Origin of the sequence: Clostridium sp. D43t1_170807_H7 (assembly GCF_015555905.1) — a bacterium.
In the GTDB taxonomy this organism is placed as follows: domain Bacteria; phylum Bacillota; class Clostridia; order Clostridiales; family Clostridiaceae; genus Clostridium.
The window spans coordinates 115,343-173,013 of record NZ_JADNLK010000004.1; the positions used below are offsets into that span (position 1 = coordinate 115,343).

A 57,671-nucleotide genomic window follows, 5' to 3' on the forward strand; every position below is an offset into this window, starting at 1 on the left:
ATTAGAGATACAATTTCAGGTGATTTATTATCTGGTATAATAAGAGCTGCTGAAGCATTTTTAGTTGCTATATCTATTGCTGTAGGTACTGGTGCAGTATTAAGTTTCTGGATATCAAACTTTGGAGGAATTTAAAATGATTATTTGGGTTACACTTGTATCTTTTTTTGCAACATTTGGCTTTTGTATCGCTTTTAATATACGTGGCAAAAAAATATTTTTCGCTGCCCTTGGTGGAGCTATAAGTTGGTTTTTTTATTCACTACCATTGCAAATGGGATTATCAGAGATTTCTTCACTATTTATTTCTTCTGTTATTTTTAGTGTTTATAGTGAAGTTCTTGCAAGAATTTTTAAGACACCTGTTACTACATTTGTAGTTTGTGCTTTAATTCCATTAGTGCCTGGTAGTGGTATGTACTATACTATGCGTGAAGCGATTTCAGGTAATATATCTAAATCATTAGAATTAGGATTAAGCACACTAGCAAGTGCCGGAACATTAGCATTAGGAGTTTTATTTGTTTCAACACTTACAAGATTACTTCTTAGTGCTAAACGAAAAAAAGAAATAAAAAAATTTGCTCAAAAATAATATAAAAATAATCTCAACTATTTATGTTGAGATTATTTTTATATACTATTTCATATTCTATCTTTTAGCTTTTAACTTCTTATACAATTTAGCATTTTCAACTAAATCTTTTAAATCTTCTGCCATTTCCATTATAATACTATTCTTCATTTTTGCTTTACGCATCTTTCTATTCATTTTTTTCATCATTTTGTTTTTCATAGTGACTCCTCCTTAGTAAATATGTATAGAGTACTTACAGTATTATTTTAATCAAATTGATGCTTTTTATCCTGTTAAATATTATTACAATTGCAAATGACAAATATAATATACATAAAAAAGTCAGCTATTGCTGACTTTTTCATAATATAATTATTCTTTATCTTCTGGCTTTATTATTAAACCTAATTCATCAATTTGCTTTTGATCTACAACATTTGGTGCTTCGCTTAAGTAGCAATAAGCATTTTGGTTTTTAGGGAATGCTATAACATCCTTTATATTTTCAGTTCCAGCTAAGAACATTACCATTCTATCAAGACCAAATGCTAATCCTCCATGTGGTGGTGGACCAAACTTAAATGCATCTATTAAGAATCCAAATCTCTCATAAGCTGACTCTTCAGTAAATCCTAAAGCTTTAAACATTCTTGTTTGAAGTGCAGAATCATGTATTCTTATAGATCCTCCACCTAATTCTTCACCATTTAATACTAAGTCATATGCTTTAGATCTTACAGCTCCTGGATTAGATTCAAGCATGTCTAAATCTTCATCCATTGGTGATGTAAATGGATGATGAGCAGCATGATATCTATCTTCTTCTTCATTATATTCAAATAATGGGAATTCAGTAATCCATGTAAAGTTAAATTCATTTTTATCTTTAATTAAATCAAATTGTTTAGCAAGTTCTAATCTTAATGCTCCTAAACTTTGGAATACTACAGAGTTTTTATCTGCAACGATAAGTATTGCATCTCCAGTTTCAGCTCCCATAGTCTTAATTATATTTTCAGTAACATCATCAGTTAAGAACTTAGCAATTGAAGATTTAACTCCATCTTCCTTAAGTTGAATCCAAGCAAGACCTTTTGCTTTATATCCCTTAACAAAGTCAACTAACTTATCAAGAGGTTTTCTTCCTAAATCTGCTCCACCTTTTAAGCATAATGCTCTAACACTTCCGCCCATTTCTAAAGCAGATTTAAATACTACAAAGTCCATGTCTTTAACACAGTCAGTAATATCAGTAATTTCCATACCAAATCTTAAATCCGGCTTATCTGAACCGTATTTTTCCATAGCTTCTTTAAATGGCATTCTCTTAATTGGAAGCTTAACTTCATGACCTAAAACTTCTTTAAATACATGAGCAATTAGCCCCTCATTTAATGCCATAACATCATCTTGCTCAACAAAACTCATTTCTAAGTCAATTTGAGTAAATTCTGGTTGTCTGTTAGCTCTTAAATCTTCATCTCTGAAACATTTAGCAACTTGATAATATTTATCAAATCCTGATACCATTAATAATTGCTTAAATATTTGAGGTGATTGTGGAAGTGCATAGAACATTCCTGGATAATTTCTTGATGGAACTAAGTAATCTCTAGCACCTTCTGGAGTACTCTTATTTAATATTGGAGTTTCTATTTCTAAGAATCCATTATTATCAAGGTAATCTCTAACAGCTTTTGTAGCTCTATTTCTAATCATAAAGATTTTTTGCATATCTGGTCTTCTAAGATCTAAATATCTATATTTTAATCTTATATTTTCAGCGGCATCTAATCCTTCTTTAATATATATTGGTGGAGTTTCTGATTCTGATAAAACTTTTATACTTTCACATTTTAATTCTACCATTCCAGTTTCCATAGCAGCATTTGGAGCTTCTCTTAAAACAACTTCTCCAGTAACAGCTATACAATACTCTGGTCTTACTGCTTTAGCTTTTTCAAAGCTTTCTGCATTAATTTCTTCACCAAAAACTATTTGCATAATTCCAGTTCTATCTCTAAGGTCTATAAATTGAAGACCTCCAAGCTTTCTATTTCTTTGAACCCATCCCATAAGAGTTATTTTTTCTCCTACGTTTACTTCTCTTGGTTCACCACACATCATGGTTCTTTTTAATCCATTTAAAGCCTCACCCATTGGTAAACTTCCTCCTAACTATTTAATAGCTTTAGCTATTTCTTGTATATTATCTAAACTTACCTCAAATTGTTCTCCATCGCTCATTCTCTTAAGCTTTATCGATCTATTTTGAAGTTCGTCATCACCTAAAATTGTTGTAAATGCAGCACCAATTTTATTAGCATATTTCATCTCTGCTTTCACACTTCTACCCATATGATTTACTTCTGTTTTCACACCAGCTTCTCTTAATTTGTTAGCTAAAGTAAATGCTTCAAATTTCGCATTATCACCTCTAGCACCAATGTATAAGTCAAAAAGATTCTCATTAGGAATTTCTATACCTTCTTTTTCTAATATCATGATAAGTCTTTCAATCCCCATACCAAATCCAACTGCTGGCATTTCTGGACCACCTAATTGTTCTATAAGCTTATCATATCTTCCACCACCACAAACAGTAAATTCATCGTTTAAGATCTCAAAGATTGTTTTAGTGTAATAATCTAAACCTCTTACGATTCCTGGATCAACTGTAAATGGAATATTTAATGCAGTTAAATACTTTTTAACTGAGTCAAAATGAGTATCACACTCTTCACACATATAATCAAGTATTATTGGTGCATTTTTAGTAATTTCTTTACATTTTCTTTCCTTACAATCTAAAATTCTCATTGGATTCTTTTCAAATCTTGATTGACATAGTGGACATAAATTATCATAGTTTTCTTTTAAATAATTCTTTAATGCTTCATTGTAATTTGGTCTACATTTAGAGCATCCTAAATTATTTATATTTAAGCTTAAACTTTGTAATCCTAAAGTTTTTAAAACTTGCATTGCTAATGAAATTACTTCTGCATCCATAGATGGTTCTTTTGAACCATATACTTCTGTTCCAAATTGATGGAATTGTCTAAATCTACCCTTTTGAACATTTTCATATCTAAAGCATGGAGTTATATAATAAAGTTTTGTTGGCTGTGCTTCATTAAACAATCTACTTTCTATAAAAGCTCTTCCTGCTCCTGCTGTTCCTTCTGGTTTTAACGTAATACTTCTATTACCTTTATCATTAAAAGTATACATTTCCTTTTGAACTATATCAGTTGTGTCTCCAACACCTCTTGCAAATAATTCAGTATGTTCAAATATAGGAGTCCTAATTTCTCTCATCCCATAATATTTTGCTACATCTCTAAATGTTTGCTCAACAAAATGCCATTTATACGCATCCTGCGGTAGCATATCCTTCGTTCCTTTTGGAGCTTGCATTTCCATTTAATTATTCCTCCTTATTTAAGTAAAGGGTATCTAATAATTTTTTCTTTCCCTCTACCATTTCTTCTATTCTATTACAGTATTCTCTAACATCCTTGATATTTGCAAACCTATCTATTCTGCCTTCCTCTAAGAAAACAACTTTAGAGACAGCATCTGCACCTAAAGCAATAATAGTTTGCTTATCTTCTATCATTTGAATATTATAAATACATTCTGCACCTTTTCTAGAATAACCTAAGTTCTCCATATTTCCAACCATATTTTTTTGACGATACATATAATATGGATGTAATCCTAATTTTTCAGCTAAAATTCTACTTTCTTCATACATATCAGCTAACTCAGTTTGTTTTTTAACTTGAATTCCCTTTTTAAGGATAAAGTTTTCATAAAGAATAGAAGCTCTCTTTAAAGATAATCCATGAACAGTTAAACTATCCGGATGTAATTTTAATATCTCTTCTTTTGTATGAAGAACTTCTTTTATTCCTTCTCCAGGAAGTCCTATAATCATATCCATATTTATATCATTAAAGCCCATACTTCTTGCTAGGTTGAACTTTTCTATTACATCATTAGAATTATGGCCTCTTCCTATCATTTTTAATGTTTCATCATTCATAGTTTGAGGATTTATACTAATTCTTGTTACATTAAACTTTTTCATAGTTTCAAGCTTTTCTTTTGTAATACTATCAGGTCTTCCACATTCCACTGTAAATTCCTTTAATCCTTTACCTTTAACAAAAGCATCATAAGCTTCTTGCATAATAAGTTCAAACTCTTCATTATTTACTGCTGTAGGTGTACCTCCACCAAAATATACAGTTTCAATGTTTAAACTTCTTTCATCAACATATTTTTTCATTTCTCTAATTTCATATATTAACGCTTCTAAATATGGATTTACTAACTTTTTATTTCCCATTATTGGATTAGCAGCAAAAGAACAATAAAAACATCTTGTAGGGCAAAAAGCCATACCTATATAAATAGCTATATTTTTAGAATCATTATTTACAAAACTTACTTCTGTTTTTGCAATTTCTATGCAAAGCTTAGCTTTTTCTTCTGATGCTAAATGCTTTTTTTCAAATATTTCTATAATTTCTTCTTCTGTTTTTCCTTCTTCTAAATACTTAAGTGCAATTTTAGAAGGTCTAATACCAACTAAAATTCCCCATGGATATTCTTCTTTTGTAATATCTTTTAATGAAGAAAATACTAATCTCTTAATGTCTTCTTTAATATTTTCAGATATTTCAGTTTCTTTATAATAATTACTATTAATAAACTCTACTTTATTATCTAAAATATTAACAATATAATCTCCATCATCTAAAAATTTAATTTCATCTAACGGAAAATAAATATTAAACATTTGATATACGTCATATCTATACTTCATGTCGTTTAATTTAATTTTTATTTCCATGATTTCTCCTTTTATTAAAAAATCTCAAACTCATCTTGTAAGAATGGATTTCTTAGTTTTTCATATCCAATAGTTGATGATTCCATATGACCTGGATATACATTTATATCATTATCTAGAATCATTAATTTCGTCTTTATTGAATTTATTAACTCATTAAAATCTCCACCTATAAAATCACTTCTACCTACTGAACCTTTAAATAAAGTATCTCCAGTAAATATAGCATCTTTGTATAGATAACACATTCCACCTTTAGTATGTCCTGGAGTATGAATACATTTTATAATATCATCACCAAAAGACAAAGTATCTCCATCTTTCAGTAGATTATATTTCTCTGGAATATTTCCAAAAACAGTTTTATCTGTTTTCATAAAATTCACTTCATTTTCATTCATATATACAGGCGCTTTAAATCTTTCTACCACTTCATTTAAAGCTTCTACATGATCAAAATGCCCATGAGTTAGTAAGATATATTTAATATTACATCCTAATTCTTCAATATTTTTAATTAATAAATCACCATTTCCACCTGGATCTACTATACAAGCATCTTTTGATTTTTCATCTACTAAAACATAAATATTTTCTTCATAAATACCTATAGGATATGTTTTTATTATCATAAATTCACCTCATTCACTATTTCTATTTAAAAATTTCTACTGCTATCTAAAAGTATTGTAACAGGTCCATCATTTTTAATATCAACTTTCATATCAGCACCAAAGATTCCTGTTTGAACCTTTAATCCCGTTTCTTTCATCATTTCAATAAATTTATCATAAAATTTCTTGGCTTCTTCGCCACCTAAAGCGTTCATAAAATTAGGTCTTCTTCCTTTTCTAGCATCACCATATAGTGTAAATTGTGAAATTAATAATAACTCCCCTTTGATATCTAATAAAGATAAATTCATTTTATCATTTTCATCACTAAATACTCTAAGATTAATTATTTTATCTTTAATATACTTCATATCTTCTTCAGTATCTTCTTTAGAAATACCTAAAAGTACATTAAATCCTTTATTTATTTCGCCTACAATTTCACCATCAACTTCAACACTAGAATATGTCACTCTTTGTACTACTGCTCTCATTTATACCATCCTCTAAGTAAAACTCCAAATTTTAATTTTATAAGTCCAACTTACTCCTTGGACGTTAGGATAGGGAGTTTCCTTTAATTATTCATTCTATAAACATCCATAACACCAGTTAACTTTCTTATTTTTCTCATTAACTCTTTTAGCTGTTCTATTGTATCTATTTTAACTTTTATATTTACATATGCTAAATTACTCTTAGCACTCTTCGCATTTAATGCATTAAGAGGTAACTTACTTTCCATTATAACATTCATTATATCAGAAAGCACACCTGATCTATCTTCACTCTTAACTTGAATTTCTGCCATATAAGCCACTCCCTTAGCAGTTCCCCAAGCCACATCAACTACCTTTTGTGAATCTTCTTCAATTAAGGTTTGTAAATTGCTACAATCCTTTCGGTGAATAGATACTCCACGTCCTTTTGTTATATATCCTAAAATATCATCACCTGGAACTGGGTTACAACATCTAGCAAATCTAACCATTAAGTTATCTTCACCTCTAACTGTAACTCCATAATTATTTTCTTTTTTTCTTTTTTTAGTCTTTGAAATATTCTCTTCAATAGCCTTGCTTAAACTTTCTTCCTTAGCTTTTTCATCTTTAGATAGGCTTTCTTCTTTTAACTTAGAAATAAATGAAGATGCTACTATAGCTCCAAGACCTACTAAAGCATATAAATCATCCATACAATTTATATTATATCTTTTTATAAATTTATCATAAGCTTCACCCTTAGCAATATCTGCATAGTGAACTCCTTGTTTCTTTAATTCTTTTTCAAAAACTTCTTTTCCTTTTGTAATATTCTCTTCTTTTTTAGCTTTCTTAAACCATGCTCTTATTTTGCTTTTTGCTTGATTACTTTTAGCAATGTTAAGCCAATCCATATTAGGACCCTTAGAGCTATTAGATGTTAAAACTTCTACTATTTGGCCAGTTTTAAGTTGATAATCAAGTGGAACTATTTTACCATTAACCTTAGCCCCAATACATTTGTTACCAATATCAGTATGTATTCTATAAGCAAAATCTATAGGTGTTGCTCCATTTGGTAAATCTATAACTACACCTTTTGGTGTAAATAAGAAAATCTCATCTGTGAAAAGATTAATTTTAAATCCTTCCATAAATTCTTCTGCATCAGAAGTTTCCTTTTGCCATTCAAGCATATCTCTAAGCCATACTAACTTATGTTCAAAACTCTTTTCTTTACTATCAGAAGTATCACCCTCTTTATACTTCCAATGTGCAGCTATACCATATTCTGCCGTTTTATGCATTTCAAAAGTTCTTATTTGAATTTCAAATGTTTTTCCTTGAGGTCCTATAACTGTTGTATGCAAAGATTGATACATATTTGGTTTTGGCATTGCAATATAATCTTTAAATCTTCCTGGTATTGGCTTATATATAGTATGAACTATCCCTAATACTTCATAACAATCTTTTACGGAGTTAACAAGTATTCTTATAGCAGTTAAGTCAAATATTTGTTCTATACTCTTATTCTTAGTAACCATTTTTCTATAAATGCTATAAAAATGCTTAGGACGACCATCTATATCTGAATCTATTCCAGCTTCTTCAAGTTTTCCATATAAATCTTTAATTATTTGTGCAATATACGTTTCTCGTTCTACTCTCTTTTCAGCTATTTGATTTACTAACTCATAATACTCTTCTTCATGTAAATATCTAAAGCATAAATCTTCAAGTTCCCATTTTACCTTAGAAATACCTAATCTATGTGCAAGAGGTGCATATATGTCTAAAGTTTCTTTAGAAATTCTTTTTTGTTTTTCCTTAGGCATATATTTTAATGTTCTCATATTATGTAATCTATCTGCTAATTTAATTATAATTACTCTTATATCATTAGCCATAGCCAATAACATTTTTCTAAAATTATCTGCCTGTTGTTCTTCTTTAGATTTATACTCCATTTTAGTAATTTTAGTAACTCCACTAACTAGATTAGCTACTTCTTCACTAAAAATATTTTTAATATCTTCATAGGTATAGTCAGTGTCTTCTATAACATCATGAAGTAAGCCTGCAACTATAGTACTTGTATCCATACCTAATTCAGCCAAAATTATAGATACATCAATAGGGTGAATTATATAAGGTTCTCCAGATTCTCTTTTTTGCTCCTTATGAGCTTCAAAAGCTAAATTAAATGCTTTATTTACAACATTTAGGTCAACATTTGTGCAATTTTCTTTTATTTTTTGTATCAATACCTCAACCATTCAAATCCTCCCTTTAAAAATTTTCTAATATTATACTTTTCCCATAATTTAAATTAAAATCAATGGCTGGTTAAATCAACCAGCCACCTTTACACTAATTATATATTAAAATTTAAGGTATTTCAATAAATTAAATATCGTATTGAACAAGTGACATTACTTCGTATCCTTTTAATTTATCTCTTCCCTTTAACTCAGTTAACTCAATTGCAAAATCTAAAGCAACAACCTCTCCACCTGCAGACTCTACAAGTCTAGTTACAGCTTCAATAGTTCCTCCTGTAGCAAGCAAATCATCAACTATTGCTACTCTTTGGCCCTTCTTAATTGAATCCTTATGAATTTCTAATACATCTGTACCATATTCTAAATCATAACTAACTGATACTGTTTCAAAAGGTAATTTTCCTTTTTTTCTAACTGGTACAAATCCAACTCCTAAAGCATATGCAACAGGTACTCCAAAAATAAATCCTCTTGCTTCAGGTCCTAATATAACATCCACATTTTTATCTTTAAGATGCTCAGCTATTGCATCTATTGAATACTTAAAAGCTTCTCCATCTGCTATTAAAGTAGTGATGTCTTTAAAACTAATTCCCTTCTTCGGAAAATCTTCCACTATTCTTATGCTTTTTTTTAGATCCATAACAAATCCTCCATATCAACTTATTCTTGTATTCATTATAGTCAAATTTCTATATAATTATATTATACATTTTCTTTAGACTTATTTAAATACTTTGTTATTTGTTCTGCTCTTTCTTTTCTATTTGTTATTAACAACTCAATTATTATTCTAGCGTTATCTGTCATAGTTACAACATTAATAGTTGGAGTAATAACATCTATAATTTTATCAACACTATCCTCATTTATATTAACCATGTTATAAGCATCCATAATAGATCTTAATCCATGATTATTTGTATTAATTAAAAACCTCATACCTTCTTTTATAATAACACTATTCTCACCCTTTTTAGGTGATTTAGTGCATTTTTCACCTATTAGTATTAAGTCTAGATACTTATTTATACTTTTAACATTATAGTAAATTGCTATTGCTTGCATTAACTTAAATGTTAACCCACTTATTGATAAATTTTTATATCTATATTGACAACCTTTTTGATTAGGATTTATGTATATGTACTCATAATCATAATTTACGTCTCTATTTTCTATAACTATCAAATCTATCCCAAGATTTTTACAAAGCTTTTCTTCTTCTTCTGACTTTAAATCTATTCCTAAAGCTATAAGTAATTCTCCACCTAAAAAATGAACATTATTTATTATATCTTTAGATGAAATTTTAGATTTACTTGAAGAATCATCATGGACTACGTATTCAATATCGGCATTTAAATATTTCAAAACCAATATAAGGGATGAAATAGCACATAATCCATCTACATTTGGTATCCCATAAACAACAATTTTTTTTCTATTATTAATTGCTGATACCATACGTTCTATTGCTTTATTCATATCTTTAAGTATAAAGGGATTATATCCAGTTATGTAATTAGGACTATATATACTTTCCCAAAACTTACGCATGATAAACTCCTCCACAATAATAAGAAAACAGTTATATTATAATAGATAAATTGATATAATACAAATGTTTTCTTCATTTCCTAGCAAATTATCCTGTAAAAATATCTATTTTGAGAATTACACCTACTTATTTTATCTTTTTTGGATATAATATACAAAAGAAGTGGTAATTTCTTACCACTTCTTTAATCTTATATAACATTACGCTGTTTTTACATTTTTGTTTTTTGGTTTTCTCTTTTGTAATAATACCCAAATTGGTGATGCTATGAAGATTGATGAATAAGCTCCAGCAGCAATACCTATTAATAATGGTAATGAGAATTCTCTAACTGTTGGTACAAATATATTAACTGCTCCAATAATTATTAAAGTAGTTAATGAAGTATTTATAGATCTAGCTAAAGTCTTATTAATACTTGTATTTGCTATTTCAGCTGGAGTACTTCTTCTCATACTATGGCTATTTTCTCTTATTCTATCAAAAATAACAATAGTATCATTAATTGAATATCCTACAATTGTTAACATCGCAGCTATAAATGAATTATTTACTGGAATATTAAATATTGCATAAAATGCTAAAGTTATTAAAACATCATGTACTAAAGCAGTTATTGCTGCTATACCAAAATTAAATTCAAATCTTATTGCTATATAAATAAGCATTGCTACACAAGCTACTAATACTGAAATAATAGCATTTCTTGTTAACTCTTTCCCAACCGATGGACCTATTTGACTTTGTGAAATTAAAGCAGAATCCTCTAGTGAATACTTTTCCTTTAATGCATCAAATAATTCTGCTGTTTTAGTCTCATCTAAGTCCTTTGACTTAATTTCATATTGAGTGCTTTCTACAGTTTTTGTTACTGCATCATCTGCATATTCTTTTACTATTCCATCAGCTTCTACCTTATCAAAACTACCTCCAAAATCAACAACTATTTTAGTACCACCTTTAAAGTCAATACCAAAATTTAATCCTCTAGTTGCCATTAAAACTACACCAACTAATATAATTGCTAGGGATATTGAAAACCAAATCTTTGTCTTTTCTATTATCTTAAACACCTCACTACCCCCTCTTCACTCTAAACTGCCAATTAGACTTTAACATTCCCATATCAACGGCCCACTTCATTAATGTTTTAGTAACAACTACAGCTGTAAACATACTTACTGCTATACCTATCATTAATGTTACAGCAAATCCTTTAACGCTACCTGTACCTATAAAGTAAAGTACAAGTGCAGCAATAATAGTAGTTACGTTTGAGTCAATAATTGAAGATAATGCATTGTTAAATCCTTTATCTACTGCTGCCTTTACAGACATTCCATTCTTTAACTCTTCTCTAACTCTTTCAAATATAAGTACATTCGCATCAACTGCCATACCAACAGTTAAAAGGAATGCAGCAATACCTGGAAGTGTTAATGCCACATCCGCCTCAACAAATACTAGTAAAACTAGGCATACATATAAAGTTAATGCTATACTTGCAATAATTCCTGGTATTCTATAATAAAGAATCATAAATACAAATATAATAGCTATTCCTATAAGCCCTGCCTTTACTGCATTTGGAAGTGCTTCAGCTCCTAGTTGAGCTCCAACATTTTCTATTTGTATAGCTTTAACGGTTACAGGTAGTGCTCCCGCATTAATTAAACCTGCTAAATTCTTAGCTTCATCTAAACTTCCACTACCTTCTATAATAGCATTACCATCAGTTATAACAGCATTTACTGTTGGACTTGATATTTCTTCATCATCCATATAGATTGAAATTGTTTTATAAAGATTTGCTTCAGTTGCCTCTGCAAATTTTATAGTACCTTCATCTGTCAATTTTAATGAAACTACTGGCGCATTAGTACTACTATTAATAACTACGCTTGCCTCAGCAACATCTGTACCATTTAAAACTTCATTTCCATCAGCATCTTTAAATGTTAAATTACCAGTTTTAGATAAACTATCAACCAAATCTTTAGAGTCATATTCTCCTGGAATTTCAACTCTAATTCTTCTATCTCCTTCTACTGTTACTGAAGTTTCAGCAACACCTAACTTATTAACTCTTAAATCAATAAGCTGTCTTGTCTTTTCTAAGTCATCTTTTGTTACATTCTCATCTTGTATCTCCATTAACACAGAAACTCCACCTTGTAAGTCAAGCCCCTTAGTAATAGCTTTATTGAATGATTTAAATTCCCATCCCGCTACTTCAACACCTCTACCACCAGCATAGGCAAATGCAACTATAACAACTAAGGTTAGAATAAATAATATAGCGCTTCTAACTTTTGTTCGTCCTTTTTTCATGGTTTTCCCCCTTCTGTACTTTTTATCTCACATTAATTATATTATGTATACTTTCCAATATCAAGTAAGATTAATATTTTCTCCATTTTTTACATTTATTTTTCACATATTATTCGTTTAATATTCCTTTAGCTACAAAGTTATTAAAAAAAATTGTAGTTTCCTCTAAAACAAAGGCGAAGCGAAAACACACCTTAACTCTGAATTTTATAACTTCGCCATTATTATATATATTATTTAAAATTCTTCAAAAGTTCTGCAAATGGATTATCATTTACTTCCTCAGCTTCTTTTTGCATCTTTCTCATTATTCTTTGCGTCTCTCTCTTATCCACTTTTCCTTTTTTGTCAAATCTTTTTTCAAATGCAGATGCTTTTTCTCTAAAATTACAATTAGCTCCAGTACAAACATAAATCTTACCTTCACCTTGACCTCTAAGCTCTAACTTTTTTTTACATTCAGGACATCTTGCATTTGTAACTCTAGCAACATTTTCTCTATATCCACATTCTCTATCTTGACATACATTCATTGTTCCGTTCTTACTTTTAACTTCTAAAAGGTATTTACCACAATTAGGGCATTTCTTTCCTGTCTTATTGTCATGAACAAATTTACTATTTGCACCTTTTACATCTTCTACAAGAGCAACAGAGTAATTTTTCATCTCTTTAATAAAACTATTCCAATCTCTCTTTCCTTTTGCTATCTCATCTAGTTGACTTTCCCATTTTGCAGTTAATAATGGAGATTTTAATTCTTTAGGCACTAAATCTATAAGTTGTTTTCCTTTTGATGTAGGTAAAATCTCTTTTCCTTTCTTTTCTATAACGAAAGAATTAAATAGTTTTTCTATTATATCAGCTCTAGTAGCAACTGTACCTAATCCACCTGTTTCACCTAAAGTCTTAGCTGCATCTTTTCCTACATTAATATACTTATGAGGATTTTCCATTGCAGATAATAAAGTACCTTCATTAAATCTTGATGGTGGTTTAGTTTCTCCTCTATTTAAAGAAACATTTTCAACAACAAACTTATCTCCTTTATTAACATTAGGTAATACCTGCTCCTTAATATCATCTTCTGATGAATCTTCTTCTAATTTATCGTAAAGCTTTTTCCAACCTTTAGATATGACTATTTTACCCTTTGCTATAAATCTTTCCTCATTAACTTTTGCTTCTATAGTCGTTTGAACATACTCGAATGGCGGAAGTAATACACTTAAAAACCTTTTTACTACTAAATCATAAATTTTTCTTTCTTCTGAGCTAAGATTTGAAAGATTAGGTTTTTCTTCAGTTGGAATTATTGCATGATGATCACTTACCTTAGAATTATCTACAAATCCTTTATTACCATTTATCTTTGTTTTTAATAATCCATCTGCAGTGCTTCTATATTCCCCTATTGCAATTGCCTTAAGTCTATCTGGAATAGTTGCTACAATATCAGTAGATATATATCTTGAATCTGTTCTAGGATAAGTTAATATTTTATGATTTTCATAAAGTCTTTGCATTATATTCAATGTTTGTTTTGCTGAATACCCAAAAATCTTATTTGCATCCCTTTGAAGTTCTGTTAGATCATAAAGAGCAGGTGAAAATTTCTTTTTATTAGTAGAATTAATATTAACTATTTCACCTTCTGCTCCTTTTATTTTAGAAACAATTTTATTTGCAAATTCATCATCAAAAACTCTACTATTATTATCTTTATTTATCCATGATAAATTATAGCCTTTTGTTTTTGCATTTATTGTGTAGTATGTCTTTGGTTTAAAGTTTTTAATTTCCTCTTCTCTTTGAACTATCATTGCAAGTGTTGGTGATTGAACTCTACCTGCTGATAATTGAGCATTATATTTACAAGTTAGTGCTCTAGTTACATTAAGACCAACAAGCCAATCTGCTTCTGCTCTACAAACTGCTGCTCTATAAAGATTTTCATACTCTTTTCCATCTTTTAAATTTCTGAATCCATCTAAAATAGCTTTATCTGTTTGTGATGAAATCCATAATCTCTTAAGAGGTTTCTTTACTCCAGCCTTTTCTATAGTCCATCTTGCAACAAGTTCACCTTCTCTTCCAGCATCTGTTGCAATAACTATTTCGCTAACATCATCTCTATTCATAAGCTTTTTAACTTCATTAAATTGCTTACCTGTTTTCTTTAATACAACTAACTTCATATGCTTAGGTAACATTGGAAGTGTTTCCATCTTCCACTCTTTATATTTATTATCATACCCTTCAGGATCCATAAGTCCTACTAAATGTCCCATAGCCCAAGTTACTACATACTTGCTTCCTTCTATATATGAACCTTTATTATTATTGCACTTTAAAACTTTTGCTAAATCTCTACCTACTGATGGCTTTTCTGCCAATACTAAAATTTTGCTCATATTTTCTCCTTTTTCTTTAAGATTTTCTACTAATTATATCATAATTTCCTACAAATTTAATCTTAATATTTTTATTATTCTTTTTATTATGCTACATTATTGGATTTTTTTTCATTAAATAGTATAATAATCTATAATACAATGTTTAAGGAGGTCTATATGAAAAGCTTTAAAAATATACTGTTATTTCTACTATTAATTCTAATGGTTATTTCAGTTTCCTGTTCAAAAATCAATAAATATGAAGAAGCATTTAATACTTTTAAAGAGAAATGGATTAATAGCGATTTTTCAGGTATGTATTCTATGTTAACTAATAGCTCTAAAGAATATATTGACGAAGAAACTTTTGTAAATAGGTATACAAATATATATTCAGCAATAGACTTAAAAGATTTAGAAATCGAAATTTTGGGTGATATTATAAAAAATGAAGATTACTATACTGTTCCATTCTCTTTAAAATGTAATACTATTGCTGGAGAATTAAATTTAACTGATTACAAAGTAAACATTTATAAAGTAGATAAAGAATATCTTATTAATTGGGATGAAAGTTTATTATTTCCTAATATGATTGAAGGCGATAAAGTTTATGTTAGAACCCTTAGTCACACCAGAGGAAAGATACTTGATAGAAATGATAATATTTTAGCAGAAGATGGGACAATCTCTGTTGTTGGAATACATCCTTCTAAATTTGATACTGAAAATCGTGATGCTAAAATAACTGAACTTGCAAATACTTTAGATATAAGTGAAGATACTATTATAAATAAATTAACTGCAAACTCAAATCCTGAACATTTTGTTCCAATAGTAGATATACTTTCAAGTGATGAAAAACTTTCAACTTTAATTAATAGAAATGATGAAGGCATAATTATCAACGAAAAGACATCTAGAGTTTATAATGGCGGGGAAGCCTTTGGAAGATTAATTGGATACGTTGGTGCAATTACCGCTGAAGAATTAGAATCTAAGAATGATAAAGGTTATACAGAAAGTAGCTTAATTGGTAAAGCCGGTATTGAACAAGTTTATGAAGATACATTACGTGGTGAAGATGGTGCTGAAATTTATCTTAGTAGAAATAATGAAGAAATTTCAATTTTAAAAAAAGAAGTTATAAATGGCACTGATGTTAAACTTACTATTGATTCAACATTACAAATCAATTCCTATGAACAATTAAACGGTGAAAAAGGTGCTGTTACAGCTGTTGATCCTAAAACTGGTGAAGTATTAGCTTTAGTTAGTGCTCCATCTTATGATTCAAACATGTTTACAACATATGTTACAAAAACCAAAGCTGCTGAAAGAGAAGCAAATGATTATACAGATCAAATCAACAGATTTAGTAAAACATATGCTCCTGGTTCAACTATGAAACTTATAACTGCTTCAATTGGTCTTAATACAGGAGTATTAAATGCTGATGAAACTGTTACTATTGACGGTTTGAGTTGGCAAAAGGATTCAAGTTGGGGAAATTATAATATTACTAGAGTTCATAATACTACTACTCCAATGACACTTAGAGAAGCAGCTAAATATTCAGATAATATATACTTCGCTCAATTAGCATTAAAAATTGGTGGTGAAAATTTAATTAATGGACTTAAGGGATTTGGTATAGGTGAAGATATTACCTTTGAATATCCTATGACTAAATCTAGTATTTCTAATAATGGCGCTTTAGATAATGAAATATTATTAGCAGACACAGGATATGGACAAGGTGAATTAATGGTAACCCCTTTAAATATGGCATTAGCTTATAGCGCTTTAGCTAATAATGGTGATATTATGAATCCAACATTAGTTTTAAGTTCCAATACCTCTCCAACTCTTTGGAAAGAATCTGCAATTAAAGCTGAATATTTACCTACATTAATAGAAGATTTTTCTGCAATGGTTAATGATGCTGATGGCGCCGCTCATGAAGCTCAAATTCCTGGATATAATATAGCTGCTAAAACTGGAACTGCTGAAATAAAAGCATCTCAAGATGATACTACAGGAACTGAAAATGGCTGGTTCGTAGCCGTTGATACAACTAGCTCTAAACTTGCTATAGCCATGATAATAGAAGATGTAAAAGATAGAGGCGGTAGTAGTATTCCTATTCCAAAGGTTAAATCAATAATGGAAGAATACTTAAATAGATAATAAAAAATAAATATTTCTATGTATTTTTATCTAGTAATATGGTCATACTATAATTGAAGAAAAGATTCCAAAAGCTTCTTTTCTAAAAGATAAAATACTATCACATTGCTCTTATGATGATAGTATTTTATCTTAAATCTTTATATAGTAATTATTTAAATTTTTAAAATATATAGGTCATATTTTGTGGCTCAAAATATGATAATCCATGTTTTTTTGCAATTTGAGGAATTACCTCATTTAAATGTTCCGCATCCTCAAAACTACATCCAATTATTATAAATCCCTTTCCCTTATTTATTTCAATATTAAATTTTTTAGAATTTAAATCTTCATAAAATTCATCAATTAAATCTATCTCTCCAACAAGTGAAGTATCACCTTCACAAAGCATTTCATATAAAACCTGTGCTCCAACTGCACTACTTACGCTATCACTATTCCATACTGCACAATACCAATCCATTTTTTCTTCTCCTTTATCTTTTAAAAATTTTTTATAATTTTACCATAAAGCTTAAATAAATAATACTTTAACTATTCTCTTATCATAACTTATAGATAAAAATAGAGCCAACATAAACTATCTCAAAAAAATAGGATTCACTTAATATAAAATGAATCCTATTTCTATACACTTAATTATTGTTCTTCATCATTATTAACTATTTTTGTTTTAGCCTTTTTATTCTGCTTAGGCTTTTTTTCATTTCTATTTTTAGCCAAACTCTTTTCACCTCTCTTTTTAATATACAACTTTAATAAAAAGTTATATATAGTTTGTCTTTAATCAGTTAAAAGAATACTGGCAATTATATGGACTAACCCCAACTTATGCTTCTTCTAATTGAAAATCTCTTGTAACATTTCTTACCCATTTTCCGCTTAATACCCTTATAGATGCAATTATTGATTTAATAATCTCATCACTTTTTACAACAAAAAATACTGCTGCAATGGGCCATCTTAATACGAAGGCAGTTAAAAATCCACATGGAATTGCTACAAGCCATAAGAATATAATATCATTTACTAATACAAACTTGGCATCTCCACCACCTCGTAAAACACCCATCATTAAGGTAACTCCAAAACTTTGGAATACTACTATAATTGACATAGAGCCCATAATTTGAATTGCAATATCTTTAGTTATTTGTGATACATTATAAAAATCTACTACAATAGGTCTTATTAACAAAATTACTCCTGCAGCCATAATTCCCATAATAATGCTTAATACACCTACTGTTCGTGAATACTCCTTAGCTTTTTCATTTTTACCTTCACCTATAGTATTTCCTATTATTACTGCTGTGGCATTTGAAAGCCCAAATATGAATACTGTTACAAACTGAAATACAACATTACTTATACTGTTTGCTGCAACGGTCTCTGTTCCAAGCCTTCCTAATATTATGGAAATCATTGTTGAACCTGTTGACCATAAAAATTCATTAAATAATACAGGCGTACAATTAGATAAAAAGTCTTTTAATATTAACTTGTCCACTTTTAATAAATGGATCATCTTTAAATTTATCTTATTTTCATACTTAATCATAAAAATTAGTACTATAGAAAGCTCTGTTATTCTTGCTATAACAGTTGCAATAGCTGCACCTTTTACTCCTAACGCCGGTGCACCAAACTTACCAAATATTAATATATAATTAAAAAATGCATTAACTATTAAAGATGCAGTATATACAACTAACGAAATTTTAACTGTTTTTACTGAACGAAGCATCATTATAGTACAATTTGTTATTGCATAGAAAACATACCCAACTGCTATAACTCTTAAATATTTAGTTCCTTCTTCAATAACTCTTATATCTGTAGTATAAATTTTCATAAACCCTGATGGAAAAATTATTGCAATAGCTATAAATATTGCTGCAATTATTACACAAGCTCTATACATTATTGAAAGTATTTTATGTATTGTCTTTACATCACCCTTCCCCCAATATTGAGATATTAATATATTTGAACCACCAGCTAACCCAAAAATTAGTATGGTTAAAATAAAGAATAAATTATTACTTATTGAAGCTGCTGATAACTGTACTTCTCCTAACGAACCTAGCATCATGGTATCAATCATACTTACTGCAAAAGTAATTAGATTTTGAACTGCTATTGGTAAAGCAATACTTAAAATCAATTTATAAAACTTTTTCTCTTTGCTTATTAGCATTATTTTCTCCTTCTTTCTTTTGTAAATTTTATTTCTTTATAACCTATATCATATTTCTAATAATTTCTCTAGTTTAATTTAAAATTTATATATTTTCTTGAATAAATTTAGATATATCAAAAGTTCCAAATTCCTTATTAGCTAATATTGTTACCTCTAAATTCTCCCTTGGATATATTGATGATCTAAAATCTACTCCTGGATCATTTACTGTTATATAATATTTGTATATTTCATCATCTTTTTTTTGCATCCATATTCCATATCCATAATATATTTCATTTTCTACATTAACATGTGGCATAAGTAGTTCATCTGTTATTTCTTTATTTAATATTTTATACTCTAACAAACCGTTCCATAACTTACTCATATCGTGTGCATTTATAAATACACCACCATCACCACCACCTATAACAGGTATGGAATATATATTACTCTTAAAGCTTCCATCATCATTTCTTATATATCCATTAGCACAATTTTCTGGTAGCATGTCCAACGCAAAATATCCTGATGAATTCATATCCAATACACCAAATATATATTTTTTAATAAATTCTACAAAAGGCATATTACTTACCCTTTCTATAACCATAGCTAAAACTATAAAGCCACTATTATTATAAGAAAAAATTTCTCATGGTTTACTTTTCATTTTTCCCTTAAATAATAATTTTTTAAAATCACTTGGTTGTCTTAATAAATACATAGGATTTTCTATCCATAACTCACTAAAATCATCCATTACCTCTTCATCAAAATAATCAGGTATGCCACTTGTATGAGTTAATAAATGTTTAATTGTAATATCATCACTATAAATTTCACTACTTACAAAACTCTTTAATAAATCATCAAAACTTATCTTGCCCTCTTCTACCAATTTACATATTCCTATTGACGTTAATAATTTTGCACCTGAAGCAATTCCAAATCTAGTATTTAGATTATTCTTTCTTTCATTAGCAATATCCGCATAGCCAAATGCTTCTTCAAATAAAATATGTTTATTTTCCTTGATGCTCACAACTCCAGAAAAATTCTCTATAGAATTTATATATTGTCTAACCATATTTCCCTTCATAAATAAAACTCTCTCTTAAACCAGTTATTATTCTAAAAACATTATCTCTTTATTATATCATTTACACTATTGTTTTTGTTATTTTCTTATTATAATTATTAATATATAAATATTTCTAATAGTAGAGGGGAAATAATATGAAGAAGACTATAAAACTAACATCTTTAACTAAAAGTTCTGGTTGTGCTGCAAAAATTGGTCCAGCTGTCTTAGATTCTGTTTTGAATAATTTACCTAAATTTGAAAATCCAAATCTATTAGTAGGCTTCGATAAAAAAGATGATGCCTGTGTATATAAAATTTCTGATGATAAAGTTTCAATACAAACAGTAGATTTCTTCCCACCAATGGTAGATGATCCATATACTTTCGGACAAATTGCTGCTACAAATGCACTTAGTGATATTTATGCTATGGGGGGCGATCCTGCTGTTGCTATGAATTTACTATGCTTTCCATCATGTTTAGATCCATCTTTAATGCATGATATATTATCTGGTGGCTATAGCAAAATAGCAGAAGCTGGAGCTGTTGTTGCTGGTGGACATACCATTGCCGATCCAACTCCTAAATATGGGCTTTGTGTTACTGGCTTTGCTCATCCAAAAGAAATTCTTACAAATAGTAATGCTAAAACTGGTGATGTACTTGTTTTAACTAAGCCTATTGGTGTAGGAATTTTAAATACAGCTACAAAAGCAGAATTATTACCACCTGAAAAAATCAAAGAACTAACTAATGTTATGACTACATTAAATAAGTATGCAAAAGATTCATTTAAAAATTTAACTGTTAATTCTTGTACTGATATAACTGGCTTTAGTTTAATTGGACATAGTTATGAAATGGCCAGTGGTAGTGATAAAACTATTAATATATTTACTGAATCTCTTCCTATTCTTAATGATGCCTTAGAATATGCTAGAATGGGAATAATCCCTGAAGGAATGTATAATAATTTAGAATATCTTCAAAATCTATTTACATGCTCTAATAACATTTCACAAGAAATGAAAGATATCCTTTTAGACCCTCAAACTTCTGGTGGACTTTTACTATCAATGCCAGAAAAAGATGCATTAGAATATATGTCTCGTATGGAATTATATAATCCTTGGACAAGAATCATTGGCGAAGTAACTGATAAAAAAGATTATTCAATTATAATAAAATAATTTATACTAAATAAGGTCAAACATATAAATTGCACTATCTTTATTATTCTAGATAGCTATATTTATTATGTTGACCTTATATACTATAAAGTTCATTTACTTGTAATAATTATATAGTTATAACTTTTGAAGCCTCTTTCATAGCATTAGTTATCTCATACATATTACTGATTTTACCCACCTCTAATTTATCTTCTAATCCATAAAAATTAAGGCAAGCTCCACAAACTAATAATTCTACACCCTTATCTTGTAAAACTTTTAAATGTTCTATCCCTTGTTCATTTAAGCTAGGAACTTTTACTCCACCATTCATAAATAAAATTGACTTAGGTAAATCCTCACCTTCTGAAATAGTATAAATGAACATTTTCATTAAAGATTGTCCAAGCTCCTCATTACCAGCACCTATTATTTCTTTATTAATAAATATACTCCAATTACCTAATGGCTTTTTTCCCTCAACCTTAGCTAAAACCTCTTCACATTCTTCACATCCATTTGAAAAGTTAACTTTAAAATTGCCATCATTTTCTTCAATAGTAGTTGTAAAACCTTGACTATTTGCTAACTTTTTTAAATTTTCAACTGCAATCTTGTTATCTACCTCAATGTCAAAAAACTTTACTCCTGTATCTATTTCCTTTTTTGCCATTATAACAGGCATTGGGCAAGCCTTTCCTTTTGCATCTATAACTTTTTTCACTTATATTCCCCCTTTTATATATTTAATTATTCTAAGTTTAATTTTTTGTTATTCATATATAATATACCTTCTAAAACTCCACCACCAATTGATCTAGCTTTGTCTGATATAGTAAAACAATGATTCTTTTCACATCTAGGATCTATATCGCCGCTTTTCATTCCTTTAAATACTTCTATACCGTCTTGTAACATTCCTCTTATTATTCCATCTATTTCTGCTAAAACTTCTACACCATCTATATAAGCAACTACATCTCCCTTTTTAACATAATCACCTATTCTTGCTACTGGTTTTATTTTACCTTCACTTGATGCTCTAATAATTCTTTCTTTTGTATATCCGCCTATATCTCCTGGAATTCCAGTATTAGGTATTGCACTTCCTTCTTCTATTACCTTTCCCAAATAATGTCCTCGTTTAGTTTCAACTACTAAATGACAATCTTTTTTAGCTTCAAAACCTGGTCCAACTCCAATAACTATTGGTGCATCATTAATACTTGTTCCTAAATTTTTTTTAGCAATTATAGCATCCACCACAACATTTGGATTTAATTCTTTTATAATATTTGCCTTTTCATCAATTATTATTGGTATATTACCTTTACTTATTTCTATATATATCTCATCAATATTATTGACCTTAATTCCCTTAATACCCTCAATTTCAATTTCATTATCAAATACTGCTTGTGAAAATGCCACAGTTCTTCTTACTGTAGTTGGATTATTAATTTCTGTCATAACAATATCAAATCCACTTTTTTTTAATCTATAAGCTATACCTGTAGCTAAATCACCTGCACCTTTTATAAGTACTATCATACATCACCTCTAAAATTTAAAACTAATTTTTATAACTTGTAATAACAGCCTGTACATCTTTTTCTTTCAAATACTTACATATTATTTCTGCATTACATAGTAATTCTTCATCATCAACCTTATTAATAATAGCTCTATACTCTGCATTATTACATTTATCTATATGCTTTTTTTGTCCACTTTCACTACTTAATAAAGTTGCAATATCTTCTTCATTTATTGTGTCGTAATCTTTTTTCCTAAGTATATTGCATACTTGTTCTGGTCTATGGCATATTTCTTTTATACTTTTTCTTAGAGAGTCTATTCCAGCAACTCCAACGATCATAGTTGTATTACTTAAAATAACTGGTTCATGACTAGCTGGTGCCTTTAATGGCAACATTTTTGATCCATCTGCTTCTATAAGTAAAAAATCACATAGTTCTATTAATATTTCTGCAATTTCATTACCTACAGATGATATTTTTTCATCTTTATCCTTAATACCTACAGTAATTAAATTATTACCCTTAAATCTCTCTTTTATTTCATTTATGTCACCCTTGAAATTAATATAATCCTTTGGCATATGCATATGTGTGGTGGTTGTAACTAATACTTTTTTCCCTAAATTACTTAATTCATTTGCTAAAGTATATATTGATGTTGTCTTCCCCCCTCCACCTACAAATGAAATTATATTTTTTTCATTAATATTAATGCCTAGTGACTCATATAAATATCTCTTTTGATTTATCTTATTATCTTCATAACAAAAAACTTTCATATTAATTCCTTATACTTAATTAATTTTTCTAAACTTACAATTTAATAAAAATAAATTACTTACACTATCAAATTAGTAAATCACTTCCTTATTAATTATACAGACTTTTTCTACTTTTATAAATACTAATATATATATTTTCCTTTAATTTGCGAATATTAATCGCATTTTATCAATTATCGTTCTTTAAGCTTATAAAGAAAAAATGTTATATTATAAATAATTAAAATTAATTAACAATTATTATCTTTATATTAATTATCATTCATAATATTTTAAATTGGAATTGGACAAAAGGTATCTCTATGCATATCTAAAAAGGCAAGGTAACTCTACGCGCTAAAATAATGTACCTTTTAAATCTTTACATAAGTATTGTTCTTATTTTGCTGTTGGACTTATTTCAATACATTTTATATTACATATAAAGTATATACTACTATCTTTAAGGAAACTCTTTACAAATATTAGTGATAAAAATGTTCGTATAACATTATCTCAATTTTTAATAATTATAGTTTTAATAGTAAGTATAAAAAAAGAACTCTTTTGAGTTCTTTTTTTATCATCACTACAAACACACATTGAGTGTTGTAGCTCTATATATTCTTCTTTACCTAAACTTTTTAAATATTTATCATAGTGTTCTTCATTACAAAACTTTCCTATTTTATTTTCATAAAATTCTTTTTCTAAATTCTTTTTACAAAATAAACATTTATTCATTAGTTTATACTCCTTAAAATTGAAAATAACTATTAAATATATTATATATATCTAACAGTTATTTTATAAACCTTATTCTTCGTATAAATTATCTTCAATAATTTTATTTGCTAAAATTCCTATGTTAACTTCTCTAGTGTCCATATAAACATCAATGATTCTATCTACTAAAGTAACTTCAACATATTCAATTAATTTTCCATCTTCATCTTTATACTTAATAATATCATAAGTTATAATGTCATCTTTAAGTTGCTTTTTAGTAATCATAATTTTCTCCTTTGTTATTTTATAATCTTTAATAAATCTTCAAAAGATTCAATTTCATTTTCAAACTCTTCTACCTCTCCAAATCCATATTTAGCATATATAAATGGAACATTTGCAGCTTTTGCTGAATTAGCATCTCCTTGTGTATCCCCCACATAAACTGGTTTCTTCAAGTTATTTCTTTCAACTATTAACTTAATGTTTTCAGCTTTAGCCAAACCCGTTCTCCCTGGACATTCGTAATCTATAAAGTATTTTTCTAATTTATGTGACTTGAAAAAGCTTTCGATATATCCATCTTGGCAGTTGCTTACTATAAATAACTTATAATTCTTAGATAGTCTTTCTAAAGTGTCTTCTAATTTATTATATAAAGTTGCACCATGTTCTCTTAAATATTCATTTTCAAATTCACAACATTCATTCATTATCTTCATCTGCATTTCTTTATCTAAACCTGGAAGTAACATTCCAGCTATTTCATCTAATAACTTACCCATACAAGGCTTTAAATCATCTACTGTTACTTCTTTTCTAGATAAATTATATTTAGAAATTATCATACTCCATGTTTTTGCAACTTCTGCCGTAGAATCCCATAATGTCCCATCTAAATCAAATATTATACCATCAAATTTCATATTTCCCTCCTAAACTTGCCTATACTATTAATTATTATATCATCAACTTCGAATTTTGTATCATAATTTTATTCTTATGTAACATATCCTCAGCTTTACTTAATAAAATATAATATAATGATGCAAGAGTGAGTATTATGAAAAACTTAAAAATTATATTTGGTTAATATCTTTAATAAAATAAAGTCACGATATATTCTATTATATACCGTGACTTATTTATTTTAAGACATTCTATTATTAAAATTTAAATTATTTGTAAGTGTACTTAATGGAACTTTAATCAAATATTAGGTAATTATAATATTACTAATAAAAAATTTTTAGATATTAGAATGTCTTAAACTACAAGCTATTTATCTATTATCCCATTAACCTTCTGTATAATCTAGAGTACTCTTCTGCTGAATTTCTCCATGAAAAATCTTTATTCATTCCTCTAAATGCTATTCCATTCCATTTAGCTCTTTCATCAAAGTATACATGTTTCGCATAATTTATGGTATTAAGCATCTCATAGGCATTATAATTTGCAAAGGAAAATCCTGTTCCGCTATCTGAATATATATTATATGGTTCTACAGTGTCTCTTAATCCACCAGTTTCTCTTACTATAGGAACAGTTCCATATCTTAAAGCTATTAATTGAGTTAAGCCACAAGGCTCAAATCTTGATGGTACAAGCATTGCATCTGCAGCTGCATATATTTTATGAGCTCTGTTATTAGAAAAGTATATATTTCCTGATACTTTCCCTTTCAATTTCCACTCATAATATCTAAACATATTTTCGTATCCTTCATCACCAGTTCCTATTACAACTAATTGAGTATAATCATCAACAATTTGTTCTATAACTTGTTGTATTAAATCTACACCTTTTTGATCCGTTAATCTTGATATTACCCCTATCATAAACTTACTTGCATTTTGTTCTAAGCCTAATTCCCTTTGTAATTCCAATTTATTTCTTGCTTTATTTTCAATGAAACTATATGCATTGTATCTACTAAATATTTCATTATCAGTTTCAGGATTATATTCATTATAATCTATACCATTTAATATTCCAAATAATCCTCCACTTTTTTCTCTTACAACACCATCTAAACCTTCTCCATAATACTCGCTTTGTATTTCATTTTTATAACTATTGCTTACTGTTGTAATATAATTTGAATACACTAGACCACCTTTTAGCATATTAGCATCCCTCTTATATTCCATATCTGTCGGTCTAAATACATAGTCAGGGAAACCTGTAATTCTCTTAAGTGTTTCAACATCCCAAATTCCTTGGAATCTTAGGTTATGAATTGTCATAATAGTGCGTATGTTATCATAAAAATGATTATCTCTAAATATAGTATGAAGATAAACCGGTAATACTCCAGTTTGCCAATCATGGCAATGTATTATATCTGGTTTAAAATTTATACTAGGTAAAATTGATAAAGCTGCTTTACTAAAAAAGCAGAACTTTTCTATGTCAAATTTAGTGTCACCATAAGGTGCACCTCCTCCAAAATAATGTTGATTATCTATAAAGTAAAATGTTATTCCATCATATTGAGTGGTCATAACCCCTACATACTCGCTACTACTAACTTGTCCAAAGCCCATATGAAAATGTGTTATATACTTAAAGTTACTTCTATATTGCCAAGGAATGCACGTATAGTTTGGTATTACTACTCTTACATCAAATTCTTCTTTTGGAAATGATTTAGGAAGTGATCCTACAACATCTGCAAGTCCACCAGTCTTTATAAATGGTACACTTTCAGATGCCACAAATAGTATATTTCTCATATTTTATTTCCCCCCGCTTTTGATCATATCTTTACTCTGATTATCATATAGTGGTTTTTTACTAAATATACATTATTTACTTTAATTTCTAATAATATTTTAACACATTTCCACTTTTTTGAAATATTTTCTTTGAATATTTAGCAATATATTTTCTGTAAACCTTTTTATCCTTTACTTTTTATTCATAATTTTCTTTAAATTATCAATTTGATAATATTATCCCTTTTTAATATAATTTTGTATTTACATTTGTATTATGATATAATATAAATATATAAATTAGTATTAATTTATATATTATTTATAAGAGGGATGTGATTTTATGAAAAATAATGCGTATGAAATTATGAAGGAAATGTGGTCAATTGATGAAGAGATTCAAAAACTTACATCTGAACTAAGAAAAGTAGCTCAAATTTCTGAAAGAGAAACTCTTGAAAAACGCATTGATAATTTATATGCAGAATTTTTAAAGTACAAGCATCTATTAGAGGATGTTGAAGTTACTGGCTTATAAATTATTACATAAATAAAAATAGCAACCTTAAATTTAAGGTTACTATTTTTATTTTTTTATTATGCAATTTTATCTATTGAATCTTCATTGCTTCCATATTTTTTCTCATATCTTGAAATTAAGAAGAAAGCCACTAATCCAAATACTATTGGTCCAGCTAATTGGAATCCCGTAGAAACATAGTCTTTACTTTCAATTGCTGGTTGTAATATTGTAAATATGTTTGCAAACCCGACTGTACAAGTTACTATTATTGCCCATACTGTTGCAACTGTTTTACTTTTAAAGAAAATAAATGGCTTATCTATACTATCATTTTTCTTAAAGTAAATAAATGCAATTGCTAAGAACATTGTAGGAATTGTCATTGCAACATTTCCCATAAGTATTAAATAGTCTAAGAAACTTGAAGACTTACCACCTGTTATTACTGCAACTATAATTATAGCAACAACAGCAATACATTGAACCCACATAGCAGTTACAGGCATACCATTATCATTTATTTTAGTCCATTTTTCTGGCCAAATTTCTTTTGGAGTACCTTCTATTAATTGTTTTAATGGTGAATAAATTAATGTAAAGAATGCACCTAATAATGCTAAGAACATTGCTAATCCGATATATCTAGCAAACCAATTACCCATTACTTCAATTCCATGAGGAGATAATCCAAATACTTCTCCAAGTTTAACTCCTAAGTTCTTTATAACAACATATGCTACATTAGCCATTCTTACATCTGGATTCGAAAGAACTTCTTGCCAGTTTGTAAATAAACCAACCATTAATATTGCTAAAGAATAACCTACCCCAATAACAATTGCTGATATTTTAATTCCTTTTGGGAAAGTTTTATTAGCATTTTCAGTTTGGTCAACTAAACCTCCAACTGCCTCTAATCCTCCATATGCAAAAATTGCAAATACTAAAAATCCTAATACTGCTAAAATTGTTCCATATGCTGGATTTGGTGAGTGTGTAAATTCTGATAACTTTAATGGTTGTGCTGCTTGAAAACCATTAGCGAAAAATACTGTTAATGAACCTACTATTAATAATACATTTGCACTAGTTACAAATATACCTCCAATAGATGCAACTTTTGAAATACTATTTAAACCTTTTGATGATAAAAACGTAATTAATATAACAAACACTGCTCCTAATATTCCTAATGTTTGTGATGAAGTTAATCCAAATAAAGACCATGTTGACGTTTTATCAGTACCAAATATTAAGTTTGAAAGTGGAACCCATATAGATGATGATACACTAACCATCCAAACTACATATGAAGCAAACCACATAAATGTACCTATAAATGCAAATTTTCTTCCTACAGATTTTTGCATCCAAACATAAATACCGCCTTTTTCCTCCTTAAATGATGCTCCAAATTCAGCCATCATAAATGCATATGGTATAAAGAAGCATATTGCTCCAAAAATATACCATGGAATTGCTGAGTATCCCATAAGGAAAAATGCTCTTGGAATATTTGCAAAACCAAATACTGATGTAAAAATCATAAGTATTAATGCTACTAAAGTTAATTTACCTTTATTATTTTTACTCATAAAAATTTCCTCCTTAGTATAAATTCATATTAATTTAAAGATATATTTGTCGAATTTTACAACATAATATATGATAGCAGATTTTTTTTCCTTTTTCTATGAGAACTTTTTTACATTTTTATAATTTGTTTTTTATTTTATTAAAACTTTACTAGAAAAAAACATAATTATTTATCTGTTACATATATTTATTTTATATATTTTATTATATAGTTATTTCACTTTATCACATTAAATCGATAAATTAATTATTTTTTTCTATACTATTATCATTTCATATAAATCATAATTTAAACATTTATTTAAACTTATTAACATTTATTTTATTGAAGTTTAACAAAAAAATAAATATACTAATAAATAAGTACTAAGTAAAATACTTATTACTTTATTACTCTAAAATAACTTATCAAAGGAGATTTTTATGAATTACTTATCTGATTTACATACACATACAATAGTAAGCGGACATGCATATACAACACTTATGGAAAACATAGATTACTGTGCAAAGAATGGAATTAAAATATTAGGTACTTCTGAGCATGCACCTTCAATGCCTGGTGCACCTCATTATTGGTATTTTGGAAATTTGAAAGTTCTTCCAAGAATTATTAATAATGTTATTGTCCTTAAAGGTTGTGAAGGAAATATCTTAGATATAGATGGAAATATTGACCTACCTGAAGATGGTATGAAGCATTTAGACTACATGATTGCTTCATTCCACGAGCCAGTTTTTCAACCTAAATCAAAAGAAGAAAACACTATGGCAATTTTAAATGTTATGGATAAATATGAAAAAGTTGAGATATTAGGTCATCTTGGAAATCCTAACTATAATCTTGATTATGATGCAATTATAAAAAAGGCAAAAGAAAAAAATATAATGGTTGAAATAAATAATAGTTCTCTATCTGGATCATCAAGAATCGGAAGTAATGTTAACTGCGAAAAAATAGCTCTTCTTTGTAAAGAATACGGAACAAAAGTAATTTTAACATCTGATGCTCATATAAATAGTAAAATAGGTGATTTTACTAAAGGTATAGAATTATTTAAAAAAATAGATATGCCTGAAGATCTTATTATGAACGACCCTGACAAATTAATTAATCACCTAAAATCTAAAGGTAGATTAATGGACTTATAAGATTATATATTCTGTGATATAGAAAATTTAATGATATTGTTAAATTAGATTGGCTTTCTATAGAAATTTTATTAACCTCCATAAATATGGTTATATTATATAACTACTATTTAGGAGGTTTTTTATATGAAGAATTAAATTTTTTAAACACTTTATGTTAATAAAAAATTTACCTGAAAAAATACTAGAGCAATTATGTTTGTTGATTTAATTGTTAATGTAACATGTTGTTTATACATATTGTGTTAAATAATTTTAATTTATTATATTACTATTTTTCGCTGAAATCCTAACTTAATTAGTAATAATTAATTCTATTCTATATTAACTATTAACTATTTGATTTCTAGCTATATAAATCTGTTATACTAAATTGTTGTTAACAACAACTTAATATAACAGGTTTATATGTAATTAATTAGTATATATTATAACTTTAAAATAAACTTATGTTGATTTTAATTTATTAGATAATAAAATTTAAAATTACTTATAAATTTATCCATCATAAAAAGACCACTTTTAATATAAAAAATGGCCAACCATTAAATTCCCATAAAACTCTTTCCTGGTTTATTTTATAGAAATTTTATATTTTTTTATAAATTCTTACACTGACAGCATTTTTGATTTTATATTTCTCCAAGAAATATATGTATTTATTTCTGGTTTTAAATAAAATTCTCCTTTTATTTTTTCATTCAAAAATAAATCATTTTTATATTCAAATAATCTTAAACTTAAGTAATGGTCTAAATATTTAGTTGCTACTCCTCTAAATTTATTAAGCCAATTTTTAGTCTTAATTGAATATTGTATATCAATAGTTTTTTTCTTAACTCTTTTAACTTTCACCTTATTTATTTCATTAAATGTTTTAGCAAAATTTTTAAGTCTTCCATCAATAAATCCTTCAACATAAGCTTTTCTATCTAATCTAGGTATAATATTATCTCTAATTTCATAAAATCCTAAATGTTTTCTTGCTGCAATGATTGGTATTATATCTATAGAATCATTTAAAGCATTAACAATTGTAATTTTATCTCTTTTGCTATTTGGGATTTCTCTAGAACCTTTAAAATTTTCGACTACTACCATTTTTGTTAATTCTACATAAGATGTTATTTTCTCAATATAATGCTTACTTTTTATATCATATAGAAAGCGATGCCTCCAAAAAAAAGCCGTAACAATAGTTATATTTAATTCTGCAGCACATTCTCTTATAGTTAAACCTTTATTTAAGAGTTTAAAATATTCCCTCCATTTATCCTTAAATTTTTTAGAATATCTAAATTGATCATAAATCTTATTAGTAAAGATTCTTCCACAGCTTTCCTCTTTACATTTATATCTTTGATTACTTCTATACATTCCATATTTAATGATTTTATTGCTTTCACAATATGGACATTTGTTTGTTATAACTTTTTTAGAGTTATTATTTTTCCACATTCTAAAATCAAAATCATCTACTATTTTTTTACTAGAATCCCTTATTAATATCTTATAAATATTATTCATATTATCACCCATTATAATTATTAACAATAGATGATATTTCTAAACATTATACACTATTATTCTATTTCTATCCCATAAATACTTCCAGCACGTGTAGCTACTACTATCATATCTTCATATATTGCAGGTGAAGCTTCTACATTTGCATCTAAAGTTATAGTATTTAATATCTCTCCAGTATTTCCATCAATTAAAAACATATTTCCTACTGAATCACATTGAATTATATAACCATTTCCATCTTTATCATAAAAATCAACTGGAGATGACCATACATAATTGTTTAGCTTAGTTTTCCATACTATTTCTCCTGTTTCTTTATCAATTGCGACAATAGCTCCACTATTAAATCCATCATATCTTGCAACTGAAAAAATTACTAAATCAGATATATTATTTTTTCCTATAACATTAGTTGCTAATACTCCTCCATTAGTTGCATCTGCCCCAACCACAGATTCACAAACAAATTCATTTTTCCATATTATCTCACCAGTTAATCCATTTATTTTTCTAATTGTTGATATACCACTTGTTCCCTGATGATCTACTTCATCTCCAACATATAAATATGGAATCCCCTCAGAATCTTCAATTGTTATAGTTGCATCTATATCATCTAATCCTTCTATAACCCACATTGGCTCCATTTTTCTTAAGTCTATGCAGTGAATGTCTCCATTATTATCTGCAAAATATAGTAAATTAGCATAGGCTGCTACGCTATTTTCTATTCCTAATCTACCATAACTCTCCCCAGTATAATATCTATATTTTAAAGTCTCCGGATTTATTGATATAGTATTATTTTCTTTATCATAATTAGTATTTAATTTCATTATATATAAAATTCCATTTTCTCCTGCTTCGATAACTATATCCTTTTCTGGATGTATTAATGCTGAAGAATCAAATGCAGGCCATCCTCTATATGCTGCTTCATCATAGCCATTAACTTCATATAAACTACTTCCATCAATTAAACTATAAATATTAAATCCAGTTATACCACTTTCATTAATCCCTTCTCCTACATATAACATTGGAATTTCCCTTGAGTCTATCGATAAACTTCCCTTTATAGGATTTCCTACATTAATAGTATCTCTACTTAGTTTTCCACTTTGCAAATCTAAGAAGTATATCTTTCCATCTAATGATGCATATATTACTTCAGTAAAATTCTCTTGATTTTTAAATTCTTCATCTATATTCATAGAACTTTTAATTTCTTCATTCCATTTAATTATTGATGGTTGGCCTGTCCATCCAGCACCTCCACCCCATGAACTAAATGATGTAGTAGTTTTCCATTTAACATTTAGCTGTTTATTAGATATTTTACTAATTCCATAGGATGCTGAATTTCTAAAGTTATTAGCTCTAAAAGTACTTATACCTTCTAGTTGTGTATATTTATCTGTAAATAGAATATCTGAGCAGAGATTCTTATCTCCTATTACTTCATAATTATAATTAATAGTAATATTAGGATTTAAATCTATTGCTTTAATTTCTCTTTTTACCTCTTCTATCTCTTCCTCTATAACTTTTTCATTTTCAACTACTTCACTTTCTTCTATCTTTGTTGCAATGCTAATATTATCCTTTGAATTATTCCCTATGTTCCCACAAGATATTAGACTTGTTGCCATTCCCATTAATATAAGTATTTTTATCTTTTTTCCCATAATAAAACCCCTTTTTTATTTTTAGATTCATTATATATATCTAAATATGTAGTTAAATTTATGAGAATGACAAAAACTGCCCAATATAAGGAAATTATATCAATCGTTTTTCTTTTTGTAAACATTTTATGTATATTTTGTTTATTTTTACAATTTATAAGTTCTATATTGCCTGCATCTTAAATAAAAAAAGAGTTAGTGTTTGTTTATAAAACATTAACTCTTTAATATACTTAATCTATTTTATTAAATCTTATATTAATCTACTCTTTTATTATAATAAATATAATCCTAATAATTTTATTGTATTTTCAAGTGCCTTTACATGAGTTCTTTCCATACCATGAGAAGCATGAACACCTGGACCTATAAGAGCACCTCTTATATCATTACCTGCTCTTAAAGCAGCACTTACATCAGAACCATACATTGGATATATATCTACAGCATAACTTAAATTGTTTTCTTTAGCTAAGTTAATTAATTCAGTGGTCATATTATAATCATAAGGGCCACTAGAATCTTTTGCGCATATTGATACGTCATATTCTGTACAAGATAAATCATCACCTATACACCCCATATCTACTGCAATCATTTCACTAATGTCACATGGAATAGAAGCTGAGCCATGACCAACTTCTTCATATGTTGAGATTATAATCTTCACAGTATGTTTAGGTTTTAAATTTTCTCTATGCATCATTTCTAGTAATGTAATTATTGCTGCTACACTACCTTTATCATCAATAAATCTTGATTTAATAAATCCACTTTCTGTAATAGTAGTTTTAGTATCAATGAATATGAAATCACCTGGTGCTATTCCTAAAGCTTCTACATCTTCTTTAGTTCTAACTACTTCATCAATTCTAACTTCCATATTCTTTTCATCACGAGCCTTAGTTCTACTATCCTCAAAAACATGAACTGCAGGACTAGTACTTAAAAATGTTCCTGTGTATTCCTTGCCTTCTCTAGTTCTTATAGTACAATATTCATTATCTAAAGTTGGTAACATAACTCCACCTAAAGTTGTAAATTTCAATGTTCCTTTACTCGTTATAGATCTAACCATTGCACCTAAAGTATCCACATGAGCACAAATGCCTATTGTTTTTTCATTACTTTGTCCTTCAATTGTAATTATTCCACAACCTTTATTATTTCTTTCAAATTTATATCCAAAAGGCTTAACACTCTCCTCTATCTTATCCATGATTTCAAAACAAAAACCTGTGGGACTATTAAATTCTAGTATATCTTTCGCTATTTTTAATAAAAATTCCTTATTAATGCTAAAATTATTACTCATTTTTCCTCCTAAATTTAACAAATTAATTCTATATCCTTTATATTACCATAATTTCTCTATATGTTCTAATCTACTTTATAACTTATACTACCTTATTTGAATAAATCTAAAATCTCTTCATTTGTTAATTTAGAAATATTATTTATATTTAAACTGTCATCACTCATAACACTATTTATTATTTCTCGTTTATCTTCTTGTAGCTGAATAATCTTTTCTTCAATTGTATCTTTAGCAATAAGTTTAATTACTTCAACTATATTTTTTTGACCTATCCTATGTGCTCTATCTGTTGCTTGGTCCTCTATTGCAGGATTCCACCATGGATCCATATGCATAACAAACTTTGCTGATGTTAAGTTAAGTCCTGTTCCTCCTGCTTTTAAGGAAATTAAGAAAATCTCTGGTTCTTTACTTTCATTGAACTCTGATACAAGCTTTATTCTTTCCTTAGCACTAGTAGATCCATCTAAGTATTTATTTCTTATTTCTCTTATATTTAATTCCTCTTCTATCTTTTTTAATACTGAAGTAAATTGAGAAAATACTAACATTTTATTATTCTCTTCTATAACTTCTTTTATTATCTCAAGGGCAACATTTAACTTTCCACTATCACCAGTATAATCTTTATTAACCAAAATAGGATCTTGACATATCTGTCTTAATCTTGTTAAGTAAGAGAAAATTGTTATATTATCATCTTCTGCAGTTTTTAACTTTAGCTTAACTTCTTTCATATAATTTTTATAAGCCAACTTTTGTCCACTAGTCATTGGAACATAATACTTTTTCTCAATCTTTTCAGGTAATTCAGTTATAACATCTCTTTTTAATCTTCTTAATATAAATGGATTTATTAAAGACTTTAATTCCTCAACTTCTTTTTCACTTTTATTAACAAACTTCTTCTTAAATTTCTTTTCATCAAATAGATATCCCGGCATTATAAAATCAAAAATTGACCATAGCTCAATTAATGAGTTTTCTATAGGAGTACCTGTTAATGCAAATTTTACTTTTGCATTTATTTCTTTAATTATCTTAGTATTTTGTGCTTTTGGATTTTTAATATTTTGTGCCTCATCTATAATACAATAATCAAAAATTTCATCTTTATAAAATTCTATATCGTTTTTAATTGTTCCATAAGTAGTTAAAAGAACATCGTACTCTTCTTTATTATCTAATATTTTGTTTCTAACACTCTTACTTCCATGAATAACTCCAACATTTAAGCTTGGTGCAAACTTTTCAAACTCTTCTTTCCAATTATATATAAGAGAAGTTGGTGTAACTACTAGTGACCTCTTATTTTTCTTATATAATAGAAATGCAATTACTTGAATAGTTTTTCCAAGTCCCATTTCATCTGCTAAAATCCCACCAAAATTCATTTCACTTAAAGATAATAAATAATTTACACCAGTAACTTGATAATTTCTTAATGTTCCATTTAACTCCTTTATTCCATGAACTTCTTCTATAACCCTATTTTCTAATCTTTTAGAAACTAATTTTAAAACTTCTGATCCTCTTATAAAGCTTAGATTATAACTTTCTATATTATCTTCTATAAATATAGCTTTACTCTTATCTATCTCTATTTCACCATCATATACTTCTTGATTATATATTAAATTATCAATAATATTAAAGAAATTAGCCATTCCTAAATCTCTTAAATTTAATAATCGCCCTTTTTTAGTCTTATAAAAATCTCTATCATCTTCTAAAGCTTGCAATACATTTATATACTCACTATATTCTAATCCATCTATATTATACTTAAATCTTAGCTCCTCATCTTGCCCCTCAAATATAGCATGTATATCATTACTACCCACAAGATTAACTTCATTAAAACTCTTAGCAAATTCTAAAGTAGAAAATTCTTCAAAAAACTTTAATCCACTAGTTAAAAATTCATAACGCTCTTCATCATTTCCAATGAATAAAAACTCATTTGCCTTTTTTATAAATCTATATCTTTCTAACTTCATTGATATTTCTTCCTCAAAATTATTATCTCTTAGAAAGTAATTTATATTTTTATCTAGTATATTTATTGTTTTTCCAAAATAATTGACAGTAGCTTTGCATTTAATATTATTATTTTCATTTTTAAAGTAGAATTTAACTTTATAATAATTTCTACAAATATTTTTAACTCCCTCACCTAACTTTATATCTTTACTAATATTACTCAATAAATTAAATAATTTATTAATAGAAGCTTCATCTTTAGAGTATTCTACTTTTCCATTACTTTTTAATTTATAATAAAATAATTTATAGCTATTTATTTGTTTATTACTTGGCAAATAAATTTTTCTATCACTTAAAAACACAGTAAATTTATCATTTAGAGGAATAGGTAACTTCTTCTTTGTAGTCAAAATTATTTTATCAAGCTCTATTTTTACTGTGAAAGACAAAGGCATATCCTCTTTTATAATATAGCTTTCATAATTAATATAATCATAATTTAACTTAACTTTTCTGTTGTCACTTACTAACTTTAGAATTTCTTCTATATACTCTTCATTAATTCTTAAAATCTTACCTTCTACAATCTTAAAGGAGTCTCCCCTATTTAAATTTAAAACTATATAATTTAGAATTTTTTCATCCTCTTCCTTAAACTTCATAGAAGAACTATTATATAAGAATTCTCCGTTAATTCTAAGCTGTCCTTTTACCTCTTTACACTTTAAAAACTCACTAATTTTAGGAATTAAATATGTAGTATTTTCTCCTATTCTAATTTGTATATCAAATGTCTTATTTTCATTTCTTTTAATATCTAAATCTAAATTTAGTACCTTCTTTTCAACACTTACTTTAGCACCCTTTCTTTCTTTACTCTTACTTAAAGCTGGATTTTCCTTATTTATTTTCTTTATTTTATTTTTTGCTACAATATAGAAATAAAATATAGTTGCAATTATATGCTTACAAATATAATTAGTCTTATGTTTTGAAAATTCTTCATATGTATTACATGTACATGTTGCACCTATTACTCTTTCACTTTTTAAATTATACTTAATATGACAACTATATTCCTTACTGTTATCTTCTTCTGTGACTCTTGAATATATATGATAAATATCATTAATCTTTTTACTACTTAAATTTGATACTAATCTATTTTTATAAATCTCTTTACCATCTTTTATACTAATATTAGATCCTAAGGCTAATACATTATCTAATAACTTCTTTAAATCCACCTTTTCACCTCATTATCATATAATTAATTAAATCATTATATCATAAGTTGTTACCTACGTTAATAGCTATAAACTTATCTTAATACTTAAATATTTTATTATAAAAAAATATAAAGTAGTTCATAAATATTTTGTTATGAAACTACTTTATATTTGAATTTAAGGTGGAAATTTATAAAATTACATCTCTTATTTTGAGATTGTAAAATTAACATTATTATTTTATAGTTCTACTATAAATTGATTTTCTTTAACTTCAATTTCTTTATTATTGAAGAATACTTTCTTAGTATGCTCTAAATTATTAAGAATTATTTTTATTTTATTATAATTTTTAGAATATCCTATATTTTCTTTTAATTCTATTCTTAATTTCTCTGACAATTTACAGTTAATAATATATTTATTTAACTTTCCATTTTTATAATCAAAACTTTCACCATCATCTAATATATGAGTATAAGTTGATTCTCCATTTTCTTTACCTAAATATATATTTAATGTTAATATATCATCATTATTTTCTCCAATATAGCTTTGTTCTTTTCCTACGGGAATTATAGATAATGATTTTACGAATATAGGACAAATATCTAATGGAGCTTCTTTAATTATATATTGGCCACCCTTATACTCTTCTCCAGTCCAATAATCAATCCAATTATCACCTTCTGGCAAGTAAACTAATTTATGTCTAGATCCTTGTTCTACAACTGGAGATACTAAAATATTATCACCAAAATTAAATTCATCATTTATTTCATATGTTTTTCTATCATTTTGATAGTTAAACAATAATGGTCTAATTATTGGTTCTCCAGTCTCCTCACATTTATACATCATATCATATAAATATGGAATTAACTTATATCTTAATTTAATATATTTTCTATTTATATCTTCTGTAGTTTTATCAAAAGCCCATGGTTCTTGTTCTCTACTTCCAATAGTTGAATGGTTTCTAAATAATGGTGTAAATGCCCCAACTTGAACCCATCTACTTAAAAGTTCTGGTGTACAATCATGTCCAAACCCTCCAACATCAGTACCACAAAAAGCCATACCACTAAGTCCAAGATTCATTAACATAGGTAATGACATTCTTAAATGCTCCCAGGTACTTTGATTGTCTCCAGTCCACACTGTAGCATATTTTTGAGTTCCTGCATAGCATGCTCTAGTTACTACAAAAGGTCTTTTATTGGTAGCCCTTTTAATACCTTCATAGGTAGCCTTGTCCATCATATGTCCATAAACATTATGAATTTCTTTATGAGTAACTAAAGTTCCATCATTATTAAAAACTACATCATCTGGAAGTGGTCCATTGAAACTAGCTGGTTCATTCATATCATTCCATATTCCTGAAACACCTAAATCCATCATTATTTTCTGATTTCCAGCCCACCATTCCCTTGTATTAGAATTCATAAAATCTGGAAAAACAGAATCCCCTGGCCAAACAGAATTCTTATAAACTATTCCATCTTTGTCTGTTGCAAAGTAACCTTCTTTTAATCCTTCATCATATATTCTATATCCTTTATCTACCTTAACTCCTGGATCTATAATAGTAACTACCTTAAATCCCATTTCTTTAAGCTGCTGCAAAAACTCTTTAGGATTTTCAAACTTTTTATTATCCCATGTAAAAACTCTAAAACCATCCATATAATCTATATCTAAATAAATAGTATCACATGGAATATCCTTTTCCCTAAAACACTTAGCAATCTCCATAGCTCTTTCCTGTGGTGCATAAGACCATCTACATTGTTGATATCCAAGTGTCCATAATTGAGGCAATGGTGTTTTTCCAGTTAGATTAGTATATTTATTAACTACTTCCTTTATTGTAGGCCCATACATAAAGTAATAATCTAAATTACCATCTACAGCTCCAAAATAGTAATAATTAGAATTCTCTTTTCCCATATCAAAATGACTTTCAAAATGATTATCAAAGAAAATACCGCAGGCCTCTCCACCTTTTAATGTTATTAAAAAAGGTATTGATTTATATAATTGTGCATATGTTTCTCCATGTGGCGTTGGATCATCAGTATTCCAATTTCTATAATGATAACCTTTCTTATTTAAGGAACCTGTTCTTTCTCCAAGTCCATAGAAATACATATCATTTTCCATAGCTTTAGATACATAAATCTTATATTCTTCATGCCCCTCTAACTTATGACCTTCTTCTGCTGCTAAGGTAGAATTAGCCCCTAATCTTCTAAATGGATCTCTTTTCCCTCTATAATCCCTACATAAAATTTCACCTTTTGAATTATATATATCAACTTTAAAATCATCATAAATATTAATACTTAAAACATTTGTCTTTATATTTAAAACTTCATCATCATATTTAACTTCAAATTTAACTTTGTTATTTAATACCTTTTCAACTGCCTTAGAATTTCTTTCTTCTCTATGTAATGGTACAAAGAAATTAACAACGCTTTCATTTATTAAAGTTATAGTACTTTGAATTTTTTCATAATTCACCAAAACCTTATCTTCATTAACCTCATAATTTAATATTTTTCCAAACATAACCTCTTCCCCTTACCCATAACAAAACATTTTATTTAAAAAATGTAATTATAATGTTATTATATTATTTGTACAAGTATAATACTTGCAGTATACTAACAATTTATAAGACAATACTGCTATACTAGGAGATTTCATGAATAATTTAGATTTTACAAACTTAAAAGAAAATACTACACATGGTGACTTTATATTACCATTTTCAATTTATAAAGGAACACTCAGTCCAAGCTTTCCTTCTATAGCAGCTCATTGGCATGAAGAAATTGAAGTTATTATAGTTTTAGACGGAAGCTGTGATTACAGAATAAATTTAGATTCGTTTGTTATAAATAAAGGTGATATTTTAATTATTGATTCTCAAAGTTTACACTCTTTAACATATATTCCAAGTAAAAATATGACTTGGGCTTCTTTTGTTTTTAATATAAACATGTTAAAAAGCTCCAATACCGATGGTGCATTGTTAAAATATATTGCTCCTCTATTAAATCATGAACATCAATTACCTATTATCCTTAAGGATAATATAGATTGTTATTCTAAAATATTTGATGTTATAGAAGATATAATATATTGCTATTATGAAAAAGATATTGCTTATGAACTTGAATTAAAATCTTTACTATTTAAGTTTTTTTCATTGCTTTATAAAAATGATTTAATTAAAAAACATCAAAGCAAAAATAACCTTACAATTAATACTACCGATAAAATTAAATTAGTTTTAAATTATATAAATGATCATTATTCTGAAGATATTTCAATAAATACTTTAGCTGAGCTTTGCGAATATAGTGAATATCATTTTATGCGTTTTTTTAAAAAGCATATTGGTTTAACTTGTGTTCAATATATTAACAATTTAAGACTAGAAAAATCATCTATTTTATTAACCTCTACTAATAATGCTATAATGGATGTTTCCTTAGAAGTAGGATTTGATAATCTGTCATATTTTAATAAATTATTTAAAAGAAAATATAATTTAACTCCAAAGGAATTTAGGACAATAAATTCAACTATTTTTAAATAATAATATAAAAAAAGTAACAGTTATAATTTTACTGTTACTTTTTTTAATAATATTTTTGTTAATCTACTGATTTTAAAGATTCAACCATTTCAACTTTCTTTAACTTATAATACATAGCCCAGTTTACTAACAATGAGAAAACAATTGTTAAAATAGCTGCCATAATAAAACTCTTAACATCTATAGTTCTACCAAACATAACATAATCCATTTCAACTGTTACCATTATAAACTTATGGAAAACTGTACCTAATAACAATCCTCCTATTACTCCAATAACAGTTAATAATATATTTTCTCTGAATATATATGCTGAAACTTCTTTATCATAGAATCCTAAAACTTTAATTGTAGCTATTTCTCTTATACGCTCAGAAATATTAACATTAGTTAGGTTATATAATACTATAAATGATAATGCACCTGCACAAAATATCATAACTAACACTACTAAATCTAAGGATTTAATTGTATCATCAAAATTATCTTTTATACTACTATTACTTACTACTCCAGCAACTCCATTTATATTTATTAAATTATTAGATGTCTCATTTATAGAATCTTCATTATTTACTTTAACAAATATGCTGTTTTCTTCTGGAACTTTATTAAATATCTCTTTGTAATAATCAGCATCAATATAAACATAGTGATTGATATAATGTTCTACTATTGCTCCAACTTTAGCTTGTGCTCTATTATCATTATTATTTATAAGCTCTATTTCATCTCCAACTTTAACATCTAATAATTTAGCTAGTTTTTCACTTATTACTACTCCATCCTTAGGTAAAATAATTGTTTCCTTACTCTTTCTATCTTGTAAATGTTCAAACTCATCAAACTTTTCATCTTCATCAGTAACTATAATATTAACACCTTTACTCATTTCATTTGATAAGGCTTCTCCACTTTCACTTCTTACAAAAATAAAATCATTTACCTCTGAATCTTGCTTTAAATACTCTTCTAAATTATTCTTTTCATCAGTATTTATAGTTTCATTTAAATTTACTGAAATATCATATTGTGTTAAATCTCCATATTGTTTGCTTACAACAGTTTTTATAGAGTCTTTAATACCAAAACCAGCAACTAATAATGCTGTACTTCCAGCAATTCCAATTACAGTCATTAAAAATCTCTTCTTATATCTAAAAATATTTCTTACTGTTACTTTACCAATAAAATTAAGTCTATTCCAAATGAAAGGAATTCTTTCTAATAAAATTCTTTTACCTTCTTTTGGTGCCTTAGGTCTCATTAACATTGATGGAACTTCAATAAGTTCAATTCTACATGCTGCATATGTTGCTAATGTAGTTACTCCTATAGCTACAGCAAAAACCATTATAGCTAAAGGTATATGTACCACAGAAGTCATTTTCGGTAATATATATAATATTTTATATGCATCAAAAATTACTAATGGTAAAACAGTAAATCCTAAACTAATTCCTACTATACATCCAATTAAACTTGCAAATAATGCATAAACAATAAATTTTTTTGCAATACTTCCTTTATCGTATCCTAAAGCTTTTAATGTTCCTATATTTACTCTTTGCTCATCTACCATTCTAGTCATTGTTGTTAAACACACTAATGCTGCTACTACAAAGAAAAATACTGGAAAGACATTTGATAATTTATCAATACTATTTGCACTATTCTCATAGTCTACATAAGAATAATGTGACTTTCTATCTAAAACATAAAGATCTGGTTCTTCTATTTCTGCTATTTTCTCTTCTGCTTCTTCTAATTCTTCTTTTGCTTTAGAAAGCTCCTCTTCTGCTTTTTTCTTATTTTCCTCTAGTTCTTTTTCTCCCTCAGCCAGCTTTACTTTTCCATTCTCTATTTCGGCTTTTGCATTTTCTATTTGAGCATATCCTTGATTTTTAGCTTCTTCTAAATCAGTCTTTGATTTATTTATTTTATTTCTGCCTTCTTCTATTTGTACCTTAGCTAAGTTCAAATTATTCTCTTGTGCTAATAATTCATCTTTTTTGCTTTGAAGCTCTGATTTTGCTACATTAATTTTATCATTAGCTTCTTTTATTATTACATCTAATGAATTTATCTGAACCTCAATAGAAGATTTTTCTTCCTCACTTAAGCTCTCATCTTTTAACATATCTTCTAGCGAAGACTTTTGACTTAATAAACCTTCTAAATAAACTTCTGAATCATTAATAGAGTTTTCAGCTTTAATAAATTCCTGCTCTATACTTTCCTTTACCTCATAAAATTTACTTATACCATCATCAAGTTGTGATTCCTTTTCATTTAATTCTTGCTCTGCTTTTTCTATCTCTTCTTGTCCAAGCTGCAATGAATTTTCTAACTCATTCTTCTTACTATTAAGCTCATCTTCCCCTTCAGCCAATGTCTTTCTTGAATTGTCTATTTCATTCTGAGCTTTTTCTAATTGTTCTTCAACTTCTCTCTTTTTAGTTTCATATTCATCTTTACCTTTATTTAATTCTTCATTAGCTTCATTTATTACTTCATCATACCTTCTATCTATCATTACATTTGAAATGTTTTCTATAGATTCTTTAGCCTTATCTGTTACATCAAAATATTTTTCATCATATGAATCTAAAACTTTAGCATCCCTAACGGTAACATAAATGTCGGTATATACTTCACTTTTAAAATCAGATTCATTTACAAACATATATGTTTTTACGCTACCATTTCCAATATTACTACTTCCTATTTGATCACTTAAATAATAAGGAGTTTCTACTATACCTACAACTTCATATTCATTAGTGGCAAGACTATCTTTAATATCACTATCATCACCAGATTTTAACTTAAGCTTATCTCCTATTTTTAAATTTAAACTACTAAAATTTTCTTTAGCAATAACACATTCTCCTTCTTTAGTAGGTAAATGTCCTTCAATTAAATTTAATCTATTTATATAATTTTCATTATCATCATTTAAATTATCATTAGGTAAACTATGAACTCTAATTACAAATTCATCTGAATCTACTTTAGATATAACATCTAAAGTTTTTGATGGTTCAACACCTAAAACACCATCTATATTTTTTATATCTTTTACATCTTCATTAGTTAATCCTAAAGTTGATACTACTCTCAAATCCATTAAATTATAATCATCATAATACTTATCTGCTGTAGCTTTCATATTTACAGGTGCAATTTTTACTCCTGCAAACAGCATTACACCTAAAGCAATAATTGATGCAATTGAAATAAACCTTCCTTTAGACTTCTTTATGTCCCTAAATATATCTTTCCATAATGCATTTTTCATAATTACCATTCAATCCTTTCCACAGGAACTGGATTTTCATTTATAGTAATTTTTTGAATTCTACCATTCTTAACCTCTATAACCTTATCTCCCATAGGAGTTAAAGCCAAGTTATGGGTAATTATTATTACTGTAACTCCTTCTTTTCTACAAGTATCTTGAAGTAATTTTAATATGGCTTTACCAGTATTATAATCCAGTGCACCAGTAGGTTCATCACAAAGTAATAATTTAGGATTCTTCGCTATTGCTCTTGCTATAGCCACTCTTTGCTGCTCTCCACCTGATAACTGAGCTGGAAAATTATTTTTTCTATCTCTTAATCCAACTGAATCTAAAACCTTATCAATATTTAATGGATTTTTTGAAATTTGAGTAGCTAATTCAACATTTTCTCTTGCAGTAAGATTTTGAACTAAATTATAAAATTGAAATACAAATCCAATATCATATCTTCTATATGTTATTAAATCTTTTTGAGAATATTTGCTGATCTCATTATTATCAACTATAACTTTACCTGATGATACTGTATCCATACCACCTAAAATATTTAAAATAGTACTTTTTCCAGCACCACTAGCCCCTGCAATTATAACGAATTCTCCCTTATTTACCGAAAAATCAACTCCACCTAAAGCATCAATTTCTACTTCTCCCATCTTATATTTTTTCTTTACATCTCTAAACTCTATATAATTTCCCAACTCTGTTTCTCCTCCATTGTTACCGCTTATATGTCATCAGTATACACCACTTAATTTATCCCTACAACAAATATAATATTTTTTCAAATTTTGTTCATATATTCTTTTAAATTTATATACCTATTTAATATTCCTATCATTTTTTGTCTAAGGAACGAACTTTTTAGGTTTGAATATAATATTTAGTATAATAAATATATAAGGAGCGGCATATGCATATAATTGCGTCTATTTTATTAGCATTTTCCGCAAGTTTAGACAGCTTAATAATTGGAATTGCTTATGGAATAAAGAAAATACAAATTAAGTTTTCTATTAATATAATAATTGCATTAATTGTTACTTTAGGCACCTTCCTCTCAATGGTTCTAGGTGCTATTTTAAGCAAATTTATTCCTGTGTATATTTGCAACTATACTGGTGCAATTCTTTTAATTATTGTTGGTTTGTTTATGACATTTGACTTTTTTAAAGAACAAAGAAATTCAAAGAAAAAAGAAATAAATATACCCAAGGAAAACAAGGATATTATTGAGTCATTACATTATGATGATATATTAACTAATAATAAAACTGCCGATACAGATGGTTCTGGTAATATTGAAGTTAAAGAGGCTATTTCACTAGCACTTGCACTTAGCCTAAATAATTTTGCTCTTGGTCTTGGTGCAAGTATGTCAGGAATAAGCATTCCTCTAACTACGATTTTTACATTTATATTTAGTATATTAATATTAATTTTAGGTTTAAAAATAGGTAACAGCTTCTTATCTAAAATTTTCGGTAAATATTCTGACTTATTATCAGCTATTATAATTATAGCAATGGGAATATTTCAATTACTCTAAAAATAAAACTATGCTCCTTAATTATATTTAAATTGAGGAGCATAGTTTATATCTTTATGCTATTACTTTATTAATAAGTCTTATAATATAACTTATAGTATAAAAATCTCTATCTATTTGTGATTTTATTTCATCGAATCCCTTAATTAATTCTTCTTCACTGAAATTCTCTTTAAGTATCATTAATGTTAAAGTATTAATATTACCTTCCTTTGTATCAAAAATTCTAGAAGCCTTGACATACTTATTTTCCATTAAATTATTTAATGATTCTTCTAACTCTGAGCTTATATTTATTTTAGGCATTCCTTCAAATATTCTTACTCCTTCAAGTTCAGCACTAAAATTCTTTGTCTTTTCTAATTTACATCCTAAAAATATAGTATTTTCGAATTTTGCATCTTTAAAATCAGTACCATCTAAATTTGCACCTTCAAAAATAGCATTTTTAAATTTTGCATTTTTAAACTTACTATTTTTTAAATTAGTTCCTATAAACTCTGTTCCTTCAAAAGTTCCTTTCATAAAACTACAAGTTTTAAAATGCGCCCCTCTAAAAGTCGCAAAATTAAAGTTTGAATTTGAAAAATTACAATTATAGCAATTACTTCTTTTAAAATTCTTATACATAAAGTTCTTATCTTTTTTCTCTATATTATTATAATGAAAATTTTCGTTCCCGCTATTATCTTTTGCCATTTCCTTCTCCTCTTACTTCCTAGTATATCTTACAATCTTATATATTTTAAATTAAAAAGTCAACTAAAATTTCCATATTTTATAAATGAATATTAAATTTTAAGAGAGAAATAATAATAGAGATGTTTAATTGAAAGGCAATATAAAGGAGGTTTTTTTAATTGAAGAAATTTATTTGTACTGTATGTGGATATGTCCATGAAGGAGATACTCCTCCAGAAGTATGTCCAATATGTAAAGCACCTGCTAGCAAGTTTGAAGAAATGAGTGGAGAGCTACAATGGGCTGATGAACATAGAGTTGGTATATGTGAGGGCATAGATTCAGAAATTATTGAAGGTTTAAGAGCTAACTTCAATGGTGAGTGTACTGAAGTTGGTATGTACTTAGCTATGTCTCGTGTAGCTGACCGTGAAGGCTATCCAGAAATAGCAGAAGCCTATAAAAGAATTGCTTATGAAGAAGCAGATCATGCAAGCAAATTTGCAGAAATATTAGGAGAAGTTGTTTCTCCTAGCAGTAAAGCAAATCTAGAAGCTAGAGTTGAAGCTGAATTTGGTGCTTGTGATGGAAAGAAAAAGCTTGCAGCATTAGCGAAACAACATAATTTAGATGCTATTCATGATACAGTTCATGAAATGTGCAAAGATGAAGCAAGACATGGAAGGGCATTTAAAGGATTATTAGACAGATATTTTAGTTAGTTACTAATTTTATTGTTGAAAGGAGATTTATAAATGCAAAAAATTAATTGTGACGTAAATAATTGTTCTCATAATAAATCTGGTATATGTTATTCTAATCGTGTTGACATAGCTAGTTCATCATATACTGATAACGACACTTGCTGTGGATCATTTTTAGATAAGAGACACTATAGTGATTTAACAAATAACACTAATAGTGCTGGTTGTTGTGATTGTTTAATATGTAAGGCAACAGAATGCATACATAATGAAAATTGTAATTGTACTCTTTCATCCATAAATGTATCAGGATCTCGTGCTAATATATACACTGAAACTTGTTGCGAAAGTTTTGAAAAATAGATTTTATGGCAAATAGATTAAATTTATAATCTATTTGCCATTTATATGTACATTAAAATTCTTTACTTTTTTCTAATTCTAAAATCAAGTTTTTAATTTCTGTATTATTAGGATTCTCTCTTAAAACATCTTTAAAATATTCAATTGCATCTTTATTTCTACCTTGTCTTAGTAACTCGAAAGCATATTCTTCTATTATTCTATTATCTTCTGGCTCTAAAGAGTTTGCTTTAACTAAATATTCTTCTACTCCATCAAAGTTATTAAGCTCCTTATTACAAATTGCTATTCCAAAATAATTTTCTCCATCATATTCATTTATCTCTATAGCTTTATTAAAATATTCAATTGCTTCATTAAACCTTTTATGATTAGCTTCATATATTCCCAAACCAGTATACGATCTTGAGCACTCCTTATTTGCTTCTATAGATTCCATAAATGCTTCCCTAGCTATTTCTGGATTATTTAAATTTACTAAATATGTCCATCCAATAATACATTTCAAATCAGATAACACTCTATTATCACATTCATAATTTTCCATGTAATCAACACATCTATTTATGGCATCCTCATATAAGCCCTCTCTTATATCTAATTCAATTAAAAAGGTATTTGCTAAATATTGCTCCTCTTCTTCCATTAATACTCTCTCAAAACATCTTCTACTTTCTACATAAAGCCCTAAGCTAAGTAATGCCTCTCCCTTTACGTTATACCCATATACAATATAGTCGCAACCTAAATCAAAAGCTAAGTCTATAGCAGCAATTGCATCTTCAAAAAAACCTTGAACTAAATAACAATGAGCTGTATATAATAAATATTCTGGATTCCCACTTTTTTTAAATCCATCACTACTATATTTTAATGCTTCTTGAACGTCATACATTAATATTTCGTTAAATATCTCTTCTATGTTCTCCATTTTTTATCTTCCTTATCTAAAATATTTTATTATTATTCTTGCCATAAATTTATTTTATTAACTTATATATATTAATTTATCAAATTTAAATTTGGAGCCTCAAAGAGATAGCTCCAAATTTAAATGTATAATCTAAATTTTAAACTCTGTATTTTTATCGTATGTTCCAGATTTTAATAAATAGCGTTTTAATAGCTTAGAAGAAAATATTTTAAAGTTTAATGCAGAATTTATTTCAATTGTATAATCTCCTTTTGTTATACAATCTTTTAATTCATTTATAGTTGAACACTCCTTATTTAGGCTAGTATATATTCCTCCAAGTTGAATAGGTGTATGACTATCACTTCCTGTAATAATATTAAGTCCTAACTCTTGAGATAAATTAATTAATTCATCTCTAGCAATACTCTCACCTTTTTTAAATATATCCTTTCCATTTAAGTCTAAAGCATCCAATCGCTTTAATAACTTATGTGACTGATTACATAATTTATGACCCCTTCTACATGGGTGTGCCCCAATCTTTAATAAATTAAATATATCTGCTTGATCTAATAAGTCTTCTAATTCTATTAAATTATCTTTTTCTCTAAAGGCTTTTAATAGATCATAAATATCAATAATATTTTCTCTCTCACCAGCTAAAATTACATGACCTTTATTTTTAATACTAACTTCCATTCCAGGAAATACTGATATACCTTCTACAATATATCTATCCCCTTCATAAATAAAATTCTTTTCTAAAAAGTCATAAATAACAAGAAAATCTTTTGCATTGAAGTGTTCACAGAGAATTATTCCATTTAGGCCATTACTTTTTGCAAAATATATTTCGTTCATAAAAAACTCTTTATTAAAATCTTTTCTTTTGCTTAGTAATCCATGGACATGAAAATCCATATTCATTTATTTTTCACACCCTTATTTTATTCCCAATATTGCTGAAGGTAATCTAATTACCCTATATTTATTAATATATTAAGATTGTATCTTTTATGTTAATTAGTAATTAAAAATTTTTAATATTTTACTTCTTTCATACAAAGTCCTTTTGCCGGTGCTTTTTCGGCTAATTCACTTCTACTTTTTTCTTCTAATAGCTCTTTTACTTTTATAGGTTCAATTTCTCCCTTTGCAACCTTTATTAAAGTTCCACTTAAAATTCTAACCATATTTAACAAGAATCCATTTCCATTATATTCAATTTTTATAATGTTATCTTTTTCTGTGATATTTATATAATTTATTGTTCTAATAGTTGACTTCTTTGATTTATCTTTGACTGCACTGAAGCCTTTAAAATCATGAGTACCTAATAAATATTTACTAGCTTCCCTCATCTTTTCTATATCTAGTTGACCTTCAACATGATAAGCATATTTCTTAAGAAAAACATTTGCAAATTTATTATTATCAATAGTGTATACATAAGTTTTTGATATTGCATTTAATCTTGAATGAAATCTGTCACTAACCTCTCTTAATGATGTTACAGATATATCCTCTGGTAAAAACTCACGTAAATACTTTAACATTTCAGGAATCTTCTTTTCACTATTAGTTTTAAAGTTTGCTGTATACTTATCAGCATGAACCCCTGTATCAGTTCTTCCACAACCAATTACTTGAATTTCTTCTCCTGTCATTTTAGATAATACTTTTTCGATTTTATCTTGTATAGTTGATACGCTAGTTCCCTTTATATTTTGCTTTTGCCATCCCTTATATCTTGAACCGTCATATTGAATCGTCATTCTTATATTTCTCATACATTATCTCTCTTTTCTTTAATTTTATCTATCTTTTCTTAAGTTTAAAACCTTCTTTGTAACTAACAACTTTTACATTAAGTACATTTAATAACTTTTCTAAACTTTTAACTTGATTTATATATTCAATTTTTCCACTCTTAAGTAAATTATTTATATTTTTAATAATATCCTCTTTTTCTTCTTCCCCTATTCTTCTTTTAGTTTTAATAACCATTCTATTTATAAAAGTTAATGTTTCCCAGATCTGTTCATTTGTTATTTTACTAAAATCATTTATTACTCTTGTATATCCTACTCTTCTATTATTTGCTGGATATGCTTCTTTAAAGAAATCTAAAAAATGATTTACTTCTTGTGGATCTTTATTTGAAACATATTTACCTAATCCAGATTTTAGTTGGTTTTTTAAATACATAATAGTATTTGCTTTTACTAATGTATTCATCTCTTCTATGCTCTTATAAATAATAGTATATATCTCTTGTATCTTTTCACCATCTAGACCATTCTTAGCTAAAGGTTTAATTGCCTCTATGGCTTCTAAGATACTTTTCTTAGAATTCAACTCTTTTCCAAATGCTTGTTTTAATATTTCTTCTCCACTTAATTTATTTAAATTTGATTCTAAATTATTCTCTTCCATCTTTTGTATCCTACCTCTGTTTTATAATTTTTTATTTAATAAAATATTGATATGATATTTTGCATACTACCATATCAATATTTAAATTCATATTAAACTTTAAATTAATTAATGTCTATTTTTATTTAATAATTTTATAACAACTCTCTATATAAATTAAGTAAGTTCTTATAAAATATCTTTTCTACCTCTTCATAAGTAAATCCATTCTTTAATAAAGCTTCTGCTAATAATTGCATATATGAACCATCTTTAAGTTCTAAAGTACTAGGTATTCCATCAAAATCACTACCTAATGCAATTGAGTTTATTCCACCAACATTTTTAATGTAATTAATATGCTTTACAATATGTTCTATATAAGTAAAGGTTGGTTCTATATATGGAGTAGGCTGAATAAAATTTGAGCAGAAATTAATTCCTGTTACCCCTCCTCTTTCTGCAAGATTTCTTATCATATCATCACTTAAATTTCTTGCAACATTTGATATACTTCTAGCATTACTATGACTTGCAACAAAAGGCTTGTTAGTATGCTTTAAAACATCATAAAATCCAGCATCTGATAAATGTGAGACATCCACTATGATTCCCATAGCTTCCATTCTCTCAACTAACTCTATTCCAAAGTTAGTTAATCCATCTTTTGTATTAATAAGACTTATATCTGGCTTTTCTAATATTTTACCATTGTCATCAACCTTAAGCTTAACATTAGGGTATCCTACTCCATTTGGATAATTCCATGTTAGAGTCATTAGCCTAACACCCCTATCATAAACTTCTTGTAGCCTTTCCATTTTACATTCTAATGCACCTGAATCCTCTATAGTTAATAATGCAGCTATTTTATTTTCTTTCTTACACCTTAATATATCCTCATATTTATAAACAGGTATTATATCTTCCTTATTTTTATTAAGTTCTTCATAATAAACATCTATCATTTCTTGTAGTGTTTCATATGGCTTCTTATACTTTTTAATATCTATAAACATTGCAAAATTTTGAAGCAAATAATCTGATTTTTTCATTTTCTTTATGTCAATATGGAGTTTATTCTCCTTTAAGCTATAACTATTTCCTAAAAGTCTATTTTCATAAATAACTCCTATTGTATCACAATGCATATCAGCAACTTTCATATAAGTTACCTCCTAAATATTTATTATCTTAAATTATACCATAATTGAAGTAATAATAAAAAAAGTGACAAGCAAAACCTGTCACCATAAATAAACTATAAGTACTATATTAATTTTTTAACTATTTCACAAGGTGCTGGAATTGTAAATATTAAATCTTCATCAACTTTTAATTTACATTCATCTTTACTTTCTTTAATTTTATCTATAGATAATCCTCCAATATTAACTTCCTTAAGCTTAGTAGGTGCAACTTCAACTTTAAATAAACTATCTTTTATTCCTGTAATTTTTAAATCTATTTGCCCCCCATTATTTTTAACTTTTAAGCTAATAATGTTGTTTCCCTTTAAGGTCTTTTGCTCAGTTGGAAAATAATCTACTTCAACTTCACCTGTAATAGTTACAAAACCACCACTTAATTTTCTTTTTACTAATAAACTAATATTATAATCATTAGTAAGGTCTTTTAATAATTTACCTAATTTATTTACTGTTAATTCATATACCATAATAATTATTCCTTTTCTATGTTTTTATATACTTATTATATTACATATTTATAATATTATTTCAACCTATTTATTCTAAGCTTACCTTTAATTCTTAGGTTGTATATCCACAACTAATATCAAACATCATATTTGAAATTTACCTAACTCGTATAAATTTATAATTAAGTATCAAATTCAAGATAATACAAAATATTTTCATCTAAATCATATAAAGCTACTGTTATATTAAAAGAGTTTCTGTTAAATATTTCTGAATCACTTGAAGAATCCCCATTTTCACTATTTCTATCTACAAAATACCAATATCCATTTTCTATTTTGGGAATTTTAAACTCTTTGGCTATATTAAAATCATAAAAAACTCCATTTTTCATTCCTCCATAAATAAATATGTTAATATTATCGCTTAATTGTGTATTAAACCAATTATTTTCTTTGAATTCTTCTATTACTCTTTCTTTATCTTCAGATGAAAATTCTAACTTTGCAAATGTTGTTCCATCACCATGAAATCCCCCGTGGCTATCTTCATAACTTATATTTGTTGGCTCTGGAATATTAATCTTGATTTGTTTATTTATATACTCTATCTCTGATATATCTGCACATCCCATAAATTCATATGAACTTATAAAAAATACTATAATAAAGATAATAAATTTTTTAATTTTGTTCTCCATATACTACTTATCCCTTTTTAACATAATAATACTCTTCTTTTTATTACTATATTATATCTTTTAAGTATTTATTTGTATATACTTAATTTATTTTCAATATTTTTCATAATTATACTCTATAAATTATGTATAATAGAAATATAAAGGTAAACTTAGGTTTGATTCATTATTAAAAGATTATGTAGACTTCGAAAATTTTGATAAAAATGTAACAGTGAATAATTTATTGACACATACCTCTGGTATATAAGCTAATACGTTGGATTTTCTACTAAATATACCTTATAATTATTTAGTGATAGTAATTATAAATTAAGGTAGGTATTGAATATGGATTTAAAAATTAGGTTTGCAGAAATGTATGATTTAGATAGTTGTGTTGAATTAGACTTGCACAAAAATACAGATATAATAAAAAATAAAATTACTATGAATGAAGTTATAGTAGCAGAAGTCAATAATGAGGTTATTGGTTGCTTAAAAATTGAATATATTTGGACTCATCTTCCATTTATAAGCTATATAGTCATAAGAAAAGATTTTAGATCTTCTGGTATTGGAAAATCAATGCTATCCTTCTTAGAAAAACACTTAAGAGAAGATGGACAATCTACTCTTTTAAGCTCTACAATGACAGATGCAGTAAATCCTCAAAAATGGCACTTAAAAATGGGCTTTATTGAATGTGGTATTTTATGTGGAATTAATGAAAATGGAGTTGGTGAAATATTCTTTAAAAAATCTTTATAATTAAACTACTTATAATAAAATCCTCAGCAATTTTGCTGAGGATTTATTAATTTTTAAATGTAAATAAATATTGTGGCTCAAATTTAACCTTAATTTTTTCATTAATATCAAATACCATTTCTTCCTTTGAAATGGTGAAATGTATTAAACCTGCTTTATTTGAATTAATACTCTTAATATATAAAGTATAATCAAAGGGATTTTCCACAATATTTTCTATTATTACCTCAAAAACATTTTCTTCTTTTTCGTCTTTGCATAACTTAATATTATGAGATCTTATAGCTATATAGTTTATATTATCTTTAATATCTTCTAAGCATTTAAGTTTTAAGTTCCACTCTTCTGCAAAAACAAAATTATTATCTAACTTTTTAGCCTTTGATATATTTTTACATCCGGTAAGTTTTGCTTCAGCCAATGATTGTGGAGTTTGAAACAATACATTTTTTTCTCTTATATCTTTAGCTTTCCCGCCATCGAACACTATTATTTTATCGCACACTCTATAAGCCTCTGCTATATCATGAGTTACAAAAACTACTGTCCCTTCATAATCCTTTAAAAGCTCCACAAGTTCTCTTTCCATACTTGCTCTTAAATGATTATCTAGTGCAGAAAATGGTTCATCAAGAAGAAGTATATCTGGTGAAGTTATAAGAGCTCTTGCAAGTGCAACTCTTTGTTGTTGTCCTCCTGATAACTGCCAAGGATATCTCTTTTCAAGGCCTTCTAACCCAAATTTTTTAATATAATTAGATGATAATTTACTTTTTTCATCTTTACTAATTTTATCTAAACCTATTTCTATATTATCCTTTATAGTCATATGAGGAAATAATGCATAGTTTTGAAATAAAAAGCCAACTTTTCTATCTCTAGTTTTAATATTAATCTTTTCTTGTGAGTCAAAAAGCACTTTATCATTAATAACTATTTTTCCTTTTGATGGCTTTTCAAGACCTGCTATACATTTAAGTGTCATACTTTTCCCTGAACCTGATGCTCCTAAAAAGCCTATAATACCACCTTTGCTTTCCATAGAAACATCTAAATTAAAGGAAGATAAATTTTTAGTAATATCTATATGTAAACTCATAACTATCTCCCCCTATTACCTATTAACTTTTGTTGCGTATCACACCAATAATTTAATAAAAAGATCATTATAAATGATATTGCAACTATAATTAAAACCCAAAGCATAGCCTTATTCATATCTCCACTTTCAACAGCAAAGAATATTGCAACTGGCATAGTTTGTGTTCTCCCTGGTATATTTCCTGCTATCATTAAAGTTGCTCCAAACTCACCTAAAGCTCTTGCAAAACTTAAAACAAGTCCGCCTATTATTCCTGGCCATGCAAGCGGAATTGCAATCTTAAAAAATATCTTAGTTTCGCTTAATCCTAAAGTTCTTGCTGCTGAAATCATATTCTTATCTATTTGTTCAAAGGCAGAACGACAAGTCCTATACATCATTGGAAATGCAACTACTGTGGCTGCTATAACTGTTGCACTCCAGCTAAAAATAATATTTTTATTAAAACTCATAAAAATTTTTCCTACAAATCCATTCTTTCCACAAATAAGTAATAAGAAAAATCCTATAACAGTAGGTGGTAATATTAGAGGAAGAGTGAAGATTCCATCTATAAACCCTCTACTCCTTCCCTTATAATTAGCCATTTTATAAGATATAAATATTCCTATTATCGATGTAATTATAGTTGCAAGAAAAGCTGTCTTAAGCGAAATCCATAACGGTGAAAAATCCATATTTTATAACCTTTCTTTAACTTTCAACTTTATATCCATACTTTTCAAATATTTTTTTAGCTTCATCTGTGAATAAGAAATTCTCAAATGCTTTGGCTTCATCAATATTTTTTGCATCTTTTATAACTGATACCGGATAAGTAATTGATGAATGATTATTAACCTCTTCAATATTTTCTACAATAGTTACATTATTATTACTTAATGCATCACTTAAGTATACAAAACCTACATCGGCATTACCAGATGCAACCCAAGCTAAAACTTCTTTAACATCTTTTGCAAATACAAGCTTATTACTAATACTTTCTTTTATTCCTGAATTAACTAAAACCTCATCAGCATATTTACCTGCTGGAACACTATCCGGTTCACCCACAGCTATATGTGTAATTTTATCACTTTTTAAATCATCAAAGCTATTTATTTCAATACCATTAGCTGCTATAAGAACTAATGAATTTTCAACTAAATCCTTAGTTGTGTCGTCCACTAATAAACCTTCATCTTTTAAAGTATTCATTTGCTTTTGCCCTGCTGATATAAATAAATCACAAGGTGCTCCTTGTTCTATTTGTTGTTGAAGTGAACCTGAAGAACCATAGTTTACTACTAATGTCACATTCTCATTAGTGTTTTTATATTCTGTTTCTAAATCAGCCATTACTTCCTTTAAACTAGCTGCTGCTGAAATATTTAATTCTACAGCTTTT

Annotated in this window: 51 protein-coding genes and 1 pseudogene (2 of these 52 running past the window's edge); 11 read left to right on the plus strand and 41 right to left on the minus strand. The window is 27.4% G+C overall.

The window, feature by feature from the left end; translation table 11 throughout:
* Positions 1-135: the final stretch of a threonine/serine exporter family protein gene (locus tag I2E98_RS03985; RefSeq protein WP_195467676.1), read on the plus strand. 624 nt of this gene lie to the left of the window's left edge; the window shows 135 of its 759 coding nt (coding positions 625-759); its start codon lies beyond the left edge, outside the window; the stop codon is at positions 133-135.
* 1 nt (position 136) lies between these two features.
* Positions 137-595, plus strand: coding sequence for a threonine/serine exporter family protein (locus tag I2E98_RS03990; protein WP_195467677.1), 459 nt, complete (start codon positions 137-139; stop codon positions 593-595).
* 57 nt (positions 596-652) lie between these two features.
* Here I2E98_RS03990 and I2E98_RS03995 read toward each other — a convergent pair whose 3' ends face one another.
* The 12 genes from I2E98_RS03995 to I2E98_RS04050 all read right to left on the minus strand — a co-directional run bounded on the left by I2E98_RS03995 (position 653) and on the right by I2E98_RS04050 (position 15,128).
* Positions 653-796 carry a hypothetical protein gene (locus I2E98_RS03995; RefSeq protein ID WP_195467731.1) on the minus strand — a complete coding sequence of 48 codons (144 nt, stop codon included), beginning with the start codon at positions 794-796 and terminating at the stop codon, positions 653-655.
* Between the two features lie 153 nt (positions 797-949).
* Entirely contained in the window at positions 950-2,737 is a 1,788-nt protein-coding gene (gene aspS / locus I2E98_RS04000; protein WP_195467678.1) for an aspartate--tRNA ligase, read from the minus strand.
* 18 nt (positions 2,738-2,755) lie between these two features.
* Positions 2,756-4,003 (minus strand): histidine--tRNA ligase, encoded by a 1,248-nt coding sequence (hisS, locus tag I2E98_RS04005; RefSeq protein ID WP_195467679.1) that lies wholly within the window; start codon positions 4,001-4,003, stop codon positions 2,756-2,758.
* A gap of 4 nt (positions 4,004-4,007) precedes the next feature.
* Entirely contained in the window at positions 4,008-5,441 is a 1,434-nt protein-coding gene (locus tag I2E98_RS04010; RefSeq protein ID WP_195467680.1) for a coproporphyrinogen III oxidase, read from the minus strand.
* A 14-nt stretch (positions 5,442-5,455) separates the two neighbouring features.
* A complete protein-coding gene (locus tag I2E98_RS04015; RefSeq protein WP_195467681.1) occupies positions 5,456-6,073 on the minus strand; it encodes an MBL fold metallo-hydrolase in 618 nt (205 codons plus the stop codon).
* 26 nt (positions 6,074-6,099) lie between these two features.
* Entirely contained in the window at positions 6,100-6,549 is a 450-nt protein-coding gene (dtd, locus tag I2E98_RS04020) for a D-aminoacyl-tRNA deacylase (protein ID WP_195467682.1), read from the minus strand.
* Positions 6,550-6,632: 83 nt separating this feature from the next.
* Complete coding sequence (locus I2E98_RS04025) at positions 6,633-8,816, minus strand: bifunctional (p)ppGpp synthetase/guanosine-3',5'-bis(diphosphate) 3'-pyrophosphohydrolase (RefSeq protein ID WP_195467683.1); 2,184 nt, start codon at positions 8,814-8,816, stop codon at positions 6,633-6,635.
* A gap of 130 nt (positions 8,817-8,946) precedes the next feature.
* The gene (locus I2E98_RS04030; RefSeq protein WP_195467684.1) at positions 8,947-9,465 is read right to left on the minus strand and encodes an adenine phosphoribosyltransferase; all 519 of its coding nucleotides are present in this window, start codon (positions 9,463-9,465) and stop codon (positions 8,947-8,949) included.
* A 62-nt stretch (positions 9,466-9,527) separates the two neighbouring features.
* On the minus strand, positions 9,528-10,382 hold the full coding sequence (locus I2E98_RS04035) for a DHH family phosphoesterase (RefSeq protein ID WP_195467685.1): 855 nt from the start codon (positions 10,380-10,382) through the stop codon (positions 9,528-9,530).
* 201 nt (positions 10,383-10,583) lie between these two features.
* Positions 10,584-11,456, minus strand: coding sequence for a protein translocase subunit SecF (gene secF, locus I2E98_RS04040; RefSeq protein ID WP_195467686.1), 873 nt, complete (start codon positions 11,454-11,456; stop codon positions 10,584-10,586).
* Positions 11,457-11,460: 4 nt separating this feature from the next.
* Positions 11,461-12,714 carry a protein translocase subunit SecD gene (secD, locus tag I2E98_RS04045; protein WP_195467687.1) on the minus strand — a complete coding sequence of 418 codons (1,254 nt, stop codon included), beginning with the start codon at positions 12,712-12,714 and terminating at the stop codon, positions 11,461-11,463.
* 233 nt (positions 12,715-12,947) lie between these two features.
* On the minus strand, positions 12,948-15,128 hold the full coding sequence (locus I2E98_RS04050; RefSeq protein WP_195467688.1) for a DNA topoisomerase III: 2,181 nt from the start codon (positions 15,126-15,128) through the stop codon (positions 12,948-12,950).
* A 159-nt stretch (positions 15,129-15,287) separates the two neighbouring features.
* Here I2E98_RS04050 and I2E98_RS04055 point away from each other — a divergent pair, with 159 nt between their 5' ends.
* On the plus strand, positions 15,288-17,300 hold the full coding sequence (locus I2E98_RS04055; RefSeq protein WP_195467689.1) for a penicillin-binding transpeptidase domain-containing protein: 2,013 nt from the start codon (positions 15,288-15,290) through the stop codon (positions 17,298-17,300).
* A 163-nt stretch (positions 17,301-17,463) separates the two neighbouring features.
* On the opposite strand, the gene I2E98_RS04060 is transcribed toward I2E98_RS04055, so the two are convergent.
* The 3 genes and pseudogenes from I2E98_RS04060 to I2E98_RS15930 form a co-directional block, all read right to left on the minus strand.
* Positions 17,464-17,766, minus strand: coding sequence for a hypothetical protein (locus tag I2E98_RS04060; RefSeq protein ID WP_195467690.1), 303 nt, complete (start codon positions 17,764-17,766; stop codon positions 17,464-17,466).
* A gap of 366 nt (positions 17,767-18,132) precedes the next feature.
* Positions 18,133-19,503 (minus strand): MATE family efflux transporter, encoded by a 1,371-nt coding sequence (locus tag I2E98_RS04065; protein WP_195467691.1) that lies wholly within the window; start codon positions 19,501-19,503, stop codon positions 18,133-18,135.
* 85 nt (positions 19,504-19,588) lie between these two features.
* Positions 19,589-20,590: pseudogene (locus I2E98_RS15930) on the minus strand (serine hydrolase).
* A gap of 137 nt (positions 20,591-20,727) precedes the next feature.
* On the opposite strand from I2E98_RS15930, the gene selD reads away from it, so the two are divergent.
* Complete coding sequence (gene selD / locus I2E98_RS04075; RefSeq protein WP_195467692.1) at positions 20,728-21,765, plus strand: selenide, water dikinase SelD; 1,038 nt, start codon at positions 20,728-20,730, stop codon at positions 21,763-21,765.
* A gap of 109 nt (positions 21,766-21,874) precedes the next feature.
* On the opposite strand, the gene yedF is transcribed toward selD, so the two are convergent.
* The 7 genes from yedF to I2E98_RS04110 form a co-directional block, all read right to left on the minus strand.
* Positions 21,875-22,471, minus strand: coding sequence for a sulfurtransferase-like selenium metabolism protein YedF (gene yedF, locus I2E98_RS04080; protein WP_195467693.1), 597 nt, complete (start codon positions 22,469-22,471; stop codon positions 21,875-21,877).
* A gap of 26 nt (positions 22,472-22,497) precedes the next feature.
* Complete coding sequence (gene yqeB / locus I2E98_RS04085; protein WP_195467694.1) at positions 22,498-23,298, minus strand: selenium-dependent molybdenum cofactor biosynthesis protein YqeB; 801 nt, start codon at positions 23,296-23,298, stop codon at positions 22,498-22,500.
* Between the two features lie 22 nt (positions 23,299-23,320).
* Positions 23,321-24,067: a selenium cofactor biosynthesis protein YqeC gene (gene yqeC / locus I2E98_RS04090; RefSeq protein WP_195467695.1), complete on the minus strand. Its 747-nt coding sequence runs from the start codon at positions 24,065-24,067 to the stop codon at positions 23,321-23,323.
* 498 nt (positions 24,068-24,565) lie between these two features.
* Positions 24,566-24,793: a hypothetical protein gene (locus I2E98_RS04095; RefSeq protein WP_195467732.1), complete on the minus strand. Its 228-nt coding sequence runs from the start codon at positions 24,791-24,793 to the stop codon at positions 24,566-24,568.
* 72 nt (positions 24,794-24,865) lie between these two features.
* Entirely contained in the window at positions 24,866-25,063 is a 198-nt protein-coding gene (locus I2E98_RS04100) for a hypothetical protein (RefSeq protein WP_195467696.1), read from the minus strand.
* 14 nt (positions 25,064-25,077) lie between these two features.
* Positions 25,078-25,704: an HAD family hydrolase gene (locus I2E98_RS04105; protein ID WP_195467697.1), complete on the minus strand. Its 627-nt coding sequence runs from the start codon at positions 25,702-25,704 to the stop codon at positions 25,078-25,080.
* A 363-nt stretch (positions 25,705-26,067) separates the two neighbouring features.
* Positions 26,068-27,516 carry a glycogen/starch synthase gene (locus I2E98_RS04110; protein WP_195467698.1) on the minus strand — a complete coding sequence of 483 codons (1,449 nt, stop codon included), beginning with the start codon at positions 27,514-27,516 and terminating at the stop codon, positions 26,068-26,070.
* A gap of 325 nt (positions 27,517-27,841) precedes the next feature.
* Here I2E98_RS04110 and I2E98_RS04115 point away from each other — a divergent pair, with 325 nt between their 5' ends.
* Positions 27,842-28,036, plus strand: coding sequence for a hypothetical protein (locus tag I2E98_RS04115; protein WP_195467699.1), 195 nt, complete (start codon positions 27,842-27,844; stop codon positions 28,034-28,036).
* Positions 28,037-28,095: 59 nt separating this feature from the next.
* Here I2E98_RS04115 and yjeM read toward each other — a convergent pair whose 3' ends face one another.
* Positions 28,096-29,616: a glutamate/gamma-aminobutyrate family transporter YjeM gene (gene yjeM, locus I2E98_RS04120; RefSeq protein ID WP_195467700.1), complete on the minus strand. Its 1,521-nt coding sequence runs from the start codon at positions 29,614-29,616 to the stop codon at positions 28,096-28,098.
* A gap of 424 nt (positions 29,617-30,040) precedes the next feature.
* On the opposite strand from yjeM, the gene I2E98_RS04125 reads away from it, so the two are divergent.
* A complete protein-coding gene (locus I2E98_RS04125; protein WP_195467701.1) occupies positions 30,041-30,769 on the plus strand; it encodes a phosphatase in 729 nt (242 codons plus the stop codon).
* A 609-nt stretch (positions 30,770-31,378) separates the two neighbouring features.
* On the opposite strand, the gene I2E98_RS04130 is transcribed toward I2E98_RS04125, so the two are convergent.
* The 5 genes from I2E98_RS04130 to I2E98_RS04150 form a co-directional block, all read right to left on the minus strand.
* Positions 31,379-32,296, minus strand: coding sequence for an IS1 family transposase (locus tag I2E98_RS04130; protein ID WP_195467702.1), 918 nt, complete (start codon positions 32,294-32,296; stop codon positions 31,379-31,381).
* A gap of 56 nt (positions 32,297-32,352) precedes the next feature.
* Positions 32,353-33,987, minus strand: a complete 1,635-nt coding sequence (locus I2E98_RS04135; RefSeq protein WP_195467703.1) for a PQQ-binding-like beta-propeller repeat protein — start codon at positions 33,985-33,987, stop codon at positions 32,353-32,355.
* A 274-nt stretch (positions 33,988-34,261) separates the two neighbouring features.
* On the minus strand, positions 34,262-35,302 hold the full coding sequence (locus I2E98_RS04140; RefSeq protein ID WP_195467704.1) for a M42 family metallopeptidase: 1,041 nt from the start codon (positions 35,300-35,302) through the stop codon (positions 34,262-34,264).
* A gap of 92 nt (positions 35,303-35,394) precedes the next feature.
* On the minus strand, positions 35,395-38,538 hold the full coding sequence (locus I2E98_RS04145) for a DEAD/DEAH box helicase (protein ID WP_195467705.1): 3,144 nt from the start codon (positions 38,536-38,538) through the stop codon (positions 35,395-35,397).
* 222 nt (positions 38,539-38,760) lie between these two features.
* Entirely contained in the window at positions 38,761-41,097 is a 2,337-nt protein-coding gene (locus I2E98_RS04150; RefSeq protein WP_195467706.1) for a glycoside hydrolase family 31 protein, read from the minus strand.
* A 136-nt stretch (positions 41,098-41,233) separates the two neighbouring features.
* Here I2E98_RS04150 and I2E98_RS04155 point away from each other — a divergent pair, with 136 nt between their 5' ends.
* On the plus strand, positions 41,234-42,133 hold the full coding sequence (locus tag I2E98_RS04155; protein WP_195467707.1) for an AraC family transcriptional regulator: 900 nt from the start codon (positions 41,234-41,236) through the stop codon (positions 42,131-42,133).
* Positions 42,134-42,191: 58 nt separating this feature from the next.
* Here the strand turns inward: I2E98_RS04155 and I2E98_RS04160 are convergent, their stop codons facing one another.
* The gene (locus I2E98_RS04160; RefSeq protein ID WP_195467708.1) at positions 42,192-45,443 is read right to left on the minus strand and encodes an FtsX-like permease family protein; all 3,252 of its coding nucleotides are present in this window, start codon (positions 45,441-45,443) and stop codon (positions 42,192-42,194) included.
* Positions 45,437-46,096, minus strand: coding sequence for an ABC transporter ATP-binding protein (locus I2E98_RS04165; RefSeq protein WP_195467730.1), 660 nt, complete (start codon positions 46,094-46,096; stop codon positions 45,437-45,439). The genes I2E98_RS04160 and I2E98_RS04165 overlap by 7 nt, the downstream gene beginning before the upstream one ends.
* 257 nt (positions 46,097-46,353) lie before the next feature.
* Between I2E98_RS04165 and ytaF the strand changes: the two genes are divergently transcribed.
* Complete coding sequence (gene ytaF / locus I2E98_RS04170) at positions 46,354-46,989, plus strand: sporulation membrane protein YtaF (protein ID WP_195467709.1); 636 nt, start codon at positions 46,354-46,356, stop codon at positions 46,987-46,989.
* A gap of 54 nt (positions 46,990-47,043) precedes the next feature.
* On the opposite strand, the gene I2E98_RS04175 is transcribed toward ytaF, so the two are convergent.
* Entirely contained in the window at positions 47,044-47,688 is a 645-nt protein-coding gene (locus tag I2E98_RS04175) for a pentapeptide repeat-containing protein (protein WP_195467710.1), read from the minus strand.
* A 161-nt stretch (positions 47,689-47,849) separates the two neighbouring features.
* On the opposite strand from I2E98_RS04175, the gene I2E98_RS04180 reads away from it, so the two are divergent.
* Entirely contained in the window at positions 47,850-48,392 is a 543-nt protein-coding gene (locus I2E98_RS04180) for an NADH peroxidase (protein ID WP_195467711.1), read from the plus strand.
* 33 nt (positions 48,393-48,425) lie between these two features.
* Positions 48,426-48,737: a DUF1540 domain-containing protein gene (locus I2E98_RS04185; protein WP_195467712.1), complete on the plus strand. Its 312-nt coding sequence runs from the start codon at positions 48,426-48,428 to the stop codon at positions 48,735-48,737.
* A 52-nt stretch (positions 48,738-48,789) separates the two neighbouring features.
* Here the strand turns inward: I2E98_RS04185 and I2E98_RS04190 are convergent, their stop codons facing one another.
* From I2E98_RS04190 to I2E98_RS04220, 7 genes are all read right to left on the minus strand, one after another.
* Positions 48,790-49,668 carry a tetratricopeptide repeat protein gene (locus I2E98_RS04190; RefSeq protein WP_195467713.1) on the minus strand — a complete coding sequence of 293 codons (879 nt, stop codon included), beginning with the start codon at positions 49,666-49,668 and terminating at the stop codon, positions 48,790-48,792.
* A gap of 132 nt (positions 49,669-49,800) precedes the next feature.
* Complete coding sequence (locus I2E98_RS04195; RefSeq protein WP_195467714.1) at positions 49,801-50,580, minus strand: PHP-associated domain-containing protein; 780 nt, start codon at positions 50,578-50,580, stop codon at positions 49,801-49,803.
* A gap of 113 nt (positions 50,581-50,693) precedes the next feature.
* Positions 50,694-51,443: a tRNA pseudouridine(38-40) synthase TruA gene (gene truA, locus I2E98_RS04200; protein ID WP_195467715.1), complete on the minus strand. Its 750-nt coding sequence runs from the start codon at positions 51,441-51,443 to the stop codon at positions 50,694-50,696.
* A gap of 28 nt (positions 51,444-51,471) precedes the next feature.
* Positions 51,472-52,089, minus strand: a complete 618-nt coding sequence (locus I2E98_RS04205) for a hypothetical protein (protein ID WP_195467716.1) — start codon at positions 52,087-52,089, stop codon at positions 51,472-51,474.
* A 134-nt stretch (positions 52,090-52,223) separates the two neighbouring features.
* Positions 52,224-53,234: a dipeptidase gene (locus I2E98_RS04210; protein WP_195467717.1), complete on the minus strand. Its 1,011-nt coding sequence runs from the start codon at positions 53,232-53,234 to the stop codon at positions 52,224-52,226.
* A 104-nt stretch (positions 53,235-53,338) separates the two neighbouring features.
* On the minus strand, positions 53,339-53,746 hold the full coding sequence (locus I2E98_RS04215) for a UDP-N-acetylglucosamine pyrophosphorylase (protein WP_195467718.1): 408 nt from the start codon (positions 53,744-53,746) through the stop codon (positions 53,339-53,341).
* A 164-nt stretch (positions 53,747-53,910) separates the two neighbouring features.
* Positions 53,911-54,429 carry a hypothetical protein gene (locus I2E98_RS04220; RefSeq protein WP_195467719.1) on the minus strand — a complete coding sequence of 173 codons (519 nt, stop codon included), beginning with the start codon at positions 54,427-54,429 and terminating at the stop codon, positions 53,911-53,913.
* 330 nt (positions 54,430-54,759) lie between these two features.
* Between I2E98_RS04220 and I2E98_RS04230 the strand changes: the two genes are divergently transcribed.
* Positions 54,760-55,179, plus strand: coding sequence for a GNAT family N-acetyltransferase (locus tag I2E98_RS04230; protein ID WP_195467720.1), 420 nt, complete (start codon positions 54,760-54,762; stop codon positions 55,177-55,179).
* A gap of 46 nt (positions 55,180-55,225) precedes the next feature.
* Here I2E98_RS04230 and I2E98_RS04235 read toward each other — a convergent pair whose 3' ends face one another.
* The 3 genes in view from I2E98_RS04235 to modA are tightly spaced (at most 16 nt apart) and all read right to left on the minus strand, a layout consistent with a single transcriptional unit that may run on beyond the window.
* Complete coding sequence (locus tag I2E98_RS04235) at positions 55,226-56,278, minus strand: sulfate/molybdate ABC transporter ATP-binding protein (RefSeq protein WP_195467721.1); 1,053 nt, start codon at positions 56,276-56,278, stop codon at positions 55,226-55,228.
* Positions 56,279-56,280: 2 nt separating this feature from the next.
* Complete coding sequence (gene modB / locus I2E98_RS04240; protein ID WP_195467722.1) at positions 56,281-56,958, minus strand: molybdate ABC transporter permease subunit; 678 nt, start codon at positions 56,956-56,958, stop codon at positions 56,281-56,283.
* 16 nt (positions 56,959-56,974) lie between these two features.
* On the minus strand, positions 56,975-57,671 hold the 3' portion of the coding sequence (gene modA, locus I2E98_RS04245; RefSeq protein WP_195467723.1) for a molybdate ABC transporter substrate-binding protein. It continues 104 nt past the right edge of the window; the window shows 697 of its 801 coding nt (coding positions 105-801); the start codon falls outside the window, past its right edge; the stop codon is at positions 56,975-56,977.

What these genes read in the sequence shown, in the direction of transcription:
- I2E98_RS03990 (WP_195467677.1), top strand. Translation starts at nt 137, where the DNA reads ATGATTATTTGGGTTACACTTGTATCTTTTTTTGCAACATTTGGCTTT.
- I2E98_RS03995 (WP_195467731.1), bottom strand. Translation starts at nt 796, where the DNA reads ATGAAAAACAAAATGATGAAAAAAATGAATAGAAAGATGCGTAAAGCA.
- aspS (WP_195467678.1), bottom strand. Translation starts at nt 2,737, where the DNA reads ATGGGTGAGGCTTTAAATGGATTAAAAAGAACCATGATGTGTGGTGAA.
- hisS (WP_195467679.1), bottom strand. Translation starts at nt 4,003, where the DNA reads ATGGAAATGCAAGCTCCAAAAGGAACGAAGGATATGCTACCGCAGGAT.
- I2E98_RS04010 (WP_195467680.1), bottom strand. Translation starts at nt 5,441, where the DNA reads ATGGAAATAAAAATTAAATTAAACGACATGAAGTATAGATATGACGTA.
- I2E98_RS04015 (WP_195467681.1), bottom strand. Translation starts at nt 6,073, where the DNA reads ATGATAATAAAAACATATCCTATAGGTATTTATGAAGAAAATATTTAT.
- dtd (WP_195467682.1), bottom strand. Translation starts at nt 6,549, where the DNA reads ATGAGAGCAGTAGTACAAAGAGTGACATATTCTAGTGTTGAAGTTGAT.
- I2E98_RS04025 (WP_195467683.1), bottom strand. Translation starts at nt 8,816, where the DNA reads ATGGTTGAGGTATTGATACAAAAAATAAAAGAAAATTGCACAAATGTT.
- I2E98_RS04030 (WP_195467684.1), bottom strand. Translation starts at nt 9,465, where the DNA reads ATGGATCTAAAAAAAAGCATAAGAATAGTGGAAGATTTTCCGAAGAAG.
- I2E98_RS04035 (WP_195467685.1), bottom strand. Translation starts at nt 10,382, where the DNA reads ATGCGTAAGTTTTGGGAAAGTATATATAGTCCTAATTACATAACTGGA.
- secD (WP_195467687.1), bottom strand. Translation starts at nt 12,714, where the DNA reads ATGAAAAAAGGACGAACAAAAGTTAGAAGCGCTATATTATTTATTCTA.
- I2E98_RS04050 (WP_195467688.1), bottom strand. Translation starts at nt 15,128, where the DNA reads ATGAGCAAAATTTTAGTATTGGCAGAAAAGCCATCAGTAGGTAGAGAT.
- I2E98_RS04055 (WP_195467689.1), top strand. Translation starts at nt 15,288, where the DNA reads ATGAAAAGCTTTAAAAATATACTGTTATTTCTACTATTAATTCTAATG.
- I2E98_RS04060 (WP_195467690.1), bottom strand. Translation starts at nt 17,766, where the DNA reads ATGGATTGGTATTGTGCAGTATGGAATAGTGATAGCGTAAGTAGTGCA.
- I2E98_RS04065 (WP_195467691.1), bottom strand. Translation starts at nt 19,503, where the DNA reads ATGCTAATAAGCAAAGAGAAAAAGTTTTATAAATTGATTTTAAGTATT.
- selD (WP_195467692.1), top strand. Translation starts at nt 20,728, where the DNA reads ATGAAGAAGACTATAAAACTAACATCTTTAACTAAAAGTTCTGGTTGT.
- yqeB (WP_195467694.1), bottom strand. Translation starts at nt 23,298, where the DNA reads ATGATAGTACTTATAAAAGGTGCAGGTGATTTAGCTACAGGTATAGCT.
- yqeC (WP_195467695.1), bottom strand. Translation starts at nt 24,067, where the DNA reads ATGAAAGTTTTTTGTTATGAAGATAATAAGATAAATCAAAAGAGATAT.
- I2E98_RS04095 (WP_195467732.1), bottom strand. Translation starts at nt 24,793, where the DNA reads ATGAATAAATGTTTATTTTGTAAAAAGAATTTAGAAAAAGAATTTTAT.
- I2E98_RS04100 (WP_195467696.1), bottom strand. Translation starts at nt 25,063, where the DNA reads ATGATTACTAAAAAGCAACTTAAAGATGACATTATAACTTATGATATT.
- I2E98_RS04105 (WP_195467697.1), bottom strand. Translation starts at nt 25,704, where the DNA reads ATGAAATTTGATGGTATAATATTTGATTTAGATGGGACATTATGGGAT.
- I2E98_RS04110 (WP_195467698.1), bottom strand. Translation starts at nt 27,516, where the DNA reads ATGAGAAATATACTATTTGTGGCATCTGAAAGTGTACCATTTATAAAG.
- I2E98_RS04115 (WP_195467699.1), top strand. Translation starts at nt 27,842, where the DNA reads ATGAAAAATAATGCGTATGAAATTATGAAGGAAATGTGGTCAATTGAT.
- yjeM (WP_195467700.1), bottom strand. Translation starts at nt 29,616, where the DNA reads ATGAGTAAAAATAATAAAGGTAAATTAACTTTAGTAGCATTAATACTT.
- I2E98_RS04125 (WP_195467701.1), top strand. Translation starts at nt 30,041, where the DNA reads ATGAATTACTTATCTGATTTACATACACATACAATAGTAAGCGGACAT.
- I2E98_RS04130 (WP_195467702.1), bottom strand. Translation starts at nt 32,296, where the DNA reads ATGAATAATATTTATAAGATATTAATAAGGGATTCTAGTAAAAAAATA.
- I2E98_RS04135 (WP_195467703.1), bottom strand. Translation starts at nt 33,987, where the DNA reads ATGGGAAAAAAGATAAAAATACTTATATTAATGGGAATGGCAACAAGT.
- I2E98_RS04140 (WP_195467704.1), bottom strand. Translation starts at nt 35,302, where the DNA reads ATGAGTAATAATTTTAGCATTAATAAGGAATTTTTATTAAAAATAGCG.
- I2E98_RS04150 (WP_195467706.1), bottom strand. Translation starts at nt 41,097, where the DNA reads ATGTTTGGAAAAATATTAAATTATGAGGTTAATGAAGATAAGGTTTTG.
- I2E98_RS04155 (WP_195467707.1), top strand. Translation starts at nt 41,234, where the DNA reads ATGAATAATTTAGATTTTACAAACTTAAAAGAAAATACTACACATGGT.
- I2E98_RS04160 (WP_195467708.1), bottom strand. Translation starts at nt 45,443, where the DNA reads ATGGTAATTATGAAAAATGCATTATGGAAAGATATATTTAGGGACATA.
- I2E98_RS04165 (WP_195467730.1), bottom strand. Translation starts at nt 46,096, where the DNA reads ATGGGAGAAGTAGAAATTGATGCTTTAGGTGGAGTTGATTTTTCGGTA.
- ytaF (WP_195467709.1), top strand. Translation starts at nt 46,354, where the DNA reads ATGCATATAATTGCGTCTATTTTATTAGCATTTTCCGCAAGTTTAGAC.
- I2E98_RS04175 (WP_195467710.1), bottom strand. Translation starts at nt 47,688, where the DNA reads ATGGCAAAAGATAATAGCGGGAACGAAAATTTTCATTATAATAATATA.
- I2E98_RS04185 (WP_195467712.1), top strand. Translation starts at nt 48,426, where the DNA reads ATGCAAAAAATTAATTGTGACGTAAATAATTGTTCTCATAATAAATCT.
- I2E98_RS04190 (WP_195467713.1), bottom strand. Translation starts at nt 49,668, where the DNA reads ATGGAGAACATAGAAGAGATATTTAACGAAATATTAATGTATGACGTT.
- I2E98_RS04195 (WP_195467714.1), bottom strand. Translation starts at nt 50,580, where the DNA reads ATGAATATGGATTTTCATGTCCATGGATTACTAAGCAAAAGAAAAGAT.
- truA (WP_195467715.1), bottom strand. Translation starts at nt 51,443, where the DNA reads ATGAGAAATATAAGAATGACGATTCAATATGACGGTTCAAGATATAAG.
- I2E98_RS04205 (WP_195467716.1), bottom strand. Translation starts at nt 52,089, where the DNA reads ATGGAAGAGAATAATTTAGAATCAAATTTAAATAAATTAAGTGGAGAA.
- I2E98_RS04210 (WP_195467717.1), bottom strand. Translation starts at nt 53,234, where the DNA reads ATGAAAGTTGCTGATATGCATTGTGATACAATAGGAGTTATTTATGAA.
- I2E98_RS04215 (WP_195467718.1), bottom strand. Translation starts at nt 53,746, where the DNA reads ATGGTATATGAATTAACAGTAAATAAATTAGGTAAATTATTAAAAGAC.
- I2E98_RS04220 (WP_195467719.1), bottom strand. Translation starts at nt 54,429, where the DNA reads ATGGAGAACAAAATTAAAAAATTTATTATCTTTATTATAGTATTTTTT.
- I2E98_RS04230 (WP_195467720.1), top strand. Translation starts at nt 54,760, where the DNA reads ATGGATTTAAAAATTAGGTTTGCAGAAATGTATGATTTAGATAGTTGT.
- I2E98_RS04235 (WP_195467721.1), bottom strand. Translation starts at nt 56,278, where the DNA reads ATGAGTTTACATATAGATATTACTAAAAATTTATCTTCCTTTAATTTA.
- modB (WP_195467722.1), bottom strand. Translation starts at nt 56,958, where the DNA reads ATGGATTTTTCACCGTTATGGATTTCGCTTAAGACAGCTTTTCTTGCA.